At 73.7% G+C, this 56,801-nt stretch carries 51 protein-coding genes (2 of these 51 cut by a window edge); 18 read left to right on the top strand and 33 right to left on the bottom strand.

Features of this window, described 5'->3' with window-relative positions; translation table 11 throughout:
* From GA0070618_RS15270 to GA0070618_RS15260, 3 genes are all read right to left on the bottom strand, one after another.
* Nucleotides 1–260 carry the start of a UPF0182 family membrane protein gene (locus tag GA0070618_RS15270; protein ID WP_269148490.1) on the bottom strand. 2,737 nt of this gene lie to the left of the window's left edge, so only the first 260 of its 2,997 coding nucleotides appear in the window; the start codon lies at nt 258–260; the stop codon falls past the left edge of the window.
* A 143-nt stretch (nt 261–403) separates the two neighbouring features.
* A complete protein-coding gene (locus GA0070618_RS15265; RefSeq protein ID WP_088982235.1) occupies nt 404–1,417 on the bottom strand; it encodes a YlbL family protein in 1,014 nt (337 codons plus the stop codon).
* Between the two features lie 79 nt (nt 1,418–1,496).
* The gene (locus GA0070618_RS15260) at nt 1,497–1,763 is read right to left on the bottom strand and encodes a hypothetical protein (protein WP_414467583.1); all 267 of its coding nucleotides are present in this window, start codon (nt 1,761–1,763) and stop codon (nt 1,497–1,499) included.
* Nucleotides 1,764–1,846: 83 nt separating this feature from the next.
* On the opposite strand from GA0070618_RS15260, the gene GA0070618_RS15255 reads away from it, so the two are divergent.
* On the top strand, nt 1,847–3,157 hold the full coding sequence (locus tag GA0070618_RS15255) for a zinc-dependent metalloprotease (protein ID WP_170107819.1): 1,311 nt from the start codon (nt 1,847–1,849) through the stop codon (nt 3,155–3,157).
* Nucleotides 3,158–3,353: 196 nt separating this feature from the next.
* Here GA0070618_RS15255 and GA0070618_RS15250 read toward each other — a convergent pair whose 3' ends face one another.
* Both GA0070618_RS15250 and GA0070618_RS15245 read right to left on the bottom strand, forming a co-directional pair.
* Nucleotides 3,354–3,962, bottom strand: coding sequence for a hypothetical protein (locus GA0070618_RS15250; RefSeq protein ID WP_088982234.1), 609 nt, complete (start codon nt 3,960–3,962; stop codon nt 3,354–3,356).
* A 119-nt stretch (nt 3,963–4,081) separates the two neighbouring features.
* Nucleotides 4,082–4,612 carry a M48 metallopeptidase family protein gene (locus GA0070618_RS15245; protein ID WP_088982233.1) on the bottom strand — a complete coding sequence of 177 codons (531 nt, stop codon included), beginning with the start codon at nt 4,610–4,612 and terminating at the stop codon, nt 4,082–4,084.
* A 528-nt stretch (nt 4,613–5,140) separates the two neighbouring features.
* Between GA0070618_RS15245 and GA0070618_RS34035 the strand changes: the two genes are divergently transcribed.
* The 3 genes from GA0070618_RS34035 (at nt 5,141) to GA0070618_RS15235 (ending at nt 7,972) form a co-directional block, all read left to right on the top strand.
* Nucleotides 5,141–5,308: a DUF5679 domain-containing protein gene (locus GA0070618_RS34035; protein WP_170107818.1), complete on the top strand. Its 168-nt coding sequence runs from the start codon at nt 5,141–5,143 to the stop codon at nt 5,306–5,308.
* 191 nt (nt 5,309–5,499) lie between these two features.
* The gene (locus GA0070618_RS15240) at nt 5,500–6,564 is read left to right on the top strand and encodes a ThiF family adenylyltransferase (RefSeq protein WP_088982232.1); all 1,065 of its coding nucleotides are present in this window, start codon (nt 5,500–5,502) and stop codon (nt 6,562–6,564) included.
* Between the two features lie 55 nt (nt 6,565–6,619).
* The gene (locus GA0070618_RS15235) at nt 6,620–7,972 is read left to right on the top strand and encodes an ABC1 kinase family protein (RefSeq protein WP_088982231.1); all 1,353 of its coding nucleotides are present in this window, start codon (nt 6,620–6,622) and stop codon (nt 7,970–7,972) included.
* A 293-nt stretch (nt 7,973–8,265) separates the two neighbouring features.
* On the opposite strand, the gene GA0070618_RS15225 is transcribed toward GA0070618_RS15235, so the two are convergent.
* The 3 genes from GA0070618_RS15225 to GA0070618_RS15215 form a co-directional block, all read right to left on the bottom strand.
* On the bottom strand, nt 8,266–8,631 hold the full coding sequence (locus tag GA0070618_RS15225) for a WhiB family transcriptional regulator (RefSeq protein ID WP_088982229.1): 366 nt from the start codon (nt 8,629–8,631) through the stop codon (nt 8,266–8,268).
* 132 nt (nt 8,632–8,763) lie between these two features.
* Entirely contained in the window at nt 8,764–9,024 is a 261-nt protein-coding gene (locus GA0070618_RS15220) for a hypothetical protein (protein ID WP_088982228.1), read from the bottom strand.
* Nucleotides 9,025–9,149: 125 nt separating this feature from the next.
* Entirely contained in the window at nt 9,150–11,309 is a 2,160-nt protein-coding gene (locus tag GA0070618_RS15215) for an ATP-dependent DNA helicase UvrD2 (RefSeq protein ID WP_088982227.1), read from the bottom strand.
* A 90-nt stretch (nt 11,310–11,399) separates the two neighbouring features.
* Between GA0070618_RS15215 and GA0070618_RS15210 the strand changes: the two genes are divergently transcribed.
* A complete protein-coding gene (locus GA0070618_RS15210; RefSeq protein ID WP_088982226.1) occupies nt 11,400–11,645 on the top strand; it encodes a mycoredoxin in 246 nt (81 codons plus the stop codon).
* 61 nt (nt 11,646–11,706) lie between these two features.
* Here GA0070618_RS15210 and GA0070618_RS15205 read toward each other — a convergent pair whose 3' ends face one another.
* Nucleotides 11,707–12,996 carry an MFS transporter gene (locus GA0070618_RS15205; protein ID WP_231931747.1) on the bottom strand — a complete coding sequence of 430 codons (1,290 nt, stop codon included), beginning with the start codon at nt 12,994–12,996 and terminating at the stop codon, nt 11,707–11,709.
* Between the two features lie 205 nt (nt 12,997–13,201).
* Between GA0070618_RS15205 and GA0070618_RS15200 the strand changes: the two genes are divergently transcribed.
* The 3 genes from GA0070618_RS15200 (at nt 13,202) to GA0070618_RS15190 (ending at nt 15,056) form a co-directional block, all read left to right on the top strand.
* Nucleotides 13,202–14,155, top strand: coding sequence for a helix-turn-helix domain-containing protein (locus GA0070618_RS15200; protein ID WP_088982224.1), 954 nt, complete (start codon nt 13,202–13,204; stop codon nt 14,153–14,155).
* A gap of 68 nt (nt 14,156–14,223) precedes the next feature.
* Entirely contained in the window at nt 14,224–14,460 is a 237-nt protein-coding gene (locus GA0070618_RS15195) for a DUF397 domain-containing protein (protein WP_088982223.1), read from the top strand.
* A gap of 323 nt (nt 14,461–14,783) precedes the next feature.
* Nucleotides 14,784–15,056 (top strand): hypothetical protein, encoded by a 273-nt coding sequence (locus GA0070618_RS15190; RefSeq protein WP_088982222.1) that lies wholly within the window; start codon nt 14,784–14,786, stop codon nt 15,054–15,056.
* Nucleotides 15,057–15,169: 113 nt separating this feature from the next.
* On the opposite strand, the gene nudC is transcribed toward GA0070618_RS15190, so the two are convergent.
* From nudC to GA0070618_RS15170, 4 genes are read right to left on the bottom strand one after another with little or no spacing between them, the layout of a single operon-like run.
* Nucleotides 15,170–16,162 (bottom strand): NAD(+) diphosphatase, encoded by a 993-nt coding sequence (gene nudC, locus GA0070618_RS15185; protein WP_088982221.1) that lies wholly within the window; start codon nt 16,160–16,162, stop codon nt 15,170–15,172.
* On the bottom strand, nt 16,159–17,496 hold the full coding sequence (locus GA0070618_RS15180) for a M16 family metallopeptidase (protein ID WP_088982220.1): 1,338 nt from the start codon (nt 17,494–17,496) through the stop codon (nt 16,159–16,161). The genes nudC and GA0070618_RS15180 overlap by 4 nt, the downstream gene beginning before the upstream one ends.
* Nucleotides 17,493–18,800, bottom strand: coding sequence for a M16 family metallopeptidase (locus GA0070618_RS15175; RefSeq protein WP_088982219.1), 1,308 nt, complete (start codon nt 18,798–18,800; stop codon nt 17,493–17,495). The genes GA0070618_RS15180 and GA0070618_RS15175 overlap by 4 nt, the downstream gene beginning before the upstream one ends.
* A gap of 9 nt (nt 18,801–18,809) precedes the next feature.
* Nucleotides 18,810–19,931, bottom strand: coding sequence for an LLM class flavin-dependent oxidoreductase (locus GA0070618_RS15170; RefSeq protein WP_088982218.1), 1,122 nt, complete (start codon nt 19,929–19,931; stop codon nt 18,810–18,812).
* A 206-nt stretch (nt 19,932–20,137) separates the two neighbouring features.
* Between GA0070618_RS15170 and GA0070618_RS15165 the strand changes: the two genes are divergently transcribed.
* From GA0070618_RS15165 to GA0070618_RS15150, 4 genes are read left to right on the top strand one after another with little or no spacing between them, the layout of a single operon-like run.
* Nucleotides 20,138–21,199, top strand: coding sequence for an ABC transporter substrate-binding protein (locus GA0070618_RS15165; RefSeq protein ID WP_088982217.1), 1,062 nt, complete (start codon nt 20,138–20,140; stop codon nt 21,197–21,199).
* Nucleotides 21,196–21,975 carry an ABC transporter ATP-binding protein gene (locus GA0070618_RS15160; protein ID WP_088982216.1) on the top strand — a complete coding sequence of 260 codons (780 nt, stop codon included), beginning with the start codon at nt 21,196–21,198 and terminating at the stop codon, nt 21,973–21,975. The genes GA0070618_RS15165 and GA0070618_RS15160 overlap by 4 nt, the downstream gene beginning before the upstream one ends.
* Nucleotides 21,965–22,849: an ABC transporter permease gene (locus GA0070618_RS15155; protein WP_088982215.1), complete on the top strand. Its 885-nt coding sequence runs from the start codon at nt 21,965–21,967 to the stop codon at nt 22,847–22,849. The genes GA0070618_RS15160 and GA0070618_RS15155 overlap by 11 nt, the downstream gene beginning before the upstream one ends.
* A gap of 4 nt (nt 22,850–22,853) precedes the next feature.
* Nucleotides 22,854–23,285: an RrF2 family transcriptional regulator gene (locus GA0070618_RS15150; RefSeq protein ID WP_088982214.1), complete on the top strand. Its 432-nt coding sequence runs from the start codon at nt 22,854–22,856 to the stop codon at nt 23,283–23,285.
* Between the two features lie 71 nt (nt 23,286–23,356).
* On the opposite strand, the gene GA0070618_RS15145 is transcribed toward GA0070618_RS15150, so the two are convergent.
* The 7 genes from GA0070618_RS15145 to GA0070618_RS15115 form a co-directional block, all read right to left on the bottom strand.
* Nucleotides 23,357–23,551: a hypothetical protein gene (locus tag GA0070618_RS15145; protein ID WP_088982213.1), complete on the bottom strand. Its 195-nt coding sequence runs from the start codon at nt 23,549–23,551 to the stop codon at nt 23,357–23,359.
* A 327-nt stretch (nt 23,552–23,878) separates the two neighbouring features.
* Entirely contained in the window at nt 23,879–25,216 is a 1,338-nt protein-coding gene (locus GA0070618_RS15140) for a DEAD/DEAH box helicase (RefSeq protein ID WP_088982212.1), read from the bottom strand.
* Nucleotides 25,217–25,419: 203 nt separating this feature from the next.
* Nucleotides 25,420–25,623 carry a cold-shock protein gene (locus GA0070618_RS15135; RefSeq protein WP_088982211.1) on the bottom strand — a complete coding sequence of 68 codons (204 nt, stop codon included), beginning with the start codon at nt 25,621–25,623 and terminating at the stop codon, nt 25,420–25,422.
* Nucleotides 25,624–25,821: 198 nt separating this feature from the next.
* Entirely contained in the window at nt 25,822–29,268 is a 3,447-nt protein-coding gene (locus GA0070618_RS15130; RefSeq protein ID WP_088982210.1) for an ATP-dependent helicase, read from the bottom strand.
* A gap of 80 nt (nt 29,269–29,348) precedes the next feature.
* A complete protein-coding gene (locus GA0070618_RS15125; protein ID WP_088982209.1) occupies nt 29,349–32,837 on the bottom strand; it encodes an ATP-dependent helicase in 3,489 nt (1,162 codons plus the stop codon).
* 51 nt (nt 32,838–32,888) lie between these two features.
* Entirely contained in the window at nt 32,889–33,452 is a 564-nt protein-coding gene (locus GA0070618_RS15120; RefSeq protein WP_088982208.1) for an LOG family protein, read from the bottom strand.
* A 4-nt stretch (nt 33,453–33,456) separates the two neighbouring features.
* The gene (locus GA0070618_RS15115) at nt 33,457–34,308 is read right to left on the bottom strand and encodes an LOG family protein (RefSeq protein WP_088982207.1); all 852 of its coding nucleotides are present in this window, start codon (nt 34,306–34,308) and stop codon (nt 33,457–33,459) included.
* 191 nt (nt 34,309–34,499) lie between these two features.
* Here GA0070618_RS15115 and GA0070618_RS34030 point away from each other — a divergent pair, with 191 nt between their 5' ends.
* Nucleotides 34,500–34,661: a hypothetical protein gene (locus GA0070618_RS34030; RefSeq protein WP_170107817.1), complete on the top strand. Its 162-nt coding sequence runs from the start codon at nt 34,500–34,502 to the stop codon at nt 34,659–34,661.
* 132 nt (nt 34,662–34,793) lie between these two features.
* Here the strand turns inward: GA0070618_RS34030 and dapE are convergent, their stop codons facing one another.
* Nucleotides 34,794–35,867, bottom strand: a complete 1,074-nt coding sequence (gene dapE, locus GA0070618_RS15110; protein ID WP_088982206.1) for a succinyl-diaminopimelate desuccinylase — start codon at nt 35,865–35,867, stop codon at nt 34,794–34,796.
* A gap of 79 nt (nt 35,868–35,946) precedes the next feature.
* Here dapE and dapD point away from each other — a divergent pair, with 79 nt between their 5' ends.
* Nucleotides 35,947–36,906 (top strand): 2,3,4,5-tetrahydropyridine-2,6-dicarboxylate N-succinyltransferase, encoded by a 960-nt coding sequence (gene dapD, locus GA0070618_RS15105; RefSeq protein ID WP_088982205.1) that lies wholly within the window; start codon nt 35,947–35,949, stop codon nt 36,904–36,906.
* A gap of 50 nt (nt 36,907–36,956) precedes the next feature.
* On the opposite strand, the gene GA0070618_RS15100 is transcribed toward dapD, so the two are convergent.
* Nucleotides 36,957–40,292, bottom strand: coding sequence for a S8 family serine peptidase (locus GA0070618_RS15100; RefSeq protein WP_088982204.1), 3,336 nt, complete (start codon nt 40,290–40,292; stop codon nt 36,957–36,959).
* A gap of 162 nt (nt 40,293–40,454) precedes the next feature.
* On the opposite strand from GA0070618_RS15100, the gene GA0070618_RS15095 reads away from it, so the two are divergent.
* Both GA0070618_RS15095 and GA0070618_RS15090 read left to right on the top strand, forming a co-directional pair.
* Complete coding sequence (locus GA0070618_RS15095; protein ID WP_088982203.1) at nt 40,455–41,012, top strand: sugar O-acetyltransferase; 558 nt, start codon at nt 40,455–40,457, stop codon at nt 41,010–41,012.
* 104 nt (nt 41,013–41,116) lie between these two features.
* A complete protein-coding gene (locus GA0070618_RS15090; protein ID WP_088982202.1) occupies nt 41,117–43,654 on the top strand; it encodes a hypothetical protein in 2,538 nt (845 codons plus the stop codon).
* Here the strand turns inward: GA0070618_RS15090 and GA0070618_RS15085 are convergent.
* The 5 genes from GA0070618_RS15085 to fdxA are packed head-to-tail and all read right to left on the bottom strand — an operon-like array spanning nt 43,631 to nt 47,484.
* A complete protein-coding gene (locus GA0070618_RS15085) occupies nt 43,631–44,302 on the bottom strand; it encodes a nucleoside/nucleotide kinase family protein (protein WP_088982201.1) in 672 nt (223 codons plus the stop codon). The genes GA0070618_RS15090 and GA0070618_RS15085 overlap by 24 nt on opposite strands.
* Entirely contained in the window at nt 44,302–44,949 is a 648-nt protein-coding gene (locus tag GA0070618_RS15080) for an SIMPL domain-containing protein (protein ID WP_088982200.1), read from the bottom strand. Before GA0070618_RS15080 ends, GA0070618_RS15085 begins: the two co-directional genes overlap by 1 nt.
* Before the next feature lie 9 nt (nt 44,950–44,958).
* Nucleotides 44,959–45,999 (bottom strand): prephenate dehydrogenase, encoded by a 1,041-nt coding sequence (locus GA0070618_RS15075; RefSeq protein WP_088982199.1) that lies wholly within the window; start codon nt 45,997–45,999, stop codon nt 44,959–44,961.
* 46 nt (nt 46,000–46,045) lie between these two features.
* Complete coding sequence (dapC, locus tag GA0070618_RS15070; RefSeq protein WP_172900385.1) at nt 46,046–47,161, bottom strand: succinyldiaminopimelate transaminase; 1,116 nt, start codon at nt 47,159–47,161, stop codon at nt 46,046–46,048.
* The gene (gene fdxA / locus GA0070618_RS15065) at nt 47,158–47,484 is read right to left on the bottom strand and encodes a ferredoxin (RefSeq protein ID WP_172900297.1); all 327 of its coding nucleotides are present in this window, start codon (nt 47,482–47,484) and stop codon (nt 47,158–47,160) included. The genes dapC and fdxA overlap by 4 nt, the downstream gene beginning before the upstream one ends.
* 79 nt (nt 47,485–47,563) lie before the next feature.
* Between fdxA and GA0070618_RS15060 the strand changes: the two genes are divergently transcribed.
* Nucleotides 47,564–48,526, top strand: coding sequence for a GNAT family N-acetyltransferase (locus GA0070618_RS15060; RefSeq protein ID WP_088982197.1), 963 nt, complete (start codon nt 47,564–47,566; stop codon nt 48,524–48,526).
* Nucleotides 48,527–48,991: 465 nt separating this feature from the next.
* Here the strand turns inward: GA0070618_RS15060 and GA0070618_RS15055 are convergent, their stop codons facing one another.
* The 3 genes from GA0070618_RS15055 to mshB all read right to left on the bottom strand — a co-directional run bounded on the left by GA0070618_RS15055 (nt 48,992) and on the right by mshB (nt 50,913).
* A complete protein-coding gene (locus GA0070618_RS15055) occupies nt 48,992–49,456 on the bottom strand; it encodes a hypothetical protein (protein ID WP_088982196.1) in 465 nt (154 codons plus the stop codon).
* A 78-nt stretch (nt 49,457–49,534) separates the two neighbouring features.
* Nucleotides 49,535–49,975, bottom strand: coding sequence for a hypothetical protein (locus tag GA0070618_RS15050; RefSeq protein WP_088985541.1), 441 nt, complete (start codon nt 49,973–49,975; stop codon nt 49,535–49,537).
* 17 nt (nt 49,976–49,992) lie between these two features.
* Nucleotides 49,993–50,913 (bottom strand): N-acetyl-1-D-myo-inositol-2-amino-2-deoxy-alpha-D-glucopyranoside deacetylase, encoded by a 921-nt coding sequence (mshB, locus tag GA0070618_RS15045; RefSeq protein WP_088982195.1) that lies wholly within the window; start codon nt 50,911–50,913, stop codon nt 49,993–49,995.
* Nucleotides 50,914–51,058: 145 nt separating this feature from the next.
* Between mshB and GA0070618_RS15040 the strand changes: the two genes are divergently transcribed.
* The gene (locus tag GA0070618_RS15040) at nt 51,059–53,200 is read left to right on the top strand and encodes a S9 family peptidase (protein ID WP_088982194.1); all 2,142 of its coding nucleotides are present in this window, start codon (nt 51,059–51,061) and stop codon (nt 53,198–53,200) included.
* A gap of 71 nt (nt 53,201–53,271) precedes the next feature.
* Here the strand turns inward: GA0070618_RS15040 and GA0070618_RS15035 are convergent, their stop codons facing one another.
* From GA0070618_RS15035 to GA0070618_RS15025, 3 genes are all read right to left on the bottom strand, one after another.
* Nucleotides 53,272–55,008 carry an ABC transporter substrate-binding protein gene (locus GA0070618_RS15035; protein WP_088982193.1) on the bottom strand — a complete coding sequence of 579 codons (1,737 nt, stop codon included), beginning with the start codon at nt 55,006–55,008 and terminating at the stop codon, nt 53,272–53,274.
* Between the two features lie 90 nt (nt 55,009–55,098).
* The gene (locus GA0070618_RS15030) at nt 55,099–56,085 is read right to left on the bottom strand and encodes an ABC transporter permease (protein ID WP_088982192.1); all 987 of its coding nucleotides are present in this window, start codon (nt 56,083–56,085) and stop codon (nt 55,099–55,101) included.
* A 10-nt stretch (nt 56,086–56,095) separates the two neighbouring features.
* Nucleotides 56,096–56,801 carry the 3' portion of an ABC transporter permease gene (locus GA0070618_RS15025; protein WP_088982191.1) on the bottom strand. It continues 302 nt past the right edge of the window, so 706 of the gene's 1,008 nt are visible here — the last part of the coding sequence; the start codon falls outside the window, past its right edge; the stop codon is at nt 56,096–56,098.

The raw sequence follows: 56,801 nt of genomic DNA, 5'->3' as shown, positions 1-56,801 counted from the left end.
CCCGGGCGCAGCCGGTGGGCCAGCCACAGGTTGCCGCCGACCAGCGCCGCCATGCCCAGACCGACGGCCAGGAAGAGCAGCAGCCGGGTGACCAGCACGCCGGTGAAGACCTGCGTGTAGTCGACCTCGTCGAACCAGAGCCAGTCCGTCCACGCCTGGACACCCCAGCCGAGCAGGGTGAAGAGTACGAACACCCCGATCAGGACACCGATCGTGACGCGCCCGCGTCGGCTCATCCTGGGTAGGGGGGCACTACGCATGACCACTGTTTGGCTCCGCACGCTCGTTGTGACCGGATCCGACCAGGCCACAAGAGTACGTGGTGTTCCTGGACACCTCCGGTCAAGGTCGCGCCGCGGAGGGCCCGGTCAGCCGGAAAGCCCAGCCCAGCGGTCGTCGCCGGTCAGCAGCGGGTCGGCTCACCGCCGGTGCGCAGCGTCTCCAGGGCGGTCAGCGCCTCGTCCAGCGTGCCCACCTTCAGCAGCGGAAGACCGGGCTGCGGGTTGCTGAGCGCCTCGGCGCAGTTCGCCTCCGGCACCAGGAAGACCTTCGCCCCGGCCTGCTTCGCGCCCACCAGTTTCTGCGCGATGCCACCGATCGGACCGACCCGGCCCTCCTCGTCGATGGTGCCGGTGCCGGCGACGATCCGGCCGCCGGTGAGGTCCTCGGGATCCAGCTTGTCCACGATCCCCAGCGCGAACATCAGTCCGGCGCTCGGCCCGCCGATGTCCCCGAGGTCGATCTCCAGGGTGAACGGGTGCGGCTGCTGCTGCTCGATCTCGATCCCGACGCGCGGGCGGCCGTCCTGCTCCCGGCTGGTCACGGTGGCCGTGCCGGCGACCCCGCCCCGGGTGTATCCGATCGCCAACGCCGAGCCGACCGGCCGGGCACGGATCAATCCGGTCAGTCCGTTGGCGCTGGTCACCGGCTCGCCGTCGACCGAGGTGAGCACGTCGCCGACCTGGAGCCGCCCCGCCGAGGGGCCGTCCGCGGCCACCGTCCGGACGACCACCCGCACCGGGTAGCCGAGCTTCCGGAGCGCGGCCGTCTCGGCACTGGTCTGCGACGCGGTGAACTCCTCGGCGTTGCGCTCCTCGACCTGCTTACGGCTCTGTCCCGGCGGGTAGACCAGTTCCCGGGGCACCACCGCCCGTTCCGGCGAGAACCAGCCGGCGATCGCCGACCGCAGCTTCACCGACGGCTGCACGCCCACCGTGGTCAGCCGCAGCTGCCCCGCCGAGGTGGAGGTCTCCCGGCCGTCGATCTTGATGATCTCCTCCCCGTCCTGCGTGCCGAGGGTGTCGACGGTCGGGCCGGGGCCGAGCACCACGTACGGGATCGGCGCCGTGAGCACTCCGATGCTGAGCAGGGCGGTGAGCAGAGCACCGAGCAGGACCGTGACACCGCGACGTCTCATGCGGCAGAGCGTACCGACCGATCGGGGGCCGGCCGGGGCGGACGAACCGGCCGGTCGGAAACCCCGGGGCGGGGGCTGTTCAGGCACGTCGTCCGGCCTGCTCCGGGGTGGACGGCGTCGGCACGCGGACGACGTCCGGGTCGGCACTGCGCCGGCTTCGGGGACGGTGGGCCACGCCGAGCGCCGAGGCCAGGCAGATCGCGGCGGCCACGACGAGCGGCGGACGGCCACCGAGGCCGACGGCGGCGGAGCCGAGGGGGATCGCGAGCGCGACCGGCCCGAACATCGCGGTGTTGGCGGTCCCGGCCACCCGGCCGAGCATCGCCGTCGGTGTGCACGTCTGCACCGCGGTCACCGCGGCGACGACTTCGCCCTCAGCGCAACGCCGGTGGCGGCGACCAGCGGCGCGGCGCGCGTACCGTAGAACCCGTGCCTGATATTCCGTTCGGCTTCGCGCTTCCGGGTGGGCAACCACCAGACCCCAACGACCCCGCGCAACTGCAGCAGTTCATGAGCCAGTTGCAGCACCTGCTCTCGGCGCCGGGCAGCGGACCGGTCAACTGGGACCTGGCCCGCCAGGTGGCGGCCAGCCAGCTCGCCGCCTCCGGCGACCCGGCGGTCACGCCGTACGAACGTAACGCCGTCGAGGAGGCGCTGCGCCTGGCCGACCTCTGGCTGGAGCCGGTCTCGTCATGGCCGTCGGGCATCCAGACCCCGGTCGCCTGGAACCGCAACGAGTGGATCTACAAGACCCTCGACGTCTGGCGCAAGCTCTGCGACCCGGTGGCCAGCCGGATGGTGGGCGCGATGGGCGACCTCGTGCCGCCGGAAGCACGGGCCCAGCTCGGCCCGATGCAGTCGATGGTCGCCACCCTGGGCGGGGCGCTCTTCGGTGGGCAGCTCGGTCAGGCACTCGGCTCGCTCGCCGCCGAGGTGCTCTCCGCCGGGGACATCGGCCTCCCGCTCGGCCCGGCCGGCACGGCCGCGCTCATCCCGGCCAACATCCGGCAGTACGGCGAGGGCCTGGAGCTGCCCGAGGACGAGGTACGCCTCTACGTCGCCCTGCGCGAGGCCGCCCACCAGCGCCTCTTCCAGCACGTCCCGTGGCTGCGCGGACACGTGCTCAGCTCGGTGGAGACGTACGCCGCCGGCATCCGGGTCAACCGGGAGGCGATCGAGGAGGCGATGGGCCGGGTCGACCCGACCGACCCGGAGTCGATGCAGGCGATCGCCCTGGAGGGCATCTTCACGCCGGAGGACACTCCGGCCCAGAAGGCCTCCCTGGCCCGCCTGGAGACCGCCCTGGCGCTGGTCGAGGGGTGGGTCTGCCACGTGGTGGACAACGCGGCCGGTGGCCGGCTGCCGAACGTGGTCGCCCTCGGCGAGGCGTTCCGTCGTCGGCGGGCGGCCGGCGGCCCGGCGGAACAGACCTTCGCCGCCCTGGTCGGGCTGGAGCTGCGTCCGCGCCGACTGCGCGAGGCGGCGGCGCTCTGGGCGGCCCTGACCGAACACCGTGGCATCGCCGGCCGGGACGCCCTGTGGGGGCACCCGGATCTCCTCCCCTCGGGCGAGGACTTCGCCGACCCGGTCGCCTTCGCCCGCTCGCAGCTCGACTTCGGCGAGCTGGACGAGTTCGACTTCACCGCGCCGGGCGGCCCGAAGGAAACGCCGCCGGGCGGCACGGGGGAACAACCGCCGGGTGGCGACGGCACGCCCCCGCAGGACACCGACCGGTCCTGACCGACCCGATCACCTCGCCCGCCCCCGCTCCCCGCCCCCCGCCTCGGCCGACCGGCGCGCTCCGCCAGGTGGTAGCAGGGGACCCCTGCAGTCGTTTTCTGATGAGCAGGGGACCCCTGCTACCACCCGGGCGGGGTGGCTAGGCGGTGCGGACCGGGTGGAGGTGTGGCCGCAGGGCGTTCCGGCAGGGAAACGGTCAGGCGGGGTGGCGGCCGGTGCCCAGCAGGGCCCGGGTCGCCTCCCAGCCCTCCACGGCGGGGTCGAGGGCGGCGAGGTCCGCCGGACCACGGAGCCGATGCCAGGCGGCGGTGACCGCGACGTCGGCGGGTCGGGGGGCCGCGCCCCGGATCATGGCCGGCGCGGCCTCGTCCAGGTCGACCTCCGGCAGCCACTCCGGCGCGGGCAGCCGGGCGGCGAGGCCGAGCAGGCCCGGTCCGGCCCCCTCTACCGGGGCCACCGCGACGGGCCGGGTGGTCAACGGGCGCAGCAACTTACCGATGGTGAGTCCGGGCAGGTCCGGCGCGTCGGCGGCGATCACGGCGGCCTGGTCGTACCCGTGCAGCGTGGCGAGGACCGCGTCGACGGTCGGTCTCGCCACCTCGACCACGGGGGTGCCCGGCCAGACCACCGCGTCGGCCAGCGACCGGTCCGCCGGCGTCACCGCGACCGCCGTCTCCACCTCCTGGAGGGTGGCGAGCAGGTCCACCACGTCCTCGGCCAGAGCGTGCCGCCAGCCCTCCGGCTCGACGCCCGGCGGCGACCAGGCCACCGGGGCGAGCAACGCCACCACCACTCGTCGGGTCACCGTCCGACCCTAGCCTCCCCGGCCGTTCGTGATCGACGTCGTCGGCGGCCGGGCGGCGGGCCGGTTCCGCGCCGCCCGTAACCGGTAGTCGCCGGGCGGGACGCCGACGACCTCGACGCTCAGTCGGGCAGCGGCACGCCGGCCACCGAGGCGACCCCCTCCAGGTAGCCACGGGCCCGTTCGGCCTTTGGGTAACGGCAGACCAGCGCCCAGAAGGACGCGTTGTGACTCGGCACGATGAGGTGGGCCAGCTCGTGCAGGAGGACGTAGTCGATCACCCAGTCGGGCATGTCCTGGAGCCGGTGGGAGATGCGGATGGTCCGGTCGGCCGGGGTGCAGGACCCCCAGCGGCCGTTCTGGTTGGTCACCCACCGGACGCTCGTGGGGACCGCCGCCGGACCATGTTCCGGGAGGTAGAGGCTGATCAGGCGGGTGGCCCGCTGGAGCAGTTCACCGTCGGTGCGGGCCGGTCTGCCCTCGCGCGCGGCGAGCCGGGCGAGCATCCGGTCGACCCACTCGGTCTCCTCGGCCCGGGAGAACTGGTCGGGGATCAGGACGACCACCCGTTCCCCGTCCCGGTACGCGGACACCGTGCGTCGCCGACGCTGGCTGCGCCGCACCTCGACGACCGGCTTCCGCGCGCCTGCCATCACTGACCTGCGCAGCCTCGTGTTCCTGCCACATGGGAAAGCTAATGCGTTCTGACCAGGGGTCCGCAAGGGTCAACCCACCGACACGCGCCCGGAAACTCCAGGTTGATGGCGTCCAGTCCGAAAAAAATGTTTGCGGACCTGTCGGCAGGGCCGTCAGCCACCGGTCCGAACGGCGATCCGATCACCCTCGGTGGCGGTCGGACGGCGGACGCGGACGCCGTCCACGTTAGGTGATCTTCGGTGGAACCGCCGCACCGGGGGTGCCCGACGGCCACTTCGGGGCGGTTCGCCCGGCGTGTCCCCGCCAAACTCACTTATCCGACGTATTTCGGCATGCACACTCTCGACGTCGACTAGCTCACAGTGTCGATGGATCTCTGACATGGAACCACCCGCACCTGGGTAGGGTCCGCCGGACCAGCGGTCACGAGCGTGACCGCGCAGAAGACCCCAGCGCCGGAGCCCGCGAGGCCCGCCGCCGGGTAGCCGCCGAGACCGATCGGCGGACGAGACGAGGAGGGCACCGTGGCCGACCAGGCCCAGACCTACAACGGTTACTGCGTCAAGTGCAAGGAGAAGCGCGACTTCGAGGGCAAGGTCGAGGTTTCCAAGACCGGCATGAACATGGCCAAGGGCAAGTGCCCGGTCTGTGGCACAACAGTGAACCGGATTCTCGGCAAGGCGAAGGTCTGACCATCGGACCGACCGGGAAGGGGGTGGCCCGCAGGGTCGCCCCCTCCCCGCCGTGACCGTTCGGTGACGACACGAAGTTACCGATGGGTTGTGGACAACCGCCCTCAGCCTGTGGATAACCCTGGAGAGAACGCCGCAGGGCTGTGGACAACGATCGACGGATCGTCTGGACACGGTCACCATTGGTCACCATGACCCGTGCCACACTTCCCCGGCCGACGCTGCTGCCCGGCCTCACCCGACTCTGGCGTGACCGGCACACGCTGCAACTCGGCCTGGACCCGACTCGGGCCGTCCTGCTCGAGGTGGCGAACCCGCGTGCCGTCCGGCTGCTCGACCTGCTCGACGGCGCGCACAGCGAACGGCACATCCTCGACCACGCCACCCGGATCCGGGTCGACCGCGACGACGCACGCAGCCTGCTGGAGACGCTCCGGGCCGCCGGGCTGGTGGTCGCCGCGCACACCCTCCTCCCCACCGGCCTGACCGACCCGGAGCGGGCACGGCTGGGCGACGAGGCGGATGCCCTCGCCCTCGGCGCCGGCGACCTGCCCGGCACCCCCGCCCAGGTGCTCCGGCGTCGCCGGGCCGCCCGGGTCGTGGTCACCGGTTCGGGGCGACTCGGCGGTCCCGTCGCCGTGGCGCTGGCCCAGGCCGGCGTCGGGCACGTCGACCCCGACCTGGGTGGCCGGGTGCGCCCGGCCGACCTGGTCGGCGGCGGTCTCCTGCCCGGGGACGTCGGCCGGCACACCGCCGAGGCGGTGGCCGACGCGATCAGCCGTACCGCGGCCGGCACCGTCACCAGTCCGGTCCGGCGTCGCCGCGCCGACCTGGTCGTCCAGGTGGGTGCCGACCGGCCGGCCGCGCTGCTGGCCGCCGGGTTCGCCCGTCGCCGGCAGCCGCACCTGATGCTCTCGCTACGCGACGGCGTCCCGGTGATCGGTCCCCTGGTCCGTCCACCGGTCGGGCCGTGTCTGGACTGCCTCGACCGACACCGGCTGGACCGGGATCCGGCCTGGCCGGGACTCGCCGCCCAACTCGCCGGCGACGATCCGACCCCCGCCTGCGGGGTCGCGACCCTCCTCGCCGCCGTCGCGCTGGCCACGGCGGAGGCCCTCAGCCACGTCGACGGTGGGGTTCCCGAGACGGTCGGGGCGGCCGTCGAGGTCGGCGGGGCCGGCCGGTTCCGGCGACGGAGCTGGCCGCCGCACCCGGACTGCGGATGCGGCGGCGACCGGCGAGACCCACCCCACTGACCCCGGCCCGGCATCAGAGCAGCAGTGGGGCGGTCCGGTCGGTAACAATGGCCGGGTGACCGACATCCCGCGCCGGGCCGTGTCCCGGACCGCCAAGCTCGCCGCACTGCCGCTCGGCTTCGCCGGCCGGACCGTCCTCGGCATGGGAAAGCGCGTCACCGGGCTCGCCTCCGAGGTGATCTCCGCCGAGATCCAGCAACGGACCGCCGAACAGCTGTTCAGCGTGCTCGGGCAGCTCAAGGGCGGGGCGATGAAGTTCGGCCAGGCGCTGTCGGTGTTCGAGGCCGCCCTGCCGGAGGAGGTCGCCGCGCCGTACCGGCAGGCGTTGACCAAGTTGCAGGAGGCGGCTCCGCCGCTGCCTGCGGCGACCGTGCACAAGGTGCTCGCCGACCAGCTCGGGCCGGACTGGCGGGACCGGTTCCTGGAGTTCGACGACACGCCCGCCGCGGCGGCCAGCATCGGTCAGGTGCACCGGGCGGTCTGGCGGGAGTCGACCACCGGACGACGCAGGTCGGCCGCCCCGGCCGGGCGTCCGGTCGCTGTCAAGATCCAGTATCCCGGCGCCGGGGACGCCCTCCTGGCCGACCTGAAGCAGCTTTCCCGGTTGGGCGGCATGTTCCGCGCGATCCAGCCCGGTCTGGATGTCAAGCCCCTCCTCACCGAGCTGCGCGAACGGATCACCGAGGAACTCGACTACGAGCTGGAGGCCGAGTCGCAGCGGGCCTTCGCGGCGGCGTACGCGGACGATCCGGAGATCTTCATTCCGGCGGTCGTCACCGCCGCTCCCCGGGTGCTGGTCACCGAGTGGGTGGAGGGCACCCCGCTGGCGCAGATCATCCGCGAGGGCACCCCGGAGGAGCGTGACGAGGCGGGTCGGTTGATGGCCGTCCTGCACCTCTCCGCCCCGGCCCGGGCCGGACTGCTGCACGCCGACCCGCACCCGGGCAACTTCCGGATCCTGCCGGACGGCCGGCTCGGTGTGATCGACTTCGGCGCGGTGGCCCGGATGCCGGAGGGGACGCCGGAGCCGATCGGCCGGCTGGCCGGACTGGCCCTGCGCGGCGAGGCCGAGGCGGTGGTGGAGGGACTGCGGGCGGAGGGTTTCGTCCCCGCCGACGAGCCGATCGACGCGCAGGCGGTGCTGGACTTCATCCGGCCGATGCTGGACCCGGTGGCGACCGAGGAGTTCCAGTTCACCCGGGCCTGGCTGCGTGCGGAGGCGGCCCGGATCGCCAGCCCCCGGTCACCGGCCTACCAGCTGGGTCGGCAGCTCAACCTGCCCCCGTCGTACCTGCTCATCCACCGGGTGACGCTCGGCTCCATCGGGGTGCTCTGTCAGCTGGAGGCGAAGGCTCCCTACCGGGGCATCCTCGAACGCTGGCTTCCCGGGTTCGCGCCGGTGGCCTGAACGCCGTACAGGGGCGGTGGGGCCGTACCGGCCCCACCGCCCCCGCGGTTCGTGGTGGTTACAGAACGCCCAACTCGCGGGCCGACCGCTGCCGGCTGGCCATGGCGATGGTACGGGCGGATCGGGCTGCCTCAGTGCTCGTGGTGGTACGACCGGCCTGAGGCCGACGCATTCGAGCCCTGGACAACGCTTCGTGAAGTAGTTGCATCTCGGTGACTCCGTTCAGGACGTGCGGGTTCATCAGTTCGCTGACTGCCGGTGCGTCACCGGCACGAGCGCGGATCGGGTTCATGTCAGGCCGCCAGCCGGACCGTGGTGCGGGACGTGGCCAGCCCACTGGCCGCCAGTCGCGCCTCGGCCTCGACCCGGAGCGCGGCGTCCCGGGCGACGTCCTCCTTGCGCGGGCGACCCCGGGGCCGCTTGCGCGGGACGACCGCGCCACGCTCGAAGATCTCGCCGCCCCAGACGCCCCAGGGCTCGGCCCGCTCCACCGCACCGGCCAGGCACTCGACGCGCAGCGGGCAGTCCCCGCAGAGCGACTTGGCCAGTTCCAGCTCGGTGGGCGAGTCGGAGAACCACAGGTCGGGGTCGAACTTCCGGCAGGGCAGGTTCGCCTCCAGCTCGACGTTCGCGTCGAGGGGGGCCAACGCCAGACTCATCGCCCGGTCACCTCTCTCTCACTTCGATCTCGTGGATCGCAATTCCGACGTACTTCGGCGGGACAAAAAACTGAGGCCGCGGATCCCGGTAGCGGGTTCCGCGGCCTCGAGGTGAGCCGGTGGTCTGATGAATCAGACCGGTCTCCCTCGAGGTGGAACACCGCGGACGGCCAGCCGCCGCTTCATGGCGACCTGGATGCCCTTGCCCGTGAACCCACTGGTCCCCTCGTTTCCGGTCGGCGCGACGGTCAGGAGCAGCTCGGTCTGATCCTGGGTCTGGTGCGCCTGCGGAACCGGGAGCCCAACGGTCAGGGCGGTCCGGACAGCCGACAGCGGAGCGATGGCAGCGGGCAGCGCCGCCGGACGCTCGTAGACGTAGACGAAGCTCTCCATCGGTGCCACCTCCTCTGACGTTCGCTCGCTGATCGACTCGGTCTCACCCTCGTGAGCAGCCACGATGGGCCACCCGCGAGGTGTGTCCTGAGGCTATGCCGCCTCCCGGCGCGAGGGCAAACGAATTACGACGGGTTTTCCAAACTTTCTTTCGGGCAGATCGCGTCGACCGTCGCTCCACCCACCAGGGCCAGCACGGAATCGCCGTAGAGGCCCAGTTTGCGGGGGCCGATTCCGGCAATGGCGATCAACTCTTCGGGGCGACCCGGACGCCGTTCGGCCAACGCGGTCAGGGTCGCGTCGGTGAAGACCACGTACGCCGGCACCCGCTGCGCGCCGGCCACCCGCTGCCGCCAGTCCCGGAGCCGTTCCAGCAGCTCCTCGTCCACGTCGGACGGACAAGTCGGGCAGCGGCCGAGCTTGCGGTCCCCACCGGCGAGCAGGGTCGCCCCGCAGATCCGGCAGGAGACCACCTGGTTGCGGCGACGCTCGGGGCGGCGGCCCGGACCGGCGGCGGCCCGTTCGCCGCCGCCGGAGCCGTCGAGCTGCGGCAGGAAACGCGACGGGCGCCGGTTCCGCCCACCCGGCGAGCGGGCCGAGGCGTACGACAGCCAGAGCCACTGGCGGGCCCGGGTGATCCCGACGTAGAGCAGCCGCCGCTCCTCCTCCACCTGTTCGGCGGTTTTCGCGTACCCGGTCGGCAGGGTGCCCTCGGCGAGCCCGACCAGGAAGACCGCGTCCCACTCCAGGCCCTTGGCCGAGTGCAGGGAGGCCAGGGTCACCCCGTCGACGGTGGGAACGTGCTGCTGGGCGGCCCGCCGGTGCAGTTCGTCGGTGAAGTCGGCGAGGGTGGTCGGCCGTTCGACCACCGCGCCCTCGCCGATCGGCAGCACCGGCGGGGTGGCCGCGTACTCCTCGGCGAGCTGGACCAGGGCGGCCAGCGCCTCCCAGCGTTCCCGCGCCGCGCCGCCGGCCGGGGGCGCGTCCGGGGCCCAGCCGACCGCGGTGAGCGCCTCGACCACGGCGGCCCGCAACGGGGTCTCGCCTGGGATGGACCGGGTGGCGGCACGCAGCGCCACCATCGCCTGCCGCACCTCGACCCGCTCGAAGAAGCGTTCCGCCCCCTGCACCACGTACGGCACCCCGGCCTCGGTGAGCGCCTTCTCGTACGCCTCGGACTGGGCGTTGGTGCGGAACAGCACGGCGATCTCCCGGGCCGGCGTGCCGGCGGCGATGAGCTGCCGGCAGCGCGCGGCGACCGCCGTCGCCTCGGCCGGCTCGTCCGTGAAGATCCGCAGCTCCGGCTCGGGACCGGGCGGGCGCTGCCCGACCAGTTCCAGGCGGAGCCGGGCCTCGGTGCCGCGCGCCTGGGCGATCACCGCGTTGGCCAGCCCCACCACCTGCGGCGTGGAACGGTAGTCGCGGACCAGCCGGACCACCACCGCCCCCCGGTGGTGGCGGGGGAAGTCCACCAGGTGCGCCGAGGTCGCCCCGGTGAACGAGTAGATGGTCTGGCTGGCGTCGCCGACCACGGTGAGGTCGTCCCGGCCGCCAAGCCACGCCTGGAGCAGCCGTTGCTGCAACGGGTTGACGTCCTGGTACTCGTCAACCACGAAGTGCCGGTACTGGGCCCGGACCTGCTCGGCGACGTCCGGGTGCTCCTCGATCCCCCAGACGGCGGCGCGCAGCAGGTCCTCGAAGTCGATCACCCCGCTGGCCCGCTTGACCGTCTCGTACGCGGCGAAGACGTCGGCCACCTTCGCCGGCTCGTGCGGGGTGTCCCGCTGCGCCTTGGCCGCGGCGACGACGTACTCGCCCGGCTCGACCAGGGACGACTTGGCCCACTCGATCTCACCGGACAGGTCCCGGGCGGCGGCCCGGTCGGTGCGCAGGCCCACCCGGGCGGCGGCCAGGGTGACCAGCCGCACCTTGCTGTCCAGCAGTTCGGGCAGTTCCCGACCGTGCAGCAGCCGGGGGGCGAAGTAGCGCATCTGGCGCAACGCGGCGGCGTGGAAGGTGCGCGCCTGCACCCCGGCGACGCCCAGCGCGGTCAGCCGGGCGCGCATCTCGGCGGCGGCCCGCGCGGTGAATGTCACCGCGAGCACGTGCCGGGACGAGATCTGCCCGGTCAACGCCCGGTAGGCGATCCGGGAGGTGACCGCGCGGGTCTTCCCGGTGCCCGCGCCGGCCAGCACGCAGACCGGTCCGGCGGGCGCGGTCACCGCCGTCCGCTGCTCGGGGTCGAGCCCGGTCAGCACCTGTTCCGCCGCTGAGTGCACCGCCACCCGAGGAATCATCCCAGCCCCGCTGGACGTTACAGCCGATACCCTGGCGGGCGAAGCCGCCCGACCCTGGACCGACGGAGGTTCTGACCCATGTTGACGATGTATTCCACCCCGTGGTGCGGCTACTGCCACCGGCTGAAGTCGCAGCTCGACCGGGAGGGCATCGCGTACCAGGTGGTGGACATCGAGCAGGACCCGGCGGCGGCCGAGTTCGTGATGAAGGTCAACGGCGGCAACCAGACGGTGCCGACGCTCCGTTTCGCCGACGGCTCCGCCCTCACCAACCCCTCGATCAACCAGGTCAAGCAGCATCTCGCCAGCCTGACCGGCGCCTGAGCACGTCGGCGCGGGGCGGCCCACCGGCCGTCCCGCGCCGACGGTGTCGCGCCCGCCGTCGTCACCCGTCCCGCCGGGTCGAGGCGACGACCCCGCCGTCGACGCGCGGGGCGGGACGCGGACCGGGCCGGGGGCGGCGCGGGGAGGGCACGACCGGACGAACCGGGACCGGGACCGTGGCGAACCTCCGGGCCCGCCAGAGGTACGCCCCGGCGGCCAGCATCACCACGCCCACCAGGGCGAACAGCAGCCGGTAGTCGAACACCGCCACCAGCACCGCCCCGGTGCCGATGGAGATCGCCTGCGGTCCGCTGACCAGCGCCTCCGTCGCGGCCGTCGTCCGGCCGAGCAGCCCGGGTTCGGTCCGCCGCTGCACCAGCGTGTGCAGCCCGACCCAGCTCAGCGGAAGGGACGCCCCGGCCAGCAGCAGGGCCGCGACGGCGAGCCAGAGATCCGGGTACGCCAGCGTCAGCGCCGCCGTCCCGAAGAGCGCCACCCCGGCGGCGAGCGCACCGACCTCGCCGAAGCGGCGGACCACGGCCGGAGAGAGCAGCGCGCCGACCAGACCGCCCACCCCCTGCACGCTGAACAGGACGCCCACGAAGGCGGGAGGTCGCCCCAGCCCCCGCTCGACGTAGGCGAAGAGCAGCGCCTCGCTGAACCCGATCACCAGCGAGGCCACCCCGTACCCGAGCAGGGCCCGCCGCAGCGTCGGCTCGGTGCCGAGGTGACGCAGTCCCGCCCCCAGCTCGGTCAGGCTGCGCGCCAGCCGGCGCGGCCGGGTGGGCTCGGCCACCCGGAGCAGGCCCACCACGGCGGCGGCGGTGACGAAGCCGGTGACGCCGACGACGGTGAGCGCCCAGCCGCCGGCCACGGCGTAGAGCGCCGCCCCGACCAGCGGGCCACCCAGCCGCAGGCTCTGGCGCACGGTCTGCAGGGCCGCGTTCGCCTCGGCCAGCAGCCCGAGCGGGAGCAGGGTGCGCAGCAGCCCGCTGAGCGCCGCGCCGAGCGCGATCGACGACAGGCCGTAGAGCGCGCCGACCAGGTAGACGATCCACACGTCGCCGGCGTCGCGGACGGTCAGCAGCGGGGTGAGCAGCGTGGCGGTGACCAGGTTCGCGGTGAGGAAGAAGGGCCGGCGGCGATACCGGTCGACCACCCAGCCCACCAGCGGCGCGAGGACCCTCGGCGCGACCACCGCGAAGATCACCGCAGCGGCCATCCGGTCGGACCCGGTCAGGTCCTTCACCCAGATGGCCAGGGCGAGCAACAGGATCGACTCGGCGGTCATGCTCGCCAACAGCGCGCCGAAGAGGAGTCGGAAGTCGGGGCGGCGCAGGACGGTGTGCATCGGATTCCTTCCGCGGGGGTGGGGCCGGTCAGGGGATCCCCGACCGGGTCGCAGGGGCGGGCGGAGTCGTACCGACGTCCTCCTTTTCGAGACACGCCCGGTGCGGGACGTCCGGCGCGGGCCGCGCCGTCCATACTGGCCGTGGGGGGCCAGTTTCATACAGTTACCGTCGCGTCCGCGACGGCCCGACGGAGAAGAGGTCGACGTGCCTCCTGCCGTACCCAGCCCGATCCTGCGACGACGCCGGCTCGGCACCGAACTACGCAGCCTGCGTGAGGCGTCCGGCCTCACCGGGGAACAGGTCATCGAGCGGATCGGCTGGGCCTCGGCGTCCAAGCTCTCCCGCCTGGAGAACGGGCGCAGCCGCCCCGACCCCCGCGACATCCACGTCCTGCTCGACCTCTACGGCGCGGACGACGTGACCCGCGCCGAACTGACCGCCATCACCCGGGAGGCGGGGGACATCCGGGCCTGGCTGAAGTCGTACGGGGCGATGACCGAGCACCAGCGCAGCTACGCCGAGCTGGAGGCGGGCTGCGCCGAGATCCGCGAGTACAACCCGGTCCTGGTGCCGGGCCTGTTGCAGACCGCCGCGTACGCGCGGGTGCGGATCGTCTCGGCGCGGCTGGCCGAGGAGGACACCGACCCGCAGTCCATCGAGACCGAGGTGAGCGCGCGCCTGGCCCGGCAGGCACTGCTGCAGACCGCCGACGCGCCCCGCTACCGGGCGGTGCTGGAGGAGGGGGCGCTGGGCCGGCGGGCCGGGCCGGCGGAGGTCATCCGGGAGCAGCTCGTCCAGCTCTGCGAGCTGGCCGCGTGTCCGAACGTGACGATCCAGGTGCTGCCCCGCGACGCCACCATCGGCGACTGGTATCTCCCCCCGACCGCGTTCTCGCTCTACCGCTTCCCGGACCCGGCGGATCCGGAGACGCTGGCGATCGAAGGCGGCTTCACCGACGTCGTGTCACACGACGCAAATGCCCTGAACCGCTATAAAATGGTCTTCGAGTGGCTGAGCACGGCGGCGCGCTCCCCATCGGACTCCCTCACCTGGCTGGTCGAGGCGGCTGAGACGGCGGCACCGCCCACGGCGGCATACGGGTCACCGACGGCGCCGGCCCAGCGCCGCGGCATCTCCGAGCGATTCACGGAGCGGTGAGGCGGGTCCGCTGTGCCGGAGACGGCCCACCACTCGCCCCATCGCAGAAGAGAGCAGGAGCCGAGACCATGAACCAGATCCCCGACACGTCCGTCGGCACCGTCGAGCTGGCCGACGCCGCGTGGCGTACCAGCTCGCGCAGCCAGACCTCCAACTGCGTCGAGGTCGCCCCCCTGCCGGCCGGGCCGACCGCGGTGGCCCTGCGGGACAGCAAGGACCGCGGCGGCCCGGTGCTGCTGTTCCGACGGGAGCAGTGGCGGGACTTCCTCACCGGCACCCGCAACGGGGAGTTCGACACACGCTGACGCCGATCGACAGGTCACGGGGCCGCCGGTATCCGTCATGGACCGGCGGCCCCGTCGTCTGTCCCGAGCCGACCGGGAGTCGAGGTGGACCTCCACCGATCAGTCGGTACGCGCATCGGCGGCCGCGTTTCCCTTGCCGGCGCGAAACCTGGGCGTAACATGACCTGGGAGTTCACGTGAAAGTTCCACCTCACGGTCGGACCACCGGCCTCGGCCTCCCCGCCGGCCGCCGGCCCCGGCGAACACCGCCGCGCCCCGGGCAGGGCCCAGGCCCGTCACACCCGTGGCGCACCTCGACATCGTCAGTGCATCGGGAGACACCCATGCGGTTCCTGATCGTTCGCACCGACATCCGTACCGCAGACGACGCCGACCTCGCCGCCGCCTGGTCCACCGGCGACCGGCTCCGGGACGAGACCACCGCGCCCGAGCCACGCCGGCAGGTCCTGCACGCCGACGACCGGGACGCCGCCCTGCGGCTGGCCCGCGCCCTCGCGGCGGTGGGCCGGGTCCGCGCCGGCCGGCAACGGGTCAAGGTGCTGCCGGTCACCCAGCCCCGCACCCGCTCCGCCCGCCGGGGCCGCACCACCCCCTAGACCACACCGACGCCCGTCGCGGTCGCCACCGGCGCTCCCCCGCCGTGCTCCACGCCTCTGGCGCGACCCCGGCGGTGCCGGTCCTCGGCCCGTGACCGTCGCGGCAACGACGGTCACGGGCCGAGGCCAGGCTCCACGTCCGCCGCCAACCACCGGTCGATCAGGAAGTGCGCGATCGACAGCGGCGGCGGCAGCAGCAGGCGCACCCCGTCCCCCGCGTCCACCACGCCACCGCCGACCGCGTCGGCGATCTCCCGCCGGGAGAACCAGCGGGCGTACGCGATCTCGGCCGGGTCGAGGCGCAGCGGCTGCGCCGGGTCCGCGCCGGCCAGGAACCCCAGCATCAACGAACCGGGGAACGGCCAGGGCTGGCTGCCGGCGTACCGGATCCCGGAGACGGTGAGCCCCACCTCCTCGGTGACCTCCCGGGCGACGGCGGCCTCGGCCGACTCACCCGGCTCGACGTAGCCGGCGAGACAGGAGAAGCGGCGGGCCCCCGGGGTCGCCGGCCAGGTCGCGTTGTTCCCGAGCAGGCAGCGGCCGTCCGGGCCGGACACCCCGTCGTGCACCAGCACGATCATCGCCGGGTCGGTCCGGGGCCAGACCCGGTCACCGTGCGGGTCCACCCGCGACCAGCCGCCCTCGTCCGGAACGGTCGGCTCGCCGGTGGCCGCCGAGAATCCGTGCCGCAGGTGCCAGTTGGCCAGCGCGACCGCCGTGATGAACAGGCCGGCGTCCCGGTCGTCGAGGAGGTGCCCGACCTCCCGCAGCGACGCCGGGCGGGTGTCCGGGACCGTGGGCAGGGGCGCGTCCACCGCGAAGATCGGCACCCCGTCGGCACCGACACCGAGGAACATCGGCGGTGCGTCCGGCGCCTGCCCGGGGTCGAGCAGCCGCAGCGCCGGCGCAGTGGCGTCCGCGGCCACCAACGTCCGACCACCGGCGGACGTGTCCACCACCAGCACCCGGCCCCGCCGCCAGGCCTCGGTCAGCCAGGCCTGGTCGGTGCGCCGGTGCGCCGCCCGGTCCAGGACCGCCCGGGCCAGCGGCGGCAACGCCGGGCCGCCCCCGGCCGTCCCCGGCCCGCTGGCACCGGTACGGCTCATGTCGACGCGGGCTCCGTCTCCACCGGCCCGAGCACCGCCAACCCGGGGGCGATCCGCTCGGCGTCCCCGAGCACGACGGTGACCGCCCGCGCGGGGGCGAGGTAGCGGGCCGCCGCCTCGGCGACGTCGTCGACGGTCGCCTTCGCCAGTCGGGCGGCGTGCTCGGCGAGGAAGTCCAGCCGCAGCCCACTGCCGGCGTACGCGCTGGTCAGCGAGGCGAGACCGGCCTGGGTGGCCATGCCGAGCTGGAGGCTGCCCAGCGCGTACCGGCGGGCCTGCTCCAACTCGTCCTCGCCGGGTGGCAGCGAGGCCAGCCGGCCCAGCTCGTAGGTCGTCTCCAGCAGCGCCGCGCCGGTCACCTCGGTCGCCACCTCGGCTCCGGCGACCAGCACCGAGCCGGCGGCCGAGTGCTCCACCACCGAGTGCGGCCCGTAGGTGTAGCCCTTGTCCTCCCGGATGTTCTCCACCCAGCGGGAGGAGAAGTAGCCACCGAAGACCAGGTTCGCCAGTTGCAGGGCGGCGTGGTCCGGGTGGGTGCGGGTGACCGCCGGCAGCGCGATCCGCAGCGACGACTGCACCGAACCGGGCCGGTCGACCAGCCGGATCGGTCCCGGCTCCAACGGCGGCGTGGGCGGCAACTCCACCGGGCGGCCGTCCCCCCGCCACCCGCCCAGCGCCCGCTCCACGACGTCCAGCGTCCGTTCCGGCTGGACGTCACCGACCAGCACCAGCACCGCGCCGGCCGGGTGGACCCGCTCGGCGTGCAGCGTGCGCAGCGCCGCCGGCCGCACCGCCCGGACCTGCTCCGGCGCGGGGGTCTGCACCGCGTACGGGTGGCGGCCGTAGATCCGCTTCAGCAGCGCGACCCGGGCCAGGTGCGCCGGCTGGCTCTGCGCCATCTCGATCCGGTCGACCAGGTGCGCCCGGTCGGTGGCCACCTCGTCGGCCGGATACGTCGCTCCGGTCAACACGTCGGCGAGGATCTCCAGCATCCGGTCCAGGCCGGTCACCAGGCCGAACCCGGAGACCATCAGCCGGTCCGGGTCGACCCCGGCGGACAGCCCACCGCCGACCGCCTGCAACTCGGCGGCGATCCGGTTGCTGGACATCCGCTCGGTGCCGGCGAGCAGGGTCTGCGCGAGCAGCGTGCCCCGGGCCAGGTGGGCCCGGCCGAACGGCACCCCGAGCCGCAGCTCGACCAGGGGCACCGCCGGCCGGCGTACCACGATCACGGTGAGCCCGTTGTCGAGCGTCCGCTCGGCCTGGCGGGGCAGCTTCAGCCGGCGTACCGGGCCGAGCGGCGGCAGCGGCCGGGCCGTGGTCTCCGTCGTCACCGGGCACCTCCGGGAATGACCTCGATCGACGCGCGGCGCTCGGGCCGCAGGGTGGCGGCGGCGGCGCGGACCTGCTCCTCGGTGACCTCGCCGACCAGCCGGGGCAGCTCGTTGAGCAGGCCCGGCTCACCGCGCTGCTGCTCCAGCACCGCCATCCGCAGTGCTCGGCCGAGCACCGCGTCGGTGTCGCGCAGCAGGTGGGTGGCCATCCGGGCCTGGGTCCGGGCCAGTTCGCCCTCGGTGAGCCCGTCGGTGGCGAGCCGGTCCAGTTCCTCGTCGACGGTGCGCAGCACCCGGTCCACGTCGCCGCCGGGCGGCAGGTGGTGCTGGAGCAGCAGCACGGTCGGGTCGCGGACGTCGAACGGGTCGCCCATGAAGCCGAGGTAACCGCCGATGCTGGTGACCGTCCGGTCCCGCTGCACCAGCCGCTCGACCAGCCGGGACGCGTCGCCGTCGGTGAGCACCTCGGCGAGCACCACGTACGCCAGGTAGCCGGTGACGTCGGTGAGCGGGTCGGGCACCCGCCAGGCGCTCGCCACCGCCGGCATCGGGGCCAGCTTGTCGGTGTACGAGGTGCGCCGCTCGGCGGTCAGGTCCGGTTCACGGAAGTCGGGCCGGTCCGGCGCGGGCCGGGCCGGCACGTCGCCGAAGTGGCGCTCGACCAGCGTGGTGGCCTCGGCCACGTCGAGGTCCCCGCTGACCGCCAGGACGGCGTTGCCGCTGGCGTAGAAGCGCTGGAAGAAGTCGACCGCCTCGTCGACGGTCGCCGACTCCAGGTCGTCGAAGGAGCCGTACCCGTCGTGGGCGTTGGGGAACGTGTCGAAGACCACCGGTGACAGGGTCAGCCAGGGGAAACCGCCGTACGGGCGGTTGAGCACGTTGACCCGGATCTCCTCCTTGACCACGTCGACCTGGTTGCGCAGGTTCTCCTCGGTCAGCCGGGGACCGCGCATCCGGTCGGCCTCCAGGAAGAGCGCGCGTTCCAGCGCGTTGGCCGGGAGGTACTCGTAGTAGTCGGTGTAGTCCAGGTGGGTGGAACCGTTGAAGGTCCCTCCGGCCCCCTGCACGTGCCGGAAGTGGGCCAGCTTCTCCAGGTTCTCCGAGCCCTGGAACATCAGGTGCTCGAAGAGGTGGGCGAAGCCGGTGCGCCCCTCCGGCTCGGACCGGATGCCGACGTCGTAGACGACGGCGACCCCGACCACCGGGGCACTGCGATCGGGGCTGAGCACCACCCGCAGTCCGTTGTCGAGGGTGAACCGTTCCACCGGATACTTCGTCGCTGGGATTCTGGATCTCCGCGCCACGCGTCGACCCTAGCGTGTCGACCCCCCGGCCCGCCCGGACCCGCCGCCGGCGGCGGGGAACGCACGTGGCTGCGACACCCGTGGCAGCACCTCCTCGCCGACCCGGCGGGCCTCCTCCCGGTGCGGCCAGCCGGAGAGGACGAACTCGTCGACGCCGAGCGCGGCGTACTCGTCGATCCGGGCCGCGACCTCGGCGTAGCTGCCGACGAGCGCGGTGCCCGCGCCCTCGCGGACCAGGCCGATGCCGGCCCAGAGATTCGGTGCGACGGTGAGGCCGTCGGCGCTGCCGCCGTGGAGTGCGGTCATCCGGGCCTGGCCCACCGAGTCCATCCGGGCGAACCGGGCCTGGGCGGCGGCGATCCGCTCCGGGCTCATGCCGGTCAGCAGCCGGTCCGCCTCGGCCCACGCCTCGGTGGCGGTCGGTCGGGCGATGACGTGCAACCGGATCCCGGTGCGCAGGGTGCGGCCCTGTTCGGCGGCGAGGCGGCGGATCCGGGTCACCCGGGTCCCGATCGCCGCGGGCGGCTCGCCCCACATCAGGTACACGTCGGCGCGCCGCGCGGCGACCGCCTCGGCGGCCGGGGAGGCCCCACCGAAGTAGACCGGCGGCGGATCGGCCAGCGGGGCGGCCAGTCCGCCACCGGCCACCCGGTAGTGGGCGCCGGTGAAGTCGAACGGCGCCCCCGCCCAGGAGCGGCGGAGCACGTCGACGAACTCGTCGGTCCGGGCGTAGCGCGCGTCGTGGTCGAGGAAGTCACCGTAGGCCCGCTGTTCGGCGGGGTCGCCGCCGGTGACAATGTTGAGCGCCAACCGCCCGCCGGAGACCGCCTGGAACGCCTCGGCCTGCTGGGCGATCAGCGTCGGCAGGGCGAACCCGGCCCGGACGGCGACCAGCAGGCCGATCCGTTCGGTGTGCCGGGCGACGGCGGCGCAGACGATCCACGGGTCGGGGCAGCCGGAGCCGACCGGGGTGAGGGCGGCGGCGAAGCCGGCCTGCTCGGCGGCCCGCCCGACCTCGCTGAGGTACTCGACGGTGGCGGCGCGAACGTGGCGGGCGGCGCCGGCGCTGACGGTGGCGGCACCGACCTGGTGGCCGTCGCCGGAGGTGGGCAGGAACCAGTGGAAGGTCATCGCCGCGCCTCTCGTGGTCGTGTCGCCGCCGCCTCCGCGCTACCGCCGCCGCACGGCCCGCGCGCGGATAACCTAGCAAAGAGATAGGAAAAGCGGGATACCCCCGGCGTCGCTTTTCCACGAGCCGGTCGGCGCTTGACGCCACGCGCGCCCCGGGGCCACTATTCCCACCGACAAAGTAGGAATATCGAGGATTGGACAAGAGGATGAGACGGCACCCCCACCGCCGTGCGTTGTCGCTGGCGGCCGTCGCGCTCGTCGGCCTGGCGACCCTGACCGCCTGCGGTGGCGAGGACGACGCCGACGCGGCCGGTGGTTCTTCCGGGCCGACGACGCTGCGCCTCGGCTACTTCCCCAACATCACCCACGCGCCGGCCGTGGTCGGTGTGGAGAAGGGCATCTTCGCCGAGAAGCTCGGCGGCGACGTCAAGCTGGAGACCAAGACCTTCAACGCCGGCCCGGCCGCCATCGAGGCGATCTTCTCCGGCGCGCTGGACGCGACCTACATCGGTCCGAACCCGACGGTCAACGCGCACTCCAAGAGCAAGGGCGAGGCGGTCCGGGTGATCTCCGGTGCCGCCTCCGGCGGCGTCGCCCTGGTCGTCAAGCCCGAGATCACCTCGGTCGAGCAGCTCAGGGGCAAGAAGATCGCCACCCCGCAGCTCGGCAACACCCAGGACGTCGCGCTGCGCTTCTGGCTCAAGGAGAAGGGGATCGTCACCACCAAGGAGGGTGGCGGCGACGTCAAGATCGTCCCGCAGGAGAACGCGCAGACCGTCGAGACCTTCACCAGCGGCGCGATCGACGGGGCCTGGGTGCCCGAGCCGTTCGTGTCCCGGCTGGTCAACGCCGGCGGCAAGGTGCTCGTCGACGAGCGGGACCTCTGGCCGGACCGGAAGTTCGTCATCACCAACCTGATCGTCAGCACCAAGTTCCTGAAGGAACATCCGGACGTGGTGAAGAAGCTGGTCGAAGCGCAGGTGGCCGCGAACGAGTTCGTCAACGCCAACCCGGACCAGGCGCACCAGGCCATCTCCGACCACATCGGCAAGATCACCGGCAAGCCGCTGGACCTCAAGCTGATCAAGCAGGCCTGGCCGACCCTGGAGTTCACCAACGACCCGATCCCCTCCTCCCTGAAGACCGGGCTGGACCACGCCGTCGCGGTCGGGCTGACCCAGCCGGTCAGCCTGGACGGGCTCTACGACCTGACGTACCTCAACGAGGTGCTCAAGGCCCAGGGCAAGCCCGAGGTAGTCCAGCCGTGACGTCGACCACGACGACCCCGCGCAGCGCGACCGGTGCGGTCGCGCTGCGCGGCGTGACCAAGGTGTACGGACGCGGAGACGGCACCGTCCTCGCCCTGGACGGGGTCAGCCTCGACGTCTCCCCCGGTGAGTTCGTCTGTCTCGTCGGGGCCTCCGGCTGCGGCAAGAGCACCCTGCTCAACCTGGTCGCCGGCCTGGACCGGGTCAGCGGCGGGGAGATCGCCCTCGGCCCCGGGGTCAACCCGGGGCTGATGTTCCAGGAGTCGGCCCTCTTCCCCTGGCTGACCGTGGAGGGCAACGTCGAGGTGCCGCTGAAACTGCGCGGCCTGTCCCGGGCGCGACGCCGGGAACGGGTCGCCGAGCTGCTGCGCACCGTGCACCTCGCCGACTTCGGCCGCAAACGCCCGCACGAACTCTCCGGCGGCATGCGGCAGCGGGTCGCGTTGGCCCGCACCCTGGCCCTGGAGACCCCGGTGCTGCTGATGGACGAGCCGTTCGGCGCGCTCGACGCGATGACCCGGGACATCCTCCACGACGAGCTGGAACGGATCTGGTCGGAGCGCCAGCTCACCGTGCTCTTCGTGACCCACAACGTCCGGGAGGCGGCCCGGCTCGCCGACCGGATCATCCTGCTCTCCAGCCGACCGGGCCGGATCATCTGGTCCACCCGGGTCGACGTGCCCCGCCCCCGGCGCATCGACTCCCCCGAGGTCGCTGCGATCGCCGCCGAGGTCACCGACCGACTGCGTGAGGAGGTGGGACGCCATGGCCGGTGACATCCTCACCAGCGGTACGCGTACCGACGCGGAGATCTCCGGACTGGACGCGCTGGAGATCGCCGGTCAGGAGAAGGTCCCCTCCCGGGCCAGCCGGACCTGGTCGGCGACCTGGCCGAAGCTCGCGGCGCTCGCCATCGCCGTCGGGGCGTGGCAGGTGGTGGTCTGGACCGGCTGGAAGCCGGAGTACTCGCTGCCCGGGCCGGTCACCGTCGGGCAGGAACTCCTCCGCCAGGTCAGCGGGCCGCAGCTCTGGGACGGCATGGCGACCACCCTGCGCCGGGCCGCCGTCGGGTACGTCTTCTCCGTCGCGGTGGGCCTGCTGGTCGGCCTGGCGGTGGCCCGCTCCCGGGTGCTCCGGGCCGCCATCGGCTCGATGATCACGGCGTTGCAGACCATGCCCTCGATCGCCTGGTTCCCGCTGGCCATCCTGCTGTTCGAGCTGAGCGAGAAGGCGATCTTCTTCGTGGTGGTGCTCGGTGCCGCCCCGTCGATCGCCAACGGTGTCATCGCCGGGGTCGACTACGTGCCACCGCTGCTGGTGCGCGCCGGCCGCAACCTCGGCGCGCGGGGGCTGAACCTCTACCGGTACGTGATCGCGCCGGCCGCGCTGCCCGCCATCGTCGCCGGGCTCAAGCAGGGCTGGGCCTTCTCCTGGCGCAGCCTGATGGCCGGCGAGCTGATCGTGGTGGGCATCTCCACCACCTCGCTGGGCGCACAGCTCACCTACTCCCGCGAACTCTCCGACGCGCCCTGGCTGCTCGCCACGATGATCGTGATCCTGGTGGTCGGGCTGGTGGTCGACGCGGCGTTCGGCGCGGCCGACAAGGCGATCCGACGCCGGTGGGGCGTCCTCGACCAGACAGGTGCCTGACGCCATGCACGTCTCCGCCCGCGCCGACTACGCCCTCCGTGCCGTGCTCGCCATCGCCGACCGTGGCGGTGGCGAGCTGGTCAAGGCCGCCGTCCTGGCCGAGGTCCAGCAGATCCCGCTCAGCGTGCTGCACGGCATCCTGCTCGACCTGCGCCGGGCCGACGTGCTGGTCAGCCACCGCGGCACGGAGGGTGGCTACACCCTGAGCCGCCCCGCCGACCGGATCACCGTCGGGGACGTGCTGCGCGCCGTCGGCGGCACCCTGACCAGCGTGCGCGGCCTACCCGCCGAGAGCGCCGGCTACCAGGGGGTGGCCGTCGGGCTCCGGGACGTCTGGCTGGCCGTGCACGGGGCGGTCGAGCAGGTCGTCGACCGGACGTCCCTCGCCGACCTGCTCACCCCCGGACACCGCCCCGCCGCCCCGGTGACGCCGTAGGCGGGAACCACCGGTGGCCCCTGACGGGTGACGCCGGGCAACCGAACCGGTCGCCCGGCGTGACCCGTCGGTCAACCGGCGTTGTCGGCGACACCCCCCGTGCCCACCCCGACCGGACTGTGCAACTCGACCACCACGGCCGGGTGCCGGTCGTCGACCCCGGGATGCCACGGCCCGAACGCCGCCAGCAGCGCGAGCAGCAGGCCGACTCCGGCCACCACGAGCACCACCAGCAGTTCACGCACCGCCCCGGCGTGGGCCCCCATCGTCACTCCTCCTGATACGGGCCGATCCCCATCAGCCCGAATCCGACGCGGGTCGGTCCCCACCGACCCGCTCCCCCGGCCTCACCATCAGCCCCCCGGCCGATCGGTGCTGTCGGCCACCCGACGCTCCCCTTGCTGATCCCCGACTCAGCGACGGAGTTCGACGGCCGACAGGGACGAAACTACCGTCCGCATCCGACATCGCCAGCGGTGGCACGGACGACAGTGACCGAGCCGAGACCATCCGGCCCGGATCCCCACCGGGGCACACGATTCAGGGACCCGACGACCCGGACCTCCCGACCGGTCTCGGAGGCACCGAGGTGGTCAGGAGGCGCGGGGACGGCGGGAACGGCGGGAACGCCCCGAGGAGCGGTGCGGGCTCCGCCCGCCGGCCGGGGCCTTGGCGTCCGTCGCGCCCGAGCCGCCGCCGGTCCTGGCCGGGGTGGCGACCCGGGTGGCGGCGGCCGGCACCGGGATGGTGACCGGGACACCGGAGGGCTCGCGGGCACCGGTCACCCGGACCAGCACCTCGTCGCCGGGGCGCACCGCGACCACATGCGGCTTGATGCCGGCCACGCTCATCAACTTGACGACATCGCGGCGCTGCTCCGGCAGGACCAGGGTGACCACGGTGCCGGACTCCCCGGCCCGCGCGGTACGCCCACCCCGGTGCAGGTAGTCCTTCGCCTCGGTCGGCGGGTCCACGTTCACCACCAGGTCGAGCCCGTCCACGTGGATGCCCCGGGCGGCCACGTCGGTGGCGATCAGCGCGGTGACCGCCCCGGTCTTGAACTGCTCCAGGATCCGGGTGCGCTGCGGCTGCGACTTGCCCCCGTGCAGCGCGGCCGCGCGTACCCCCCGGGCGAGCAGTTGCCGGGCGAGCCGGTCGGCGCGGTGCTTCGTACCCATGAACATGATGGTGCGGCCCTCACGGGCCGCGATCTGCGCCAGCGTGCCGGGTTTGTCGTCCGCGTCGACGTGCAGCACGTGGTGGGTCATCGCGGTCACCGTGGCGGTGCCGGGATCGACCGAGTGGGAGACCGGGTTGGTCAGGAAACGGCGGACCAGCCGGTCCACGCCCCCGTCGAGGGTGGCCGAGAACAGCATCCGCTGGCCGTCCGGAGCGACCTGCTCCAGCAGCTTGGTGACCTGCGGCAGGAAGCCCATGTCGGCCATCCGGTCGGCCTCGTCGAGGACGGTGACCTGTACCTCGTTGAGCCGGACGTCGCCGCGGTCGATCAGGTCGTGCAGCCGGCCCGGGGTGGCCACGACCACCTCGGCCCCGGCCCGCAGGGCGTCCGCCTGACGTTGCAGGGAGAGCCCGCCGACCACGGTCACGCAGCGCAGCCCGAGGGCCTTCGCGTACGGCGTGAGCGCGGTGGTCACCTGCTGGGCCAACTCCCGGGTGGGCACCAGGACGAGGGCCTTCGGCCGCCCGGGCCGGGCCCGGTGGCCGGCGGTGCGGTGCAGGGTCGGCAGTCCGAAGGCGAGGGTCTTGCCGGAGCCGGTACGCCCCCGGCCGAGCACGTCCCGGCCGGCGAGCGAGTCGGGCAGGGTGGCCGCCTGGATCGGGAACGGCCGGTCGATGCCCTGCGCGGAGAGTTCGGCGAGCAGTTCGGACCGGAGGCCGATGTCGGCGAACGACGGAATGACGGTGGTCATGGGGAAGCCTTCCTCGACGCGGCACGTGTCGAGGGAGGGCGCCGGCGGGCGGCGCTGTCACCGCCTGCGGCCAGTGCGCTGGCGCGGCGGTGGTCACAAGCACGAACCGAAGGGGTACGCGGCCGGTCCGCGCGGATTCGCTGCGGACCGGCCGCGTCACCACACCCGGAGGGCGCGGTGGGTGTCGCTGGGATCCTGGCGGATCAGAGCGGACGGATGTTCTCGGCCTGCGGGCCCTTCTGGCCCTGGGTCACCTCGAACTCGACCCGCTGGTTCTCGTCCAGGCTCCGGTAGCCGGAGGACTGGATCGCCGAGAAGTGGGCGAAGACGTCGGGGCCCCCGCCATCCGGGGTGATGAAGCCGAAGCCCTTGTCAGCGTTGAACCACTTGACGGTACCAATTGCCATGTGTTTCGTCTCCTTGACGGAACGTCGTGCCCGCACCTGTTGCGGACTCGATGAGTGGCGCACCGCTTGCACGGCTCGCCTGTCGCTGCTGGTCGCCCCGCCCGGAGAACTCCGGACACAACAAAGAGCGCCTGGGGCCACAATTCACCAGGCGCACACAGAGTCTCTGGTAACCAAAACTGCAACGAACCCAAGCTATCACGGATCCGGCTCGACGGCACCAGGTTCCTCCGGTAATCCTGCCACCAGCGCGGTAAGCCCCGCCACATCCAGCAGATCCGTCGGGCGGACGGTCACCCCGTCGCGGACGTAGTGGAACGCCGCGCCCACCTGCTCCACCGGCACCCCGGCCAGCTCCGCCCAGGCCAGCCGGTAGACCGCCAGCTGCACCGCCGCCGCGTCGGCCTCCACCCCGGCCGGTTGCCGTCCGGTCTTCCAGTCGACCACGTCGTACCGGCCGCCGGGGCGGGTGAAGACCGCGTCCATCCGGCCCCGGACCACCACCCCGCCGATGACCGTGGCGAAGGGCACCTCCACCTCCAGCGGCACCCGGTCGGCCCACTCGCTGGCCAGGAAACGCTCCTGGAGGGCGAGCAGCTCGGCGTCCGGGGCGGCGTCGGCGTCCGCCGCGCCGGGCAGCTCGTCGACGTCGAGCAGCCGGTCGATCCCGAGCCGCTGCTCCAGCCAGGTGTGGAAGGCGGTGCCCCGGCGGGCGTACGGGCTGGGTGGGGTGGGCAGCGGACGGCGCAGCGTACGGGCCAGCGCCTCCGGGTCGCGGCGCAACGCGACGAGCTGGGAGACCGACAGGTGCTCCGGCAGGGTCACCTCGACCGCCCCGGCCGCGCGCAGCGCCTCGGCCCGCTCGGCCAGCAGCAGGTCGGCCTCCCGGCGCCAGCGGGCCGCCTCCGGGTCCTCGGCCGGGGCGGACCGGTCCGCCGGCTCCGCCTCCGCCCGGCGAGGTGTGCCGTCCGCCGGCGGCTCTCCCGCCCCGCGAGGTGCCCCGCCCGCCGGATCGTCGCCGGCCAGGAAGCCCCGGACCAGGGCCGCCGCCTCGGCGAGCACCGGACGGCGGGCCCCCAGCGGGTCGGCCGGCCACTCGGCGCGCAGCACCACCTCGGTGGTGGGGTTCACCGCGTCCCCGGCCGGCTCGGGCGCCCACACGTCGACCACGTGCCCGTCCCCGGCGTCCAGGCAGGCATCGTGCACCTCACGCAGGAAGACCGAGGGGCCCCGGGGACGCTTCGTCCCCTCCCCCCACCAGTAGCCGGAGCAGAGCAGCAGCCGACGCGGCCGCGTCACCGCCACGTACGCCAGCCGCCGCTCCTCCCGTTCGTCGTGCGCCCGCCAGGCGTCGGTGAAGTCGGCCAGCGCCCGGGCCACCGCGCGCTGGTCGGCCGCCTCGTCCAGGGCCAGGTCGGGCAGGCCGTCGGCGTCCCCGCGCAGCGGGAACGGCAGCACGCCCAGCCCGCCCAGGTAGTGGTCGGAGTTGCGCACCTGCCCCGGCCACGCGCCCCGGGTCAGCCCGGCCACCGCCACCACGTCCCACTCCAGCCCCTTGGCGGCGTGCGCGGTGAGCACCTGCACCGCCCCCTCCACCACCTCGACCTCACCCGGGGTGAGCCCACGCTCCTCGTCCTCGGCGGCGGCGAGGTAGGCCAGGAACCCGGCGAGGGTCGCCCCCGGCGTCTCCCCGCTGAACCGGGCGGCCACGTCACCGAGCGCGTCCAGGTGGCCCCGAGCCAGGCCGGCGTCGCCGGCGCCGTCCCGACCGGCCCGCACGGCGACCTCCACGTCCAGGCCGGTGGTCCGCTCCACGTCCGCGACCAGCTCCGGCAGGGACTGGTCCAACCGGTAACGGAGCAGGGCAAGCTCCTGGGCGTACGCCTTCAGCCGCGCGTACCCCTCCGCCGAGTACGCCTGCGCCGGGCCGAGGTCGGCCAGCGCCTCGACCAGGGTCGCCTCGTCGAGCACGTCCACCCCGTCCGGGACGGACGCCCCGCCGGCCAGTTCCCGCCGGGCGGCGGCGATCTGCCGGGCCCGCCGGTGCAGGGCCACCAGGTCCCGGGGGCCGATCCGCCAGCGGGCACCGGTGAGCAGCCGGAGCAGCGCCGCCCCGTCGGTCGGATCGGCGAGCACCCGCAGCGTGCAGACCACGTCCCGGACCTCCGGGGTGTCCAGCAGCCCGCCCAGGCCGACCACCTCGACCGGCAGTCCCCGGTCACGCAGCGCCGACTCGATGGCCGGGATCTGGCTGCGCACCCGGACCAGCACCGCGGTGGTGGGACGCTGCGGCACCGGGATGTGCTCGGGCAGCGCACCCGGCATCCGGGCCGCCCCGCGCCAGGCGGCGAGGACGCTGTCCGCGATCCACCCGGCCTCCTCGGCGTACGTGGGCAGCAGCGCGCAGTGGACGGTGCCGCCGGCCGCGCCCCGGGGGGTGCGGTGCGGGATCGGGTCGGCGACGGTCAACGCGGCGCGCAGCTCGGGCACCCGCGCCCCGGCGGCCCGCAGCGGGGTGGCGAACGCGTTGGCCACCCCGAGGATCTCGGGACGGTTCCGCCAGCTGGTGGTCAGCCCGAGCACGCGCGCCGGTTCCCCGTCGGCGCGGATGAACCCGGCCGGGAACCGCTCCAGGGTGCCGGCGCTCGCCCCGCGCCAGCCGTAGATGGACTGGCACGGGTCGCCGACCGCGGTGACCGGGTGTCCGCCGCCGAAAAGCGAGTGCAGCAGCACCACCTGCGCGTGGCTGGTGTCCTGGTACTCGTCGAGGAGCACCACCCGGAACCGGTTCCGTTCGACCCGGCCGACCTCCGGGTGGTCGCGGGCCACCCGGGCGGCCCGGGCCAGCTGGTCGGCGAAGTCCATCGCCTCGAAGTCCGCCTTGCGTCCGGCGTACGCCCGCACCAGCGGCAGCAGCCGCAGCCGGTGCTGCTGGACGCCGAGCGCCTTACGGACGTCGGCGTAGACCTTGCCGGGGCGGGACTGGACGTCGGCGAAGAACCGCCCGGTCCAGGCGGCCAGGTCGTCCGGCTCGACCAGGTGCTCGTCCAGCTCGGCGGCGAGCGCCAGCACCGCGTCGGTGACCGTGCTCGGCGTCCGTTGGAGTTCGGAGAGGTCCCCGTCGTGGTTGCGCACCAGCAGGTCCACCATCTGCCAGCGGGACGCCTCGGTGAGCAGCCGGGTGGACGGTTCATAGCCGGAGCGCAGCCCGTGCTCGACGACGATCCGGGCCGCGTACGAGTGGTAGGTCGCCACCGTCGGCTCCCCGGCCAGCGGGTCGTCGAGGGGGTCGCGTCCCGGCCGTCCGAGCCGGCGGATCAGCTGGTCGAGCCGGGTACGTACCCGGTGGGCCAGCTCGCCGGCGGCCTTACGGGTGAAGGTGAGCCCGAGGATCTGCTCCGGCCGGACGTGCGAGTTGGCGACCAGCCAGACCACCCGGGACGCCATGGTCTCGGTCTTGCCGGAGCCCGCGCCGGCCACCACCAGCAGCGGCTCCACCGGCGCGGCGATGATCGCCGCCTGTTCGCGGGTGGGCGCCGGCAGGCGCAGCAGCCGGGCCAGCTCCACCGGGGTGTACCGGGGACCGGCGTCGGCCGCACGCGGCGACGGCGCGGGGCTGGTGCCGAAGAGCGCGGGCTGAGTCACGGGGCTGCCTCAGTTCGCGACTGCGGGGCTCGCAAGCTCACTCCTCGCGCTCACGCTACAACTCCGGGGGACGGGCTGGGTTACGACTTCTCCGGGGGACGGGTGGTCGGCGGTTCGACGACCTGGCGCCCCTTGCCGGAGACCGGGCAGCTCGTGCGGACCGGGCAGACCCGGCACTTCGAGTTGGCGACGGCGGCGAAGGTGGCGGCGGCCATCGTATCGGCGGTCCGCCGGACCAGCGCGGTCGCCCAGCCGGCCTCCGGTCCCTGGTCGGCCGGGGCCTGTCCCTGTTCCCTCGCCTCCTTCGACCCGGTGCCGAGCTGCACCAGGGCCGCGCCGCCGGAGGACTCGCCGTACTCGGCGAACGCCCCCGCCTCGACCGCCGCCTGGTACGCCCCGAGCTGCGGGTGTCCGGCCAGCTCCGCGCCGACCGTGGTGGACCGGCCGGTCTTCAGGTCGACCACCACCAGCCGGCCGTCCGCGTCGATCTCCAGCCGGTCCACCCGGCCCACCAGGTCGACCGGACGGTTCGGGTCGTCCAGCCGGACGGCGAACTCGTGCTCGATGGCGAGCAGCCGGCGCGGGTTCACGGCCAGCCAGCGGAGCAGCTTGTCCACCATGGCCTCGGCGCGGGCCTGCTCGGGACCGGCCATCCAGCGGGCGGCCAGCTCGATCGCGTCGAACCGCGCGGTGACGTACTCCAGCAGCGTGGACCGGTCGACGCTGGCGTTCTCGGCGAGCATCGCGGCGGCGTGCACCAGGTTGCCCACGCTCTGCGCGGTGCTCGGCGGCGCGCTGCCGCCGTGCCGTTCCAGCAGCCAGCGCAGGCTGCACCGCAACGCGCTCTCCATGCCCGACGGGGTGACCCGCACCGGCTCGCCGTCGTCGACCAGCGGCCGGTCGTCGGAGAGTCCGCGCAGCCCCCACCAGTCGTCCGGGTGCGCGCCGGGCACCCCGGCGGCGGCGAGCCGGGCCAGTTCGGCCGCCGCGGCCCGCCGCCGGGTCACCGGTGCCGCCGGGTCGGCCACCGCGGTACGCAGCTCCGCGACCAGCGCGGGCAGGGTCAGCGCCCGGGGTGGCCGCCCGACCGGCAGTTCGCCCGCCCGCCCCCGGCCGGCCTCCGCAGCGCCGCCGTCGCCCCGCTCCCCGGCCGCCGGATCCACGCCGTCCGCGACGCCCCGGCCGTCGCCGACCGCGTCACCGCCGGCCGGGTCCGCATCGTCCGGGGCTCCGCCGGCCGGCCCGCCACCGTCCACCGGCGACGGCACCGGGCCGCGTCCCGTGCCGCCGTCCCCCCTCGGCGGCTCGGCGGCGGCGAGTTCGTACAGGAAACGGCTCGGCTGCTCCTCGTGGTCGTCGCCCCCCACCGAGGCGGAGGAGACCGCGCTGACCAGCAGCCGACGCCGGGCCCGGGTCACCGCCACGTAGAAGAGCCGCCGCTCCTCGTCGAGCAGCGCGGAGGTCTGGCCGGCCAGGACGGCGGCGGTGCCCGCGCCGTCCCCCCGCCCGGCGAGCACGTCCACCAGTCGCTCGGAGCCGAGCAGGCTGCCGCGCAGGCGCAGGTCCGGCCAGATCCCCTCCTGCACCCCGGCGACCGCCACCACGTCCCACTCCAGCCCCTTGGCCGCGTGGGCGGTGAGCAACCGGACGGCGTCCCCCCGGTCGGCGGTCGGGGCGATGGTGTCGGCGGGGAGGTCCTGCCCGAGCACGTGGTCGAGGAAGACCTCGGTGCGCGCGCCGGGCAGCCGGTCGACGAACCGGGCCGCCGCGTCGAAGAGCACCAGGACGGCGTCCAGGTCCCGGTCGGCCGCGTCGGCCCGCCAGCGCCGGGCGGTCTCCCCCTCCCCGGTGGCGCTCCGCCCCCCGATCGCCGCCGACCAGCGTTCGGCCAGGCCGCTGGCGGCCCACACCGCCCAGAGCACGTCCTCGACGGTGGCACCGGGGCGGGCGGCCGTCTCCCGGGCGGTGGCGAGCAGCCGGGCCACCGTCTGGGCCGGCTCGGCCCAGCGCCGATCCACTCCGGCCAGCCCCTCCGGGTCGCGCAGCGCCTCGACGACCAGCTCGCCGGAGGGTCGGCGGTCGCCGGTGGCCAGCGCGAGCGCCCGCAGTCCCTGGCGCAGCCGCCGCTCGGCCAGCGGATCGGCTCCGCCGAGCGGGGAGTGCAGCAACGCGACGGCCGCTTCCTCGTCCAGCCGCTCGGGTTCGAGGGCACAGCGGAGCAGGAGCAGCAGCGGGGCGACCGCCGGTTGCAGGTGCAGGGGCAGGTCCTCGCCGTGCACCACGGTCGGCACCCCGGCGGTGTGCAGCGCCCGGCGCAGGGTGGGCAACTGGAGGGTGGTCGACCGGACCAGCACCGCCATCCGGGACCAGGGCACCCCGTCGAGCAGGTGCGCCGCGCGCAGCGCGTGGGCGAGGTAGGCCGACTCGCTGGTCGCCGAACGGAAGGTGCGGACCTCGACCACGCCCGGCGGCGCGTCCGGCAGCGGGGCCAGCCGCCGGTGGGTGACCGGGCCGCGCAGCCGCCGGGCCAGCCGGCCCGCCGCGGCGAGCAGCTCCGGCCCCGCGCGGTACGAGGTGGTGAGCACCACCTGCGCCGCCGGCGCCCCGGAGGCGGTCCGGAACCGGTGCGGGAAGGCCGCCACCCCGGACGGGTCGGCGCCCCGGAAGGCGTACGTGGAGGAGTCCGGGTCACCGAAGGCGACCAGGGACTTGCCGCCCCCGGCCACCACGGCGAGCAGCTCCAGCTGGGCCGGGTCGGTGTCGGCCAGTTCGTCGACGTAGACGTGGGCCAGCCGGCGGCGCTCCGCCGCCAGCAGCTCCGGGTCGTCGAGCAGCAGTCCGGTGGCGGCCCGGACCAGTTCGGCCGGGTCGTACGCGACCGAGCCCCGGTTGCTGACGTCGCGGAGCGCGAGCACGGAGACGTACTCCCGGAGGAAACGCGCGGCGGCCGGCCAGTCGGTGCGGCCCAGCCGCTCGCCCAGCCGGGCCAGCTCGACCGGTCCCACCCCGCGTTCGGCGGCGCGCATCAGCAGGTCGCGCAACTGGCCGGCGAACGCCCGGGTACGCAGCGCGGGACGTAGGTCCTCCGGCCAGCCGACCGGGTCGTCCTCGGGGCTCTCCCCCACCACGTCCAGCAGCTCCCGGATGATCAGATCCTGCTCGGGGCCGGTGAGCAGCCGGGGCGACGGCTCGCCACGCACGGCGGCGGCCCGGCGCAGCAGGCCGAAGGCGTACGCCGGGAAGGTCCGCACCAACGGCTCGCGGACCACGCGGTTGCCGACGGCGACCTGGGCTTCGATGCGGTGGCGCAGCGTGGTGGCGGCCCGCCGCCCGAAGGTGAGCACCAGCACCCGCTCCGGGTCGACGCCCTCGGCGACCCGCGCGGCGACCGCCTCGACCAGGGTGCCCGTCTTGCCGGTGCCGGGCCCGCCGAGCACCAGCATCGGCCCGTCGGTGTGGGCGACCACCTCCGCCTGCCGGGCGTCCCCCCGCCACCGGGCCGGCTGCGTGGTCGCACCGTCACCCCAGGTCAGCCCCTCGGACCGGCGCACCAACCGGTACGTCTGCATCCGACCATCACACCACGCGCCCCCGACACCCCGTCCCCACCGTCGGCGTCCTCAGGCGGGCCGGCGGGTCACCGGGAGGCGGGAGTCGATCGTGTCCAGGGCTTCGTCGAGGGTGTGCGCGACCAGGAGGAGGTCCTGGCCGGCGGGCTTGACGAAGTGCTGGTCGGTGAGGCTGGTGAGCCAGTCCAGCAGGGGACGGTAGAAGCCGTCGGTGTCCAGCAGCACCATCGGCTTGTCGTGCATCGCCAGTGTGGCCGTGGTCCACACCTCGAACAGCTCGTCCAGCGTGCCCAGCCCACCGGGCAGGGTGAGGAAGGCGTCCGAGCGCTCGATCATCACCGTCTTGCGGCTGGCCATCGAGTCGGTGACCAGCAGTTCGTCGGACGCCAGGTCGGCGACCTCCAGGTCGACCAGCGCCTGCGGGATCACCCCGACCGTCCGCCCGCCTCCGGAACGCGCGCCGTCGGCCAGCGCGCCCATCATGCCGACGCAGCCGCCCCCACTGACCAGCGTGTGCCCCCGGCGGGCCAGCTCCGCCCCGGTGTCGAAGGCGAGGTCCAGCCAGCGCTGGTCGATGGTGCGGGAGGAGGCGCAGAACACCCCGATGGCGGTCACCGGCTCAGTCCTCCCGGCTCTCGTCGGCCGCGGCCCGCTGGTCGGCGGCGGTGCGGGCGACCGCCTCCTCGCGGATCGCCTCCTGCTCGGCGGAGAGCTGCGCCTCGGCCTCGACGATGTGCCGGACGGCCGCGTCCACGTCGTCGGTGAGGCAGATCAGTTCCAGGTCCACCGGGCCGATCTTGCCGTCCGCGGCCATCGTGTCGCGCAGCCAGTCGAGCAGCCCCCGCCAGTAGTCCGTGCCCATCAGCACCACCGGGAACCGGGTCACCTTGCCGGTCTGCACCAGGGTCAGGGCCTCGAAGAGCTCGTCCATGGTGCCGAAGCCACCGGGCAGGACGACGAACGCCTGCGCGTACTTGACGAACATGGTCTTGCGGGCGAAGAAGTACCGGAAGTTGATGGCCAGGTCGACCCAGTCGTTGAGGCCCTGCTCGAAGGGAAGCTCGATGCCGAGGCCGACCGAGAGGCCACCCGCCTCGCTGGCCCCCCGGTTCGCCGCCTCCATGACCCCCGGTCCGCCGCCGGTGATGACGGCGTACCCGGCGCGGGCCAGCGCCGCGCCGAGCTGCTCGGCCAGTTGGCACTCGGCGCTGTCCGGCTTGCTGCGGGCCGAGCCGAAGACGCTCACCGCCGATGGCAGGTCGGCCATCGTGTCGAACCCCTCGACGAACTCGGAGAGGATCCGCAGCGCCCGCCAGGCGTCCCTGGTCTTCCAGTCCGCCCGTCCCCGCGAGTCGAGCAGCCGCTCGTCGGCGGTGCTGGTCGGCAGCGCCCGACGGCGCAGCGTCACCGCGCCCCGGTGGCGTACCTCGGCCGGCCCGTGATCGGTGTCCCGTCCGTTGCTCTGGCTCATGCAAGCCACCGTAGTGGAGGGCCGCCCCGCAGGTCGGGAGGGTCGCCCGGCGACTCGCGGTCGCCCGCGGCGACGGCCGGCGACCGATCCGACGATCTTCTGACAGCTGAAGGCAACTTATTCGGTCGCACGTGCGTCCTAGTATTCACACACGGGGGATGCCCCCGGCGCGCCTTCGGGGGAGGAGCAGCGTGATCAGCAACAACGAGAGGATCCGGATCCGGCGGCAGATGCAGCGACGGATCCGGGACGTGGTGGCCGAGCGTCGCCGAGCCCGTCAGATGCAGACCGTCGAGCCGACCGGCGAGACCGAGACCCGGGCGGACATCGACACCGCCCTGAGCAACAGCTGACCGACCGGACGACGACCGTCCGCGCGCACCGGGGGGTGACCGCGCGCGACAGCCGACGACCGCCCCGGGGTGACCAGGCCGTCCCTGGTCACCCCGCCGGGCTGTGGGTCGCGGGGCCGAACCGGCGGCGGGTCAGGCCGGGGCCAGCCAGCGGTGCAGGGTCGCCGCGCCGTCGCGGATCTTGGAGATCTCGACGTGCTCGTCCTTGTGGTGCGCCAGGTTCGGGTCGCCGGGGCCGAAGTTCAGCGCCGGAATGCCCAGCGCCGCGAACCGGGCCACGTCCGTCCAGCCCAACTTGCCGATCGGCGCCGCGCCGACCGCCGCCAGGAACTCCTGCGCCGCCGGTGCGTCCAGCCCCGGGGCCGCCCCGGCCGCCATGTCGGTGACGACCAGCTCGAAACCGTCGAGGACCTCGCGCAGGTGCGCCTCGGCCGCCGCCGGGTCCCGGTCCGGCGCGAACCGGTAGTTGACCTCGATGTCGCACCGGTCCGGCACCACGTTCCCGGCCACCCCGCCGGAGATCCGGACCGCGTTCATCCCCTCCCGGTAGGCGCAGCCGTCGATGGTGACCCGCCGGGCCTCGTACGTGGCCAGCCGACGCAGCACCTCACCGGCCCCGTGGATCGCGTTCACCCCGTGCCAGGACCGGGCCGAGTGGGCCCGCTCGCCGTGCGTGGTGACGATCGCCCGCATGGTGCCCTGGCAGCCCGCCTCCACGATGCCGTAGGTCGGTTCGAGCAGCACGGCGAAGTCCGCCTGGAGCCACTCCGGGTGCGCCTCGGCGACCAGGTTCAGGCCGTTGTACTTCTGCTCGATCTCCTCCCCCTCGTAGAAGAAGTACGTGACGTCGTACCGGGGGTCGGGCAGGGTCACCGCCAGGTGCAGCGCGTACGCCACCCCGGACTTCATGTCGGAGGTGCCGCAGCCGTACATCAGGTCGCCGCGCATGCTGGACGGGAAGTTCCCGTTCAGCGGGACGGTGTCCAGGTGGCCGGCGAGCACCACCCGCTGCGCGCGACCCAGCTCCGTCCGGGCCATCACCGTGTTGCCGTACCGGTGGGTGGTCAGGTGCGGGACCGCCCGCAGCACCTGCTCGACACAGTCGGCGATCGCCTTCTCGTTCAGGGACACGGACTCGATGTCGACCAGGGCACGGGTCAACGCCACCGGATCGGCGAGGACCTCGGGGGTCAGCGGGTTCTCCATGGTTCGCACGGTACCGTCAGGGCGGAAGGAGCCGGCAGTGAGCGTTCGCGCCCGCCGGCCGTGAACGAAGGGTGAAACCGTGACGTCCGCACAGTCTGCCTGGGGCATCGGCGTGGCCACCGTCACCGCCGACGACCAGGTTCTCGACACCTGGTACCCGACCGGCAAGCTCGGCCTCGGCGAGCTGCCCCTGGTTCCCGGCGAGGAGAAGGCGGACGTGCTGGACCTGCCGCCGGGGGCGATCGGCGAGCGGTCCCTGCCGGGGCTGCGCACCGTCGAGGTGGTCACCGTGCTCGGTTCGCTGGACGACCCGATCAAGGACGCCGCCGACGCGTACCTGCGGCTGCACCTGCTCTCCCACCGCCTGGTCCGGCCGAACGGCCTCAACCTGGACGGCATCTTCGGCAAGCTGGCGAACGTGGCCTGGACGTCGGCCGGGCCGTGCCCGCCGGACCGGGTGGACGAACTGCGCGTCATCGAGCGGGCCGCCGGCCGCCACCTGGCCGTGTACGGGGTGGACAAGTTCCCCCGGATGACCGACTACGTGGTCCCCTCCGGGGTGCGGATCGCCGACGCCGACCGGGTCCGGCTCGGCGCGCACCTCGCCGCCGGCACCACGGTCATGCACGAGGGCTTCGTCAACTTCAACGCCGGGACGCTCGGCACCTCGATGGTGGAGGGGCGCATCGTCCAAGGCGTGGTGGTCGGCGACGGCTCCGACATCGGTGGCGGGGCGTCGATCATGGGCACCCTCTCCGGTGGCGGCACCGACCGGATCAGCATCGGCGAGCGGAGCCTGATCGGGGCGAACGCCGGGGTCGGCATCTCGCTCGGTGACGACTGCGTGGTCGAGGCCGGCTGCTACGTCACCGCCGCCGCGAAGATCACCCTGCCGGACGGCCGGGTGGTCAAGGCCCGCGAGCTCTCCGGCGTCGACGGGCTGCTGTTCCTGCGCAACTCGGTCACCGGCGCATTGGAGGCCCGTCCGCGCACCGGCCAGGGCATCACCCTGAACGCCGCCCTGCACGCCAACGACTGACCTGGCCCGTCCCGGCCCGTGGCAACCCCACGGGCCGGGACGGATCCGCCTCACCCCAGCCGGTACGCCTGGATGATCCGCTGGGTCACCAGGCTGCCGTCACTGCCGGTGGCGCTGGCCCGCAACGACACCCAGCCCGGCCCCGACGGGTGCCGCACGGTGGCCACCCAGCCGGTGCCCTGCTTCCGCAGCCGCGTCGGCTGCCAACTGTCGCCCCCGTCGTACGACACGTCCACGGTCAGCGCGGTCACCGTGGCCGCCGGTGCTCCCGGCTGCCGGTCGACCGTCACCGGGATCGTCCAGAGCCGCCCGGCCGGGGCGGTGCCGGCCTCGTCCAGCCTCGGCGCGAAGCGGACCGCCATCGCCGGCTGCCCGACCGGGGCGTCACCGGGGACGTGCGCGGAACGGAAGGTCCAGCTCGCGACCACCTCCGTGCTCAGGTCGGTGAAGCCCCGGGCGGCGGACACCTCCAGCCGGTACTCGGCGGGCTCCGGCGGAACGACGAACATGCCGGACCCGGCGTACGGGCTCTCCCCGACCAGCTTGCCGTCGCGGTACAGGACGGTCCGTTCCGTGTCGGTCACCGAGTACCCGCCGTGGCCGTGGGCGTCGGCGTGCACCGGGACGTCGACGACGAGGGTGTCGCCGTACCGGGCGATGCCCATGGTCGACCGGGGGAGGGCCGGCCCGAACGGCGCGCCGTTCCATTCGTCCCGGTGGGAGCGCCCGGCCCGGTAGGCGACCGGTTCCGAGAAGTGCGTCGTGCCGTTCTCCAGCCAACCGTGGTCGGTGCGTTCCCCGGTCTCCAGGAGCGACCACCAGCGCAGCCCGGCAGCGGCGTTGAGGTACTCGACCCGGCTGCCGGGCAGGTCCGTGGGCAGCCCGACCGCCGACGCGAAGCTGACCCCCTCCTGCCGGGGGAAGACCACCCGGTCCGCCTCGACTGCGGGGTCGCCGTGGAACCGTTGGTGGACGGCGGCCAGGTCACGCCGGTGGTAGTCCCGGACGAACCCGGTCGGCACCGTGCCGCCGAACGTCTCGCTCAGCGCGTACAGGTACGGACTGACCTCCGCCTCGCCGTGGACCCACTGACTGGAGACCGAGCTGACGAACCGTTCCGCCGAGGTGCTCCCGCCGACCCGGCCGGTCCAGACACCGGTGAAGTCGTCACCCCCGACGCCGAAGCCGTAGGAGCCGTGGTCGGCGGTGAAGTGCACGGTGACGTCCACCAGCGCCGGCACAGCGGACGTCTCGGGCACGGTCATCCGGACCGGTCCGGTCCGCCGCGCGTCGACGGTGATCCGGGTGTCCCGGTCGAGGGTCAGTTCCGGCTGGGCGAGCACGGCGAAGCCGCGCGGATCGTCAGCGAAGATGGCGCTGGCCAGCCCGTAGCGGCCCTTCGGGACCCGGACACTGCTCACCTCGCCGGCACCGTGGAGCTCCTGGGCGTACCGCTGGTCGAGGCCGTAGAGCTGGGTGAAGTGGTCGTTCGCACGCGCCCCGGCCCCGTCCAGGATCTCAACGGTCAGCTGGTAGCTCTCCACCTCCCGGTGCACGGCCAGCGGGGTCGCCACCGTACCGGCGTCGGAGCGGGCCACGAGCCGACCGGTGTGGTACCCGTCCGGCCCGTCCACGCTCGTGTCGGCGGTGACCGTCACCTCCGTCCGACCACCGGCGGGGACGGTCACCCGGTCCGCGCCGAGGCGGAACATGCCGGCCGGCGCGGGCTCGCCGTCCGGGCCGGTGACCTCCGTGGTCAGGTGCAGGGTCACCGGACTGCTGCCGGTGTTGCGGTACGCCACCGTCCGGGCGACCGGGGTGTCGTCGTGGTGCGGCCACGTGGTCCGGCCGAACGAGACGCTGGGCGGGTCGCTGGTGATCCGCTGGTCGACGGCGGCGGCCACGTCGACCCGGCCCGCGCCCTGCGCGAAGACCGTCTGTTCCGGATGCGCCCGCGCCGAGGCCATCAGGAGGGCCTTGAGCTGACCCGCGTCCGCGTCGGGACGCTGCTGGGCCAGGATGGCCACCGCGCCGGCCACGTGCGGGGTGGCCATCGAGGTGCCGGAGAGGCTCACGTGTCGATCCCCGACCGGGTCGCCGATCCGCCCTTTCGCGGCCCGTGCCGCGACGATGCCGACACCCGGCGCGGTGAGGTCGGGCTTGATCCCCTCGTCGTACGGGCGGGGGCCCCGGCTGGAGAAGTCGGCGAGGTCGTCCGCCCGGTCCACCGCGCCGACGGTCAACGCCGCGTCCGCGCTGCCCGGGGAGCCGACCGAGGCGTCCGACCCGTCGTTGCCGGCGGCGATCACGAAGAGCGCGCCGGTCTGCGCGGTGAGCGTCCCGACCGCCTCCTCCAGCGGGTCGACCTGCGGCGTGTCCTGGCCGCCCAGGCTCAGGTTGACCACGGCGGCCCGCTGCTCGACCGTGGCCCACTGCATGCCGGCCAGGATCGCCGACTCGGTGCAGAAGTCGCTCTCGCACACTTTTCCGGAGAGCAGGGTCGCGTCCGGCGCGACCCCGCGGTACCGGCCGCCAGCCGCGGCTCCGCTCCCGGCGATGATCGACGCCACGTGGGTGCCGTGCCCGACCGTGTCGTCTCCGTCGGTGGTCTCGCTGAAGTTGCGGCTCTCCGCGACCCGGCCGGCGAGATCCGGATGGGTGGCGTCGACGCCGGTGTCGAGCACCGCCACCCGGACGCCCCGACCGGTCCACCCGTCGCGGTGCGCCTCCGGGGCACCGATCTGGGCCACGCTCCGGTCGAGAACCACCCGACGCCGGCCGTCCAGCCAGATCCGGTCGACGCCCCCCGCCGTGTCGACCCGGTTGCCGGCCGTGCCGGTGGTGAGCGCCGTCCAGACGGCGGCGGCCCGGTCCTTCGTGGCCTGGACCGCCGCGCCGCCGATGGCGGGCAGGTCCCGGGTCACCCGGGTGCCGGCCACGGGAGCCTTCCGGTCCGCTCCACTCCGGTACCGCAGCAGCAGCGGCAGGGTGTCCCGCCGCGCGTCGTCGTACCCGGCGGAGACCAGTTCGGTGACGTCGAAGAGCCGCTGGTCCACCCGACCGGACCGGACCAGGTGCACCGCGTCCCGGGGCAGGACGGAGATGTGGTCCCCCGTCCGCCGGGTCACGAAGGTCATGCCCGCCCGCCCGGGGCCCGGACGGACGCTGACCGCGGTGCCACCGGTGACCGTGACCCGGTCGCCGGTGAGCAGCGTGACCGTGACCGGACGTCCGGCACCCGTGGTCGGGGCCGGGGCGCTGGCGGGCGACACCGTCGGCCCGGGAGCGATCGCGGCTGGGGCGGACGACGCGGGTACGGCCGTGGCCGCCCCGAGCAGCAGACCCAGGACCAGCCCGGCACCGATGCATTTCCGTGTTCGTGGCACGCGACCTCCTTGAGGAGTTCTCGTCGATGCTGATCACATCGACACGGCCGGACCCACGTTTCCACACCGGATCCCCGCAAAATGTCCTTGATCCGACCGGAAAAGGGGGAAACGGGCGCAACCTTTCTGGCCTGCCGACCGTGCGTCCGGCATGCTCGACGCGTGACGTCGATGAGAGAACGCATGCTCGCCGGTGAGCTGTACCGGGCGGACGACCCCGAGATCGTCGCCGAACTGGACCGGGCCGCCATCGCGATGGAGCGGTTCAACGGCAGCCGCGCGGACGACCCCGAGGGTCGGCTCGCCGCCCTCCGTGAACTGCTCGGCGAGGTCGGCGAGGGCACCTGGGTCCGGCCACCGTTCCACTGCGACTACGGCTCCCGGATCACCATCGGGCCGCGCGGGTTCGTCAACTTCAACGCGGTCTTCCTGGACGTCGCCCCGATCACCATCGGCGCGGACGTGCAGATCGGACCGAACGTGCAACTGCTCACCGCGACCCACCCGGTCGAACCGGAGCCTCGCCGCGACAAGTGGGAGGCCGCCCAACCGATCACCCTCGGCGACAACGTCTGGCTCGGCGGCGGGGTGATCGTGCTCGCCGGGGTCACCATCGGCGACAACACGGTGGTGGGCGCCGGCGCGGTGGTCACCCGGGACCTCCCGCCGAACGTGGTGGCGGTCGGCAACCCCGCCCGGGCGGTGCGCACCCTGGACTGACTCACAAATATCCGGCCTGAGCTGCAAAAACCACCAGAATTACTGGCCCCACCCGGCCCCACAGGAGCACTCTGAGTAGTGACGCGGTCACCGGGAGGCAGGCGATGGCTGGTCGGGTGCTCGAACTACGCGTACACGGCGTGTCGAACACGCCGCCGGACGAGCTGCTGGGCCTGCTGCCGGAGCCGGGTGAGCCGGCCCCGCAGCCGTGGCTCGTCGCCGGGGACGACGTCACCGGCTTCTACCGCCACCCACGGGCCGACCCGGACGAACCGGTCACCGTCGAGGCGTACAGCTGGGGTCGACTCACCTCGGGCGCGCGCACCGCGCGGGACGTCGAACGCGCGCTCTGGACGGTGCTGCTCCCGTTCACCCTCGCCAACGTCGCGCTGCATGCCCGGCCGGAGATCCCCGCCGACCCGGACCGGGAACGGTGGTCCGGCCGGGCCGGCGTCGCCGGCTGGCTGATCCGGTTGTTCTGCCTCAGCCTGACCGGCACCCTGGTCCTCGCCGCCACCGGCGTCGGGGTCGACCTGATCGGCTGGCAGTGCGTGGACCGGAGCTGTCTGCGCCGGGTGCCCGGCCCCTGGGAGTTCCTCGGACACGGCTGGTGGAGCGAGGACGCGCACGCGCTCGCCGTCGGGCTGCTGGTGCCGCTCGCCCTGATCGCGCTGGTCGGACTGCTGAGTTGGCGCACCTACCAGTACGAGGCGGAGATGCCGGTCGGGCCGGGCGTCGTCCCCCCGGTCGGGGTGCCGATGGTCAACCCGTTGCAGGACCCCACCTTCTGGTGCGGCGAGGGGCAGCTGCGGCGGGCCGCCGTGCTGCACCTCTGCACCGGCACAGCCGTCGCGGCGGCGGTGCCGCTCGGCGCGGTGCTGGTCATGGACCCGCCGGCGGGACCACGGGCCGCCCTCGCCGGCCTCACCGTGATCCTGCTGGTGCTCCCGGTGGCGGTGGCCGTGGTGGCCCTCGGCCGGCCCTACCTCACCCGACGCGGCGGACGGACGCCGCTCGGGCCGTACAGCGCCCTGGTCGTGGTCAGCACGCTGGGCGGGCTGGCCGGCACCTTCGCCCTCCTGCTCCTGCCCGACGGCCCGGCCGGCATCCCGCTCGCCGAGCTGCGCCCGCCACGGGGCTGCGCCGCCGCGCCGGCCGCACCCGGCTGCCGGGCCGACCACTCCCTGCCCGGCTACGACGAGCTGATCGCCGGATGGGGCGTCGGGCAGTTGTTCCTGCTGGTCGCGATCGGCACGGTGTCCCGCTCGGGGCGACGGGCGCTGGTCGCCCCGGCCGGCGCGGCGCTCGCCCTGGTGGCGGGGGTCGCCTGGTGGTCCGGCTGGCTGCCCGGGTTGCCCGCCACACCCGAGGGGCTCGCCCTCTGGATGCTGGTGGGCCCGGCGATCGCCGTGGCCGGCACCGGACTTCTCCTTCCCCGGGCCACCCCGGTCGACCCGCCGGAAGCGGGACACGCCGGGCTGGCCTGGGGCGGCCGGGGCCCGATGCTCATCGCCGGACTCGGCTGGCTGCTGGCCGTCGCCTACTGCACGGGCGCGGTCTACTGGGTCGGCAACCGGCTCAACCCCGCCGACCGGCTGGCCGTCGTCCCGCCGGTGCCGGTGACCTGGGCCGGGCTGGTGTTCGGCGGCTCGCTGCTGGTCGTCCTCGCCACCGCCGTCCACGCCGGGGTCCTCTTCGCCCGGCTGCGCCGCCGGGAGTACGCGCGTCTCAGCCGGCCCGGCCACCGCCTCTCCGCCCACGACCTGCGCCGCTGCCGGGACGTGAGCACGTTCCGCGCGCTGCACCGGCTCGTCGGCGAACACGCGATCCCGCTCGTCGGATGGGGCGGCACGGCGCTGCTCGTCCTCGCCGCGCTCGGCTGCGTCGCCGCGCTCTCCGGGGTGCACCCGCACGGCATGTCGGACAGCGGCTGGTCGGTGCTGGTCGACGGGGCGACCGACGCCGGCGACCGGCTCCTCGGCTGGCTGCCCGTGCTGGTCGCGACGCTCGGCCTGCTGGTGTACCGCAACGACACCGTCCGCCGGTCGGTCGGCGTGCTCTGGGACGTCGGCACGTTCTGGCCCCGGACCGCCCATCCGTTCGCCCCGCCCAGCTACGCCGAACGGGCGGTACCGGAGTTGCAGACCCGGACCGCCGGCCTGCTGGCCCTGCCCGAGGACGATCCGCGCCGGGTGGCGGGCATCATCCTCTCCGGGCACAGCCAGGGCGCGGTGATCTGCGCGGCCGTGCTCCTCCAACTACCGGCCCGCTGGCGGCGCCGGGTCCGGTTCTTCTCGTACGGCTGCCAGCTGACCCGGCTCTACGGGCGGGTGTTCCCGGCGTACTTCGGTCCCCGCCGGCTGCCGGTGCTGGCCGACGCGCTCACCGACCGGCACGGCCGGGCCGGCTGGACGAACTTCTGGCGGGAGACCGACCCGTTGGGCTGGCCGGTGCCCGCCGCCCGCCGGCAGGTCACCGTGCGGGACCCGGAAGGGCTGCACCCGACCGGCGGAGAGGTCGTCGACCCGCCGATCCGCAGCCATGGCGGATACCCGGACTCCCCGGAGTTCCTCGTCGAGCGGGAACGGGTGGCCGCTGGGCTGCGCGGGGCCGTCCCGTCACCCCGGGAGGGGGTCGGCTAGCCGGACGACCAGGTCGGCGCGGTGCGCGGTGCCGGCCACCAGGGCCGCGTTGGCCTCGTCGGACCCGCGCGCCCAGCGTTCCGCCTCGGCCGGCGAGCGGCCGTACGCGACGTGCCGGTCGGTGAGCCGGCGCAGTCGCAGCTCGGCGTCGAGGTCGAGGAACCAGGCGTCGTGCAGCAGGGTGCGGACCTCGTCCCACGGGTCCTCGGGGAGGAGGAGGTAGTTGCCCTCGGTCACCACGAGCGTCACCCAGGGCGGCACCGCGATCGACCCGGCGACCGCCTCCTCGATGTCCCGGTGGAAGGCCGGCGCGTAGACAGGGACCGGCTCCAGCCGGTGCAGCCGGCGCAGCAACGCGGCGTAACCGTACGCGTCGAAGGTGTCCACCGCCCCCTTGCGGTCGGCCAGGCCGAGCCGGCGCAGTTCCGCCTGGGCCAGGTGGAAACCGTCCATCGGCACCAGCCGGGCGGTCGAACCGACCCCGGCGACGACCCGTTCGGCGAGGGTCGACTTCCCCGCCCCGGGCGCCCCGGCGATGCCGAGCAGCTGTCGGGGGCCGGCGGCGGCCAACTCCCGGGCCCGGGTCACCAGCTCGTCGACGTGGCACTCCCGGGCCGGGACCGGGCCGGAACCGGGCTGCCGGGGCATCAGTCCAACACCGGCTCGCTGATCGCGAACCGTGCTTCGACGGCAGCCTGCACGGTCTGCTGCTGCGGGTCGAGGTCGATCTCGGGGCCACCGCCCGCCTCCGTCGCGCCGGTGAAGCCGGCCGCCCGGAACGTCATCGGCTGGGCGGCCATCCCGGAGTCGGAGAGTTCGATCAGGCCGGTCACCCGGGCGCCCAGCGCTTCGGCGTACTCCCGGGCCCGGCTCAGCGCCTCGGCGATGGCGGCCTGCCGCGCCTCCCGGTGCACCGGGCTGTCCGGCCGCAGCGACCACCACGGGCCGGCGACCGAGACCTGGTCCTGGTCGGCCAGGCGGAGCATCAGTTCGCCGAGGGCGGCGAAGTCGGTGACCGTCACGGTGGTGGTGACGCTGCCGTGGTACGCGACCACCCGTTCGCCGGAGCGCTTCAACTCGGGCCGGACCCGCAGCTCACCGGTCTCCCGGCGGTCCACCGCGGAACCCTGGCCGTCGAGCAGCACCCGGATCGCGGCGGCCCGCTCGGCCAGCCGGGTCAGGGTCACTTCGCGGTCCTTGTCCCGGGCCATCGCGGTGACCGTGAAGCGGGCGATCTCGGGTGCCACCTCCCGGTACGCCTCGCCGCGTACCGTCACGACCGGTCCGTCCACCATGTGCTCACCCTAACCGCGTGCCGCCGACCCCGCCGGCCGGTGCGCGGTGTACCGCACGGCCCTCCCGGTGACCCGGCAGTCGCCGAGGTGTCCCCCGGCGGCCCCGAGGGCGAGCAGGAACCCCAGCTCGTCGTCGTCCCGACCGGTCGCTCCGGCAGTGGTCGGGAACTCGTGCCGGGAGGAGGTGAACGGACGGTCGAACAGGGCCGTCCGGGTGACGCGGGCCTCCCGGTGACCGGCGGTGAGCGCCTCGGCGTCGGCGTCGCCGAGCGCGGCGGTCAGCTCGTCCAGGAAGGCCCGGACGGCGGCCAGCTCCCGCAGGACGTGGTCCCGGTTACCGAGCAGCATGTTCGCCGTCCGCTCGGCCGGGGTGCCGGCCACCCGGGTGCCGTCCCGGAAGCTCCCGGCCGCCAGGGCCAGCACGGCGTCCCGCAGCGCGGACCGGCCGGTCGCCCCGGCCAGCGCCCCGGCCAGCAGGTGCGGCACGTGCGAGGCGAGGGCCGCCACCGCGTCGTGCTCGTCCGGCGCCATCGGCACCACCCGGGCCGCGAAGACCGTCACCAGCATCTCGGCGAGCCGGCGGAACGCGGGCAGGCCGTCCCGGGTCGGGCAGAGCACCCAGGCCGCGCCGTCGAACAGGTCGGGCACGGCCGCGCCGATACCGGCCCGGTCGGTGCCGGCCATCGGGTGACCCGGCACGAACCGGTCGGTCAGCCCGTGTGCGGCGGCGAACTCCGCCACCGTGCCCTTGGTGCTTCCCACGTCGGTGAGGACGCAGTCCGCACCGACCGCTGCGGCGACCGTGCGCAACGTCTCCGGCAGGGTCGGCAGTGGGCCGCAGAGGAAGACCACCGTCCGGTCGTCCACCGCTGCGGTCAGTTCGTCCGGGCAGGTCACCCCGGCGTCGCGGACCACCTGCCGGGTCGCCGGGTCCGGGTCCCAGCCGGACACGTCGAGACCGGCCCGGTGCAGCCCGAGCAGGATCGAACCACCGATCAGACCGGTGCCGACCACCGCGACCCGGGGCCGCGTGCCGGGGCTTGCCACCATCTGCGTACCTCGGGTTCCGCTCGGTACGGGTCCGGGTCGACCCGACCTAGGCTTCGGCGAGCCGGCCGGGAACCGCGGCGACCTGCTCGTCGGTGGCGGTGAACGCGATCCGGACATGGTGGCTGCCACCGGGCCCGTAGAGCGCCCCCGCAGCGGCCAGGATGCCCCGCCGGGCCAGCCAGTCGACGGTCTGCCAGCACTCCTCGCCACCCCGGCTGAGCCAGAGGTAGAGCCCGGCCTCGGAGTGCTCGACGGTGAACCCCGCCCCGGTGAACGCGGCGAGCAGCGCCTCCCGCCGAGCGCGGTAGCGTTCCCGCTGCTCGTCGGCGTGCCGGTCGTCGGTCAACGCCGCCACCATCGCGGCCTGCACCGGCGCCGGCACGATCATGCCGGCGTGCTTACGGACCTTGAGCAGCTCGGCCACCAGGGCCGGGTCGCCGGCGACCAGCCCCGCGCGGTACCCGGCGAGGTTGGACCGCTTGGAGAGCGAGTGCACGGCGAGGACGCCGTCGTACGAGCCGCCGCAGACCTCGGGCGAGAGCACCGACACCGGTTCCGCGTCGGCGGACCAGCCCAGCGGCAGGTAGCACTCGTCGCTGGCCACCACCGCGCCCCGCTCACGCGCCCACTCGACCACCTTGCGCAGGTGTGCGGCGGGCAGCACCCGGCCGGTCGGGTTGGCCGGCGAGTTCACCCAGACCAGGCGCACCCGGGAGGTCGGCCCGACCGCGGTCAGCGAGTCGGTCCGCACCTCGGTGGCCCCGACCAGCCGGACCCCGTCGGAGTAGGTGGGGTAACAGACCGGCGGCACCACGACCACGTCACCCGGGCCGATGCCGAGCAGGGTCGGCAGCCAGGCGACCAGCTCCTTGGAGCCGATCGTCGGGAGCACGCCGAACCCCTCGGCCGCGCCGCAGGTGCGCCCCACCCAGGCGGCGATGGCCTCCCGCAGCGCGGGCGTGCCCACGGTGAGCGGATACCCGGGTGCGTCGGACGCGCCCGCCAGGGCCTGACGGATCACCTCGGGCACCGGGTCGACCGGAGTGCCGATCGAGAGGTTGATCATCCCGTCCGGATGCGCCGCGGCCAGTGCGGCCGCGGCGTCCAGGGTGTCCCAGGTGAACTCGGGCAGCCGCGACGAGACCGGCGCGGGCCGGTTCAGTGGCCCTCTCCGCGTGGCGGCTGGGCGGCCACGAAGGTGGCGTCCTTCTCGATCTTGCCGATCTTCGAGGCGCCGCCCGGGGAGCCGAGGTCCTCGAAGAACTCGTAGTTCGCCGAGGTGTAGTCCTTCCAGTTCTCCGGGACGTCGTCCTCGTAGAAGATCGCCTCGACCGGGCAGACCGGCTCACAGGCACCACAGTCGACGCACTCGTCGGGGTGGATGTAGAGCATCCGGTTGCCCTCGTAGATGCAGTCGACCGGGCACTCCTCGATGCATGCCTTGTCGAGTACATCCACGCACGGTTCGGCGATGATGTAGGTCACCGGTCTTCTCCTCCGCAAGACGCGTCGCGATCCGCCGCGACGGTAAGAGCCTAGTATCTCGCCGGGGAGGAGGTCGATCGTGCTCCGACAGCAGGATGTGGGACATCGGATCGTGGTCCGTCGGATTGTGGGGATTCGTGAGGGCCGCCCCCTCTTCTCCGACGCGCTGGGAGAATTGGTCGAGCTGAATGAGACCCACATCACTCTGGCCACCGACCAGGGTCGGGTCCAGGTGCCCCGGGACGAGGTGCACCGGGCGAAACGGGTACCGGCGGCCCGCCGGCCGACCGCCGCCGCGGTGGTCGCCCTGGAACTCGCCGCCGACGAGGCCTGGCCCGCCCCGGTACGCGGACGCCTCGGCGACTGGCTGCTGCGCAGCGCCGCCGGCTGGACCGGACGCGCCAACACGGCGCTGCCGATCGGCGACCCGGACCGGCCGCTGCCGGCCGCCCTCGACGCCGTCGAACGTTGGTACGCCGACCAGGGGCAGCCCGCGATGGTCAACACGCCGCTACCGCTGGCCACCCCGGTGGGAGCGGAACTGGACGCGCGCGGCTGGGGGGCCCGACCGCTCACCATCGTGCAGACCGTGACCCTGGACCGGCTGCGGGCGACGCTCCCGGTGTCCGACCCGGCCGGGCCCGGGGTGGAGCTGGCGACCCTCCCGTCGGCGGAGTGGCTCGCGGTCGCCGCCGGGCGCAAGGGAGGCCTCCCCGACGCCGCGCGCCACGTGCTCACCGCCGTGGACCGGCTCCGCTTCGCCCACCTGTACGTTGACGGCACGCTCGCCGCGGTCGGTCGGGGCACGGTCACCGGGCAGGGCCGCTGGCTGGGGTTGAGCCTGATCGAGGTGGTGCCCGCCTTCCGGGGCCGTGGGCTGGCCCGGCAGGTGGTCCGGGCGCTCGCCGACTGGGGTGCCGACTCCGGTGCCACGGACGTCTTCCTCCAGGTCGAGCAGCGCAACACCCCGGCCGTCACCCTCTACCGGAGCCTCGGCTTCACCACCCACCACACCTACCTGACCCGGGTCGCCCCCGCCTGACCACGACCCGGCCCCACCCCGCACCTGTCGGCCACCGCACCGACGGGTCGCCCCGCGTGCCGGCTGGCCGCCGCGCGGGGCAGGGTCGCACCGCGTGCCGGCTGGCCCGCCCGCGCGGGGCAGGGTCACATTGCGTGCCGGCTGGCTGCACGCCGGGCGGGGCATGTTCGCACCACGCGCCCTTTAGAGCTGCCCGCACAGACGGGGCAGCGGGCGGTGACGCAGACCGGCACCGGGGCGCACAGCCGGAGCAGCGAGTGGGCGCAAAGACAGGACACCACGTGGGCGCCGAAACAGGGCACCGGGTCGGCGCAGAGACGGGGCACCGGGTGGGCCCAGAGACAGGACAGCGGATGGGCGCAGAGACGGGGCAGCTCCAAAGCGTCTCCGTACCCATCGTCCGCCCCGCCAGGGCCCGCTACCGGTCGGCGCGGGCCGGCGAAGGGCGACCGGGGCGGTGCCGGGTCAGCGGCGGACGGGGCGGCGCGGCTTGGCGGCCTTGCCCTCGGCGTACCGCTTGAGCTGCTGGGACCGGTGGTCGATACCAAGCGCCACGACGATCAGGTAGCCGATCAGGATGCCGGCCCCGGTCGCCAGCAGGTAGAGCCCGAGCTGGGCGAAGAAGGTGCCCGCACCGCCGGCGAACGGGTTGTTGCCGACCAGCAACGGACCGATCAGGATCGTCGCCAGCATCGCGGCCACGACGGCGGTGGCGAGGTCGCCACCCCACTGGGCCACCGCGCTACGTCGGGCCCAGGTGAAGGTGACGGCCGCGAGGATCACCCCGATCAGCAGGAACATGGCCAGCGAGACCCGGTCGGCGGCGACCGGATCCTCGTCGAAAGCGAACCGGGTCACCAGCCGGGCGACCACGTTGACCGCGAACAGCCCGCCCGCCAGCACGCCGATCGGCCGCCACCGGTCCCTCATCGCACGCCTCCCGCCGTACCGCCCGCCCTGACGGCAGGCTTCCTGGCAGGAATATCTACCACCCGGGTGGGGGCGGCGTCACGTGTCCGTCCGGGCCGGCGGAGCCAGCATCAGCCGGAAACCCAGCACGGCGAACGTCATCGCGCCCGCCACGATCATCGCCAGGCCGACCCAGTTGTCCCCGGAGAGGAGCACGTCGCCCTCGTCCGTGCGCCCGGCCGCCACGACCATCATCCCGAACCAGGGCACCGCCGGAAGGACCACCGCCCACCGGCGTCCCACGGTGACGTGGGCGAACCAGCCCAGGGCGACGTTCGCCACGATCACCACCGGCACCGACACGCCGATGAGGTGCCCGCCCACCCGGACCCCGGCGAGCACCAGCTCCACCACCGCCGTCAGCACGCCTCCGAAGGCGGCCAGCGCGCCGCCGGCCACCCTCAGCACCAGGTCGAGCACCCGCACCGCCTGCCCGGGTGGCGGCGGCTCGACCTGGTCCGGCTCCGGAGTGACCGACATCGACACGGTGGGCAGGGTCACCGGGAACCGGCCGACGCGCCGGCGTCCTGTGATGTCGTCGCGGCCAGCCCGGCGAAGAGGTCGTCCTCCCAGCCGTACGGGCCACTGCCCGGTCCCTTCTCGCCGACCGCGAGGAAGAAGAACTCCACGCCCATGAACTCGCTGCCGAAGTTGCCGGCGATCGAGTACAGCCAGGAGGTCTCCGGGATCTGCGTGGCGTGCGCCCGCATCGCCGCCTCCTTGGCGACGTGCTGGTCGGTGGCGTCGATCCGCGCCGCGATGTCCTTGTCCGGGGTGCCGAAGGGCAGCTCGGAGAGGTCGGTGACGTCAGCGAAGGGGTTGTCCGACGAGTCGGCGAAGTGGGTCAGGCCGGCTTCCAGCACGCTGATCGGCATCGCCGTCCAGTAGACCTTGGCGGGGGCGAACCCCTCGGCCCGGGCCAGTTCGACGGCCCGCATCGCCACCCGGTGCGCCTGGATGTGGTCGGGGTGGCCGTAGAAGCCGTTCTCGTCGTACGTGACGAGGACCTGGGGGCGTACCTCTCGCATGATCTCCACCAGATGCCCGGCGGCCTCGTCCAGGTCGGCCTGCCAGAAGGCGCGGGGATGGTCGTTGGTGGCCAGGCCCATCATGCCGGAGTCACGGTAGCGCCCCGCGCCGCCGAGGAAACGGTGGTCGGTGACGCCGAGCGCCGCGCAGGCGGCGGCCAGCTCCGCGATCCGGTACCCGCCGAGCTGGTCGGCCTCGGCGGCGGCGAGCCCGGCCAGCTCCGGCACATGGATCTCACCCTCCTCACCGAGGGTGCAGGTCACCAGCGTGACGTGGGCACCGGTGGCGGCGTAGTGCGCCATCGTCGACCCGGTGCCGATCGACTCGTCGTCGGGGTGGGCGTGGACCAGCAGGAGCCGGCGGTCGGGCAGCGTCGTCACGCCGGTCACTCTAACCGTCGCGGCGTCCGGCGTCGGCTCCGACGCGTACCGCGCAGGTCGGGTTCGGACGCGTACCGCGCAGGTCGGCGTCGGGTTCCGACGCGTACAGGCAGGTCGGCCACATCGCCCCCGGTCCGCCTCTACGATCGGCCGTGTGGACTATCCGGAGCTGGCCGCCCGCACCCGACGGTTCAGCCACGGGGCGCCCCGCGCCGTCACCGTGGCCGACGACGGATCGCGGGTGGTCTTCCTGCGTTCGGCCGGTCCGCAGGACCCGGCCGACGCGCTCTGGCTGCTCGACGTCGCCTCCGGCGAGGAGCGCCTGGTGGCCGAGCCGACCGCGCTGCTCGGGGACGGCGCGGCGGCCGGCGACCTGCCGGCGGCGGAACGGGCGCTGCGGGAACGGCTGCGGCTGAGCGCGGGGGGCATCGGTTCGTACGCGACCGACCCGGCCGCCCGGGTGGCCGTCTTCACCCTCGCCGGCCGGCTGTTCCGGGCCGACCTGGTGCACGGCGACGTGGTCGAGGTGACCACCGCCGGCCCGGCGATCGACCCGCGGCCGGACCCGACCGGGCAACGGCTGGCGTACGTGACCGACACCGGGGCCACGACCCGCCGGGGCGAGCTGCGGGTGATCGACCCGGACGGGACGGACACCATGCTGGCCGGCGAGGACTCCGGGGTGACCTGGGGAATGGCCGAGCACATCGCGGCCGAGGAGTTCCACCGGTTCCGGGGCTACTGGTGGGCGCCGGACGGCCGGTCCATCCTGGCCGCCCGGGTCGACGAGTCCCGGCTGGCCCGCTGGCACCTGCACGACCCGGCCGACCCGACGAGCCCGCCGACCAGCGTCGCGTACCCGGTGGCCGGTGGCCCGAACGCGGAGGTGAGCCTGCACCTGCTCGACCTCGACGGCGGCTGGGTCGACGTGCACTGGGACCGGGAGACCTACCCGTACCTGGTCGCGGTGGACTGGGTCGACGGTGGGCCACTGATCACCGTGCTGCGCCGGTCGCAGCAGCACGGCCTGGTGCTGGCGGTCGACCCGCGCACCGGGGAGACGCAGGTGCACGCCGAGCTGGCCGATCCGCGCTGGGTGGATCCGATCCCGGGGACCCCCGCCCATCTGCCGGACGGCCGGGTGCTGGTCGGCGGTGAACTGGCCCACGACGGGTACGACGCCCGGTGCCTCTTCGCCGACGGCACCCTGCTCACCCCACCCTCGCTCTACGTACGGCGGGTGGTGGGCCGGCTCGCGGCCGGCGGCGGCCCGGCCGATCTGGTGGTGGAGGCGAGCGACGGCGAGCCGAGCCAGCGGCACCTGTTCCGGGTCCGGACGGTGATCGGGGGCGGGGTGGACGCCCGCCGGCTGACCCAGGACGAGGGCTGGCACACCGCCGCCGTGGGTGGGGACGTGCTGGTGGTCGGGTACGCGTCGCTGGACCATCCGGGGGCGCGCTGGACGGTACGCCGGGGCGACGAGGAGGTCGCCGCCCTGCGCTCGTACGCCGCCGACCCGCCGTACGCGCCCCGACCGGCCCTGGAACGGGTGACCGACCGGCAGTTGCCCGCCGCGGTCCTCTACCCGGGCAACCACGTCGCCGGGCGGCGGCTGCCGGTGCTGCTGGACGTCTACGGCGGCCCGGGGCACCAGGAGGTGGTGGCCGCCCGGGCGGCCTGGCTGGAACGGCAGTGGTGGGCGGACGCGGGCTTCGCGGTGGTGACCGTCGACAACCGGGGTACGCCGGGCGTCACGCCCTCGTTCGAGAAGGTGATCCACCGGCGGGTGGCGGACGTGGTCCTCGCCGACCAGCTCGACGCGCTGACCGCGTTGGCCGGGAAGCACCCCGATCTCGACCTGGGACGGGTCGCGGTGCGCGGCTGGTCGTTCGGGGGCTGGCTCGCGGCGTTGGCGGTGCTGCGGCACCCGGAGCGGTTCCGCTGCGGCATCGCCGGGGCGCCGGTGACCGACTGGGCGTTGTACGACACCGCCTACAGCGAACGTTTTCTCGGCCTGCCCGACGAGGGGACGGACGTCTACAGCCACCACAATCTGGTCGAGCTGGCCGCCGAGCCGCCGGTCCGCGCGGACGACCTGCGTCCGTTGCTGCTGGTGCACGGGTTGGCCGACGACAACGTGGTGGCCGCGCACACGCTGCGCCTGTCGGCGGCGCTGCTGGCCACCGGTCGGCCGCACGCGGTGCTGCCGCTGACCGGGGCGACCCACATGGCGGCCGGTGGCACGGCCGAGCGCCTGCTCCGGCTGGAGCTGGACTTCCTCCGTACCCACCTGTGAGCAGGGGTCCCCTGTTCGGCAAAAAGCGCGAACAGGGGACCCCTGCCATCACCCCGGCGGAAGCCGGTCGGTCACTGCTTGACGTGCACGTTCACGAAGGACGGGTAGCCGAAGATGCTGGAGATGAAGATCCCGCCGGCCTTCGAGCCGTGGACGTAGAAGCCGTTCTCCACGAACAGCGGCACGGCCGGGGCCAGCTCCTTCATGATCCGCTCGTCGAGCTTGGCCCACTCGGCGCCCTGCTCGGCCACGGGCATCGCGAGCACCCGGTCGAACTCGGCGTTGATCGCGTCGTTGTTGACGTACGACGTGTTGCTGTTGTTGGTGGCCTTGATGGTGCGACCGTCGAAGAGCACCGGCAGGATCGCCGCGCCGCTGGGCCAGTCGGCGGCCCACTGGTCGAGGTAGAGGTCCCAGGGGTTGCCCTTCTTGCCGACCTCGTCGAGCTTCGCGTCGGCCGGGATGGTCTTCACGGTGATCTTGAAGCCGGCCTTCTCCAGGTTGCCCTTGAGCTGGGTGGCCAGTTCGGTGTAGTCGTCGCCGATGCCGAGCACCAGCTCCGGGGTCTTGCCGGCGAGCAGTTCCTTGGCCTTCTCGATGTTGCCGTTCGGCCCGGCCGGGTAGACGTCGTGCTTCTGGTAGCCGATCGTCGACGGCGGAAGCAGGCTCGTCACCGCGCGGGCGGAGGACTCGCCGCCATAGGCCTTGATGAAGCCGTCCCGGTCGATGGCGTAGTTGAGCGCCTGCCGGACCGCCAGGTCGGTGACCCGGCTGGTGTTGATGGTCAGCCGCCAGAGGCTCGGGGTCGGCCCCTGGATGGTGCGCGGCTTGAGCGCGGCGTCACCGGTGACCCGGGGGACCAGCGCGGCGGGGACCCCGTTGAAGGCCAGCGCCGCCTGGTCGTCACCATTGTCGGCGACCACCCGGTTGGCGCCCGCCTCCGGGTCCGCACCGAAGTTCCAGACGATCCGGTCCGGGTAGGCGTGCCGCACCGGATCGGTGTTGGGGTCCCAGTGCTCGTTGCGCTCCAGCACCACCTCGACGCCGGCGGTGTGCTTAGTGATCTTGTACGGCCCGGAGGAGAAGGGCTGGTTGTCCAGGTTGACGCCGGTGTCCTTCTCCGGCTTCAGCGGCGCGGTGTACGGCAGCGACGCGGCGAACGGCAGGTCGCAGTGCGCCTTGGCGAACTCGAACCGCAGCGTCTTGGCGTCCGGGGTGGTCAGGCCGGGCGGCAGCGCGGTCTTGTTGGCCTTGAAGTCCCACTTGGTGTCGTACTGCGGGGAGTCGGCCAGCCACTCCTGGAGGTAGGTCGGGCCGCCGGTCAGGTCGGGGTCGAAGGAGCGGGCGATGCCGTAGGCGATCTCCTTCGAGGTGATCGGGGTGCCGTCCTCGAACTTCACCCCGTCCTTGATCGTGAACTCCCAGACCTTGCAGTCGGAGTTGACGTCCTTGCCCGGCGTCTCGGCCAGGTCGCCGACCAGGGTGACCTTGCCCGAGCCGTCGTCCTTGAACGTGGTCAGGAAACGGCTGTAGAGCGGCGCGTTCATCAGACCGGCGAACGAGTAGATCCGCTGCGGGTCCATGTGCGAGATCTTGGACTCCCGGATCACCCGGAAGGTCCCGCCCTTCGCCGCGCCCGACACCTCGGCGGCCGGCCCCATCGAATCCTTGGGGTCGGTGGCGATCGCGCCACTCTGCACGCGGTCGGAGTCGACGGTGCCCTCGGTGCCCTTGTTCTCGCTGCACGCCGCCATGACCGCGAGCAGTGCGAGCGCTCCGCCTGCGGCGGCTGCCCTCTTCAGGCGCATCTCGCGCCTCCTCCCCTGCCTGTAAGAAATCTACGAGTGGTGTAACAGAACCGGTGGATACTTTTCCACGGGTGGAGCGTGGCCGATGCCTTATCGCAACCGCACCCGGGGGTCGATGGCCGCGTAGAGCAGGTCGACGATGACGTTCGCCAGCACGATGAAGACCGCCGAGACCAGCACCGTGGCCATGATCGTGGGTAGGTCGCCGGAGCGGACCGCGTCGACCGCGGTCCGACCGAGCCCCTGGATGCCGAAGGTCGTCTCGGTGATCACCGTGCCGCCCAGCGCCGCGCCCACGTCCAGCCCGGCGATGGTCACCACCGGGGTGATCGCGGCGCGCAGCGCGTGCCGCCCGTAGACGGTGCGTTTCGGCAGGCCCTTGGCCTGGGCGGTCCGGACGAAGTCCTCCGAGAGCGTCTCCAGCATCTGCGCCCGGGAGAGCCGGGCGTAGATCGCGGAGAAGAGGAAGGCCAGCGCCACCCAGGCGAGCACCAGCCCGCTGGCCCACTTCAACGGATCGTCGAGTATCGACGTGTACCCCGGCACCGGAGTTATCCGCAGCTGGTACGTGAAGATCAGCAGCAGCACCGCGCCGACGAAGTAGAGCTGCAACGACGCGCCGGCCAGCGAGAAGCCGATCGCCGCCTTGTCCAGCCAGGTGCCCCGCCGCAACGCGGAGACCATGCCCAGCCCCACGCCGACCAGCAGCCAGAGGATCGCCGCCGGGAACACGATGCTCAACGTCACCGGCAGCACCCGGACCAGCGTGTCGGTGACCGCCTCGTTGTTCACGTACGACCAGCCGAGGCAGGGGGCGTCGCACCGGCCGCCCTGGGCGCTGCCCAGGTCCCGTCCGGTGACGATGCCCTGCATGTAGTTGGCGTACTGCTGCACCAGCGGGTCGTTGAGGCCCAACTCGTCGCGGACCCGCTCCAGCCGTTCGGCGTTGCAGTTCTTCGGGCACATGCCGCTGACCGGATCCCGGGGCAGGGCGAAGAACATCAGGAAGCTGAGCACGCTCACCGCGAAGAGGGTGAGGACGGCGCTGAGCAGCCGGCGGACCAAGAATCGCGTCATCGGGGCCTTCCTACCGGGACGACTTCGGGTCGAGCGCGTCGCGCAGCGAGTCACCGAACAGGTTGAACGCGAGCACCAGCGCGAAGATCGTGATGCCCGGGAAGAAGACGTAGGCCGGGTCGGTCTGGAGGTACGGGATGCTCTGGAAGATCATCCGACCGAAGTCGGCGGTGGGCTCCAGGATGCCGATGCCGAGGAAGGACAGCGCCGCCTCACCGGTGATGTACTGCGGCACGGCCAGCGAGAACGCCACCAGGATCGGCGCCCAGAGGTTCGGCAGGAGCTGCCGGAACACCATGTGCCCCAGTCCCGCGCCACTGGCCCGGGCCGCCTCCACGAACTCCCGCTCGCGCAGCGAGACGACCTGACCCCGGACCAGCCGGGCGGTGCTGGTCCAGCTGAACGCGGCGAAGACGCCGATCAGCACGGCCACCTGGAACCAGGCGGGCACCTCCTCGCGCGGCCCGTAGAAGCGCAGCGCCACGGTCGGCACCACGGCCAGCGCGAAGATCAGGAACGGCAGGGCCAGCGCCACGTCGGTGATCCAGCTGATCACCGTGTCGACCATCCCGCCCAGGTAGCCGGCGAGGATGCCGGTGATCACGCCGATCGTCGTGGTCACCACGGCGGCGGCGAACGCGATGAAGAGCGAGGTGCGCAGCCCGTACACCATCCGGATGAAGATGTCCCGGCCGAGCCGGGGCTCCAGCCCGAAC

Source organism: Micromonospora echinospora (genome assembly GCF_900091495.1).
Lineage (GTDB): Bacteria > Actinomycetota > Actinomycetes > Mycobacteriales > Micromonosporaceae > Micromonospora > Micromonospora echinospora.
The sequence above is the reverse complement of the archived record's forward strand: the minus strand, read 5'-3'. Positions and strand labels throughout refer to the sequence as shown.

What these genes read in the sequence shown, in the direction of transcription:
- GA0070618_RS15265 (WP_088982235.1), bottom strand. Translation starts at nt 1,417, where the DNA reads ATGAGACGTCGCGGTGTCACGGTCCTGCTCGGTGCTCTGCTCACCGCC.
- GA0070618_RS15245 (WP_088982233.1), bottom strand. Translation starts at nt 4,612, where the DNA reads ATGGCAGGCGCGCGGAAGCCGGTCGTCGAGGTGCGGCGCAGCCAGCGT.
- GA0070618_RS15240 (WP_088982232.1), top strand. Translation starts at nt 5,500, where the DNA reads ATGACCCGTGCCACACTTCCCCGGCCGACGCTGCTGCCCGGCCTCACC.
- GA0070618_RS15225 (WP_088982229.1), bottom strand. Translation starts at nt 8,631, where the DNA reads ATGAGTCTGGCGTTGGCCCCCCTCGACGCGAACGTCGAGCTGGAGGCG.
- GA0070618_RS15220 (WP_088982228.1), bottom strand. Translation starts at nt 9,024, where the DNA reads ATGGAGAGCTTCGTCTACGTCTACGAGCGTCCGGCGGCGCTGCCCGCT.
- GA0070618_RS15210 (WP_088982226.1), top strand. Translation starts at nt 11,400, where the DNA reads ATGTTGACGATGTATTCCACCCCGTGGTGCGGCTACTGCCACCGGCTG.
- GA0070618_RS15205 (WP_231931747.1), bottom strand. Translation starts at nt 12,996, where the DNA reads ATGCACACCGTCCTGCGCCGCCCCGACTTCCGACTCCTCTTCGGCGCG.
- GA0070618_RS15195 (WP_088982223.1), top strand. Translation starts at nt 14,224, where the DNA reads ATGAACCAGATCCCCGACACGTCCGTCGGCACCGTCGAGCTGGCCGAC.
- GA0070618_RS15190 (WP_088982222.1), top strand. Translation starts at nt 14,784, where the DNA reads ATGCGGTTCCTGATCGTTCGCACCGACATCCGTACCGCAGACGACGCC.
- nudC (WP_088982221.1), bottom strand. Translation starts at nt 16,162, where the DNA reads ATGAGCCGTACCGGTGCCAGCGGGCCGGGGACGGCCGGGGGCGGCCCG.
- GA0070618_RS15170 (WP_088982218.1), bottom strand. Translation starts at nt 19,931, where the DNA reads ATGACCTTCCACTGGTTCCTGCCCACCTCCGGCGACGGCCACCAGGTC.
- GA0070618_RS15165 (WP_088982217.1), top strand. Translation starts at nt 20,138, where the DNA reads ATGAGACGGCACCCCCACCGCCGTGCGTTGTCGCTGGCGGCCGTCGCG.
- GA0070618_RS15155 (WP_088982215.1), top strand. Translation starts at nt 21,965, where the DNA reads ATGGCCGGTGACATCCTCACCAGCGGTACGCGTACCGACGCGGAGATC.
- GA0070618_RS15150 (WP_088982214.1), top strand. Translation starts at nt 22,854, where the DNA reads ATGCACGTCTCCGCCCGCGCCGACTACGCCCTCCGTGCCGTGCTCGCC.
- GA0070618_RS15145 (WP_088982213.1), bottom strand. Translation starts at nt 23,551, where the DNA reads ATGGGGGCCCACGCCGGGGCGGTGCGTGAACTGCTGGTGGTGCTCGTG.
- GA0070618_RS15140 (WP_088982212.1), bottom strand. Translation starts at nt 25,216, where the DNA reads ATGACCACCGTCATTCCGTCGTTCGCCGACATCGGCCTCCGGTCCGAA.
- GA0070618_RS15135 (WP_088982211.1), bottom strand. Translation starts at nt 25,623, where the DNA reads ATGGCAATTGGTACCGTCAAGTGGTTCAACGCTGACAAGGGCTTCGGC.
- GA0070618_RS15125 (WP_088982209.1), bottom strand. Translation starts at nt 32,837, where the DNA reads ATGCAGACGTACCGGTTGGTGCGCCGGTCCGAGGGGCTGACCTGGGGT.
- GA0070618_RS15115 (WP_088982207.1), bottom strand. Translation starts at nt 34,308, where the DNA reads ATGAGCCAGAGCAACGGACGGGACACCGATCACGGGCCGGCCGAGGTA.
- dapE (WP_088982206.1), bottom strand. Translation starts at nt 35,867, where the DNA reads ATGGAGAACCCGCTGACCCCCGAGGTCCTCGCCGATCCGGTGGCGTTG.
- GA0070618_RS15090 (WP_088982202.1), top strand. Translation starts at nt 41,117, where the DNA reads ATGGCTGGTCGGGTGCTCGAACTACGCGTACACGGCGTGTCGAACACG.
- GA0070618_RS15085 (WP_088982201.1), bottom strand. Translation starts at nt 44,302, where the DNA reads ATGCCCCGGCAGCCCGGTTCCGGCCCGGTCCCGGCCCGGGAGTGCCAC.
- GA0070618_RS15080 (WP_088982200.1), bottom strand. Translation starts at nt 44,949, where the DNA reads ATGGTGGACGGACCGGTCGTGACGGTACGCGGCGAGGCGTACCGGGAG.
- GA0070618_RS15075 (WP_088982199.1), bottom strand. Translation starts at nt 45,999, where the DNA reads ATGGTGGCAAGCCCCGGCACGCGGCCCCGGGTCGCGGTGGTCGGCACC.
- GA0070618_RS15055 (WP_088982196.1), bottom strand. Translation starts at nt 49,456, where the DNA reads ATGAGGGACCGGTGGCGGCCGATCGGCGTGCTGGCGGGCGGGCTGTTC.
- GA0070618_RS15050 (WP_088985541.1), bottom strand. Translation starts at nt 49,975, where the DNA reads ATGTCGGTCACTCCGGAGCCGGACCAGGTCGAGCCGCCGCCACCCGGG.
- GA0070618_RS15035 (WP_088982193.1), bottom strand. Translation starts at nt 55,008, where the DNA reads ATGCGCCTGAAGAGGGCAGCCGCCGCAGGCGGAGCGCTCGCACTGCTC.
- GA0070618_RS15030 (WP_088982192.1), bottom strand. Translation starts at nt 56,085, where the DNA reads ATGACGCGATTCTTGGTCCGCCGGCTGCTCAGCGCCGTCCTCACCCTC.